The organism is Bartonella sp. MR110HLJHH (assembly GCF_042194225.1).
In the GTDB taxonomy this organism is placed as follows: domain Bacteria; phylum Pseudomonadota; class Alphaproteobacteria; order Rhizobiales; family Rhizobiaceae; genus Bartonella; species Bartonella grahamii.
In genome coordinates, this window is the sequence record NZ_JBHIMQ010000004.1 from 57,672 (window position 1) to 115,342 (window position 57,671).

The 57,671-nt window shown below is 37.3% G+C and carries 49 protein-coding genes (1 of these 49 only partly in view); 25 read left to right on the forward strand and 24 right to left on the reverse strand.

The annotated features are described in order from the left end of the window. The first annotated feature begins 494 nt into the window (after positions 1–494). Positions 495–1,265 carry a BA14K family protein gene (locus ACFIKB_RS03980; RefSeq protein WP_375652881.1) on the forward strand — a complete coding sequence of 257 codons (771 nt, stop codon included), beginning with the start codon at positions 495–497 and terminating at the stop codon, positions 1,263–1,265. Between the two features lie 65 nt (positions 1,266–1,330). Here ACFIKB_RS03980 and ACFIKB_RS03985 read toward each other — a convergent pair whose 3' ends face one another. Beyond that, on the reverse strand, positions 1,331–1,981 hold the full coding sequence (locus ACFIKB_RS03985; protein WP_375635713.1) for an MBL fold metallo-hydrolase: 651 nt from the start codon (positions 1,979–1,981) through the stop codon (positions 1,331–1,333). Between the two features lie 144 nt (positions 1,982–2,125). On the opposite strand from ACFIKB_RS03985, the gene ACFIKB_RS03990 reads away from it, so the two are divergent. Together ACFIKB_RS03990 and ACFIKB_RS03995 are read left to right on the forward strand one after the other, a co-directional pair. Further along, positions 2,126–2,830, forward strand: a complete 705-nt coding sequence (locus ACFIKB_RS03990; RefSeq protein WP_375635714.1) for a response regulator — start codon at positions 2,126–2,128, stop codon at positions 2,828–2,830. 8 nt (positions 2,831–2,838) lie between these two features. Then, positions 2,839–4,179 (forward strand): ATP-binding protein, encoded by a 1,341-nt coding sequence (locus tag ACFIKB_RS03995; RefSeq protein WP_375635715.1) that lies wholly within the window; start codon positions 2,839–2,841, stop codon positions 4,177–4,179. 45 nt (positions 4,180–4,224) lie between these two features. On the opposite strand, the gene ACFIKB_RS04000 is transcribed toward ACFIKB_RS03995, so the two are convergent. After that, positions 4,225–4,725 (reverse strand): YbjN domain-containing protein, encoded by a 501-nt coding sequence (locus ACFIKB_RS04000; protein ID WP_012754893.1) that lies wholly within the window; start codon positions 4,723–4,725, stop codon positions 4,225–4,227. 381 nt (positions 4,726–5,106) lie between these two features. Further along, the gene (locus ACFIKB_RS04005) at positions 5,107–5,376 is read right to left on the reverse strand and encodes an accessory factor UbiK family protein (protein WP_012754892.1); all 270 of its coding nucleotides are present in this window, start codon (positions 5,374–5,376) and stop codon (positions 5,107–5,109) included. A gap of 305 nt (positions 5,377–5,681) precedes the next feature. Between ACFIKB_RS04005 and lgt the strand changes: the two genes are divergently transcribed. The 4 genes from lgt (at position 5,682) to ACFIKB_RS04025 (ending at position 9,923) form a co-directional block, all read left to right on the forward strand. Next, on the forward strand, positions 5,682–6,560 hold the full coding sequence (lgt, locus tag ACFIKB_RS04010; RefSeq protein ID WP_375628150.1) for a prolipoprotein diacylglyceryl transferase: 879 nt from the start codon (positions 5,682–5,684) through the stop codon (positions 6,558–6,560). Then, positions 6,535–7,614, forward strand: a complete 1,080-nt coding sequence (locus tag ACFIKB_RS04015) for a class I SAM-dependent methyltransferase (protein ID WP_375635716.1) — start codon at positions 6,535–6,537, stop codon at positions 7,612–7,614. The genes lgt and ACFIKB_RS04015 overlap by 26 nt, the downstream gene beginning before the upstream one ends. Positions 7,615–7,716: 102 nt before the next feature. Then, positions 7,717–8,508: a peptidoglycan editing factor PgeF gene (pgeF, locus tag ACFIKB_RS04020; protein WP_375635717.1), complete on the forward strand. Its 792-nt coding sequence runs from the start codon at positions 7,717–7,719 to the stop codon at positions 8,506–8,508. Between the two features lie 482 nt (positions 8,509–8,990). Then, positions 8,991–9,923 (forward strand): ribose-phosphate pyrophosphokinase, encoded by a 933-nt coding sequence (locus tag ACFIKB_RS04025; RefSeq protein ID WP_375635718.1) that lies wholly within the window; start codon positions 8,991–8,993, stop codon positions 9,921–9,923. On the opposite strand, the gene ACFIKB_RS04030 is transcribed toward ACFIKB_RS04025, so the two are convergent. Beyond that, complete coding sequence (locus tag ACFIKB_RS04030) at positions 9,920–11,419, reverse strand: helicase HerA domain-containing protein (protein WP_375648325.1); 1,500 nt, start codon at positions 11,417–11,419, stop codon at positions 9,920–9,922. The genes ACFIKB_RS04025 and ACFIKB_RS04030 overlap by 4 nt on opposite strands. Positions 11,420–11,711: 292 nt before the next feature. Between ACFIKB_RS04030 and ACFIKB_RS04035 the strand changes: the two genes are divergently transcribed. Beyond that, positions 11,712–12,341 carry a 50S ribosomal protein L25/general stress protein Ctc gene (locus ACFIKB_RS04035; protein WP_375647048.1) on the forward strand — a complete coding sequence of 210 codons (630 nt, stop codon included), beginning with the start codon at positions 11,712–11,714 and terminating at the stop codon, positions 12,339–12,341. Between the two features lie 75 nt (positions 12,342–12,416). Continuing rightward, positions 12,417–12,998 carry an aminoacyl-tRNA hydrolase gene (gene pth / locus ACFIKB_RS04040; RefSeq protein ID WP_375635720.1) on the forward strand — a complete coding sequence of 194 codons (582 nt, stop codon included), beginning with the start codon at positions 12,417–12,419 and terminating at the stop codon, positions 12,996–12,998. A gap of 236 nt (positions 12,999–13,234) precedes the next feature. Here pth and ACFIKB_RS04045 read toward each other — a convergent pair whose 3' ends face one another. Then, entirely contained in the window at positions 13,235–13,978 is a 744-nt protein-coding gene (locus ACFIKB_RS04045; protein WP_375652882.1) for a L,D-transpeptidase, read from the reverse strand. 267 nt (positions 13,979–14,245) lie between these two features. Here ACFIKB_RS04045 and ychF point away from each other — a divergent pair, with 267 nt between their 5' ends. After that, on the forward strand, positions 14,246–15,349 hold the full coding sequence (gene ychF, locus ACFIKB_RS04050; RefSeq protein WP_012754883.1) for a redox-regulated ATPase YchF: 1,104 nt from the start codon (positions 14,246–14,248) through the stop codon (positions 15,347–15,349). A gap of 158 nt (positions 15,350–15,507) precedes the next feature. Here the strand turns inward: ychF and ACFIKB_RS04055 are convergent, their stop codons facing one another. The 4 genes from ACFIKB_RS04055 to petA all read right to left on the reverse strand — a co-directional run bounded on the left by ACFIKB_RS04055 (position 15,508) and on the right by petA (position 18,747). Continuing rightward, a complete protein-coding gene (locus tag ACFIKB_RS04055) occupies positions 15,508–15,948 on the reverse strand; it encodes a PRC-barrel domain-containing protein (RefSeq protein ID WP_012754882.1) in 441 nt (146 codons plus the stop codon). 102 nt (positions 15,949–16,050) lie between these two features. Then, entirely contained in the window at positions 16,051–16,944 is an 894-nt protein-coding gene (locus ACFIKB_RS04060) for a cytochrome c1 (protein WP_375652884.1), read from the reverse strand. Then, positions 16,938–18,194, reverse strand: a complete 1,257-nt coding sequence (locus ACFIKB_RS04065) for a cytochrome bc complex cytochrome b subunit (protein WP_375647053.1) — start codon at positions 18,192–18,194, stop codon at positions 16,938–16,940. The genes ACFIKB_RS04060 and ACFIKB_RS04065 overlap by 7 nt, the downstream gene beginning before the upstream one ends. A gap of 4 nt (positions 18,195–18,198) precedes the next feature. Continuing rightward, entirely contained in the window at positions 18,199–18,747 is a 549-nt protein-coding gene (gene petA / locus ACFIKB_RS04070; RefSeq protein ID WP_375652885.1) for a ubiquinol-cytochrome c reductase iron-sulfur subunit, read from the reverse strand. A 727-nt stretch (positions 18,748–19,474) separates the two neighbouring features. On the opposite strand from petA, the gene ACFIKB_RS04075 reads away from it, so the two are divergent. After that, positions 19,475–19,951: a tRNA (cytidine(34)-2'-O)-methyltransferase gene (locus ACFIKB_RS04075; RefSeq protein WP_375635724.1), complete on the forward strand. Its 477-nt coding sequence runs from the start codon at positions 19,475–19,477 to the stop codon at positions 19,949–19,951. 594 nt (positions 19,952–20,545) lie between these two features. Here the strand turns inward: ACFIKB_RS04075 and ACFIKB_RS04080 are convergent. Continuing rightward, positions 20,546–21,799 (reverse strand): CCA tRNA nucleotidyltransferase, encoded by a 1,254-nt coding sequence (locus tag ACFIKB_RS04080; RefSeq protein ID WP_375635725.1) that lies wholly within the window; start codon positions 21,797–21,799, stop codon positions 20,546–20,548. Positions 21,800–22,048: 249 nt separating this feature from the next. On the opposite strand from ACFIKB_RS04080, the gene ACFIKB_RS04085 reads away from it, so the two are divergent. The 5 genes from ACFIKB_RS04085 to ACFIKB_RS04105 all read left to right on the forward strand — a co-directional run bounded on the left by ACFIKB_RS04085 (position 22,049) and on the right by ACFIKB_RS04105 (position 30,667). Then, positions 22,049–23,080, forward strand: coding sequence for an AAA family ATPase (locus ACFIKB_RS04085; protein ID WP_375652886.1), 1,032 nt, complete (start codon positions 22,049–22,051; stop codon positions 23,078–23,080). Further along, positions 23,081–23,992: a DUF58 domain-containing protein gene (locus ACFIKB_RS04090; RefSeq protein WP_375652888.1), complete on the forward strand. Its 912-nt coding sequence runs from the start codon at positions 23,081–23,083 to the stop codon at positions 23,990–23,992. It begins immediately after the preceding gene. Continuing rightward, the gene (locus ACFIKB_RS04095; RefSeq protein WP_375652889.1) at positions 23,989–26,787 is read left to right on the forward strand and encodes a DUF4159 domain-containing protein; all 2,799 of its coding nucleotides are present in this window, start codon (positions 23,989–23,991) and stop codon (positions 26,785–26,787) included. The genes ACFIKB_RS04090 and ACFIKB_RS04095 overlap by 4 nt, the downstream gene beginning before the upstream one ends. Next, a complete protein-coding gene (locus ACFIKB_RS04100; protein WP_375652891.1) occupies positions 26,784–28,880 on the forward strand; it encodes a glutamine amidotransferase in 2,097 nt (698 codons plus the stop codon). Before ACFIKB_RS04095 ends, ACFIKB_RS04100 begins: the two co-directional genes overlap by 4 nt. A gap of 896 nt (positions 28,881–29,776) precedes the next feature. Beyond that, the gene (locus tag ACFIKB_RS04105; RefSeq protein ID WP_375635730.1) at positions 29,777–30,667 is read left to right on the forward strand and encodes a metallophosphoesterase family protein; all 891 of its coding nucleotides are present in this window, start codon (positions 29,777–29,779) and stop codon (positions 30,665–30,667) included. Positions 30,668–32,015: 1,348 nt separating this feature from the next. Here the strand turns inward: ACFIKB_RS04105 and ACFIKB_RS04110 are convergent. The 12 genes from ACFIKB_RS04110 to ACFIKB_RS04165 all read right to left on the reverse strand — a co-directional run bounded on the left by ACFIKB_RS04110 (position 32,016) and on the right by ACFIKB_RS04165 (position 46,957). Beyond that, positions 32,016–32,834, reverse strand: coding sequence for an outer membrane protein (locus ACFIKB_RS04110; protein ID WP_375644858.1), 819 nt, complete (start codon positions 32,832–32,834; stop codon positions 32,016–32,018). A 685-nt stretch (positions 32,835–33,519) separates the two neighbouring features. Further along, a complete protein-coding gene (locus ACFIKB_RS04115; RefSeq protein WP_375635732.1) occupies positions 33,520–36,465 on the reverse strand; it encodes a bifunctional [glutamine synthetase] adenylyltransferase/[glutamine synthetase]-adenylyl-L-tyrosine phosphorylase in 2,946 nt (981 codons plus the stop codon). Between the two features lie 77 nt (positions 36,466–36,542). Continuing rightward, a complete protein-coding gene (locus tag ACFIKB_RS04120) occupies positions 36,543–37,925 on the reverse strand; it encodes an ATP-binding protein (protein WP_375635733.1) in 1,383 nt (460 codons plus the stop codon). Beyond that, entirely contained in the window at positions 37,922–38,608 is a 687-nt protein-coding gene (locus ACFIKB_RS04125) for a response regulator transcription factor (protein WP_012754868.1), read from the reverse strand. Before ACFIKB_RS04125 ends, ACFIKB_RS04120 begins: the two co-directional genes overlap by 4 nt. Positions 38,609–38,680: 72 nt before the next feature. Then, positions 38,681–40,192 carry a Do family serine endopeptidase gene (locus tag ACFIKB_RS04130; RefSeq protein ID WP_375635734.1) on the reverse strand — a complete coding sequence of 504 codons (1,512 nt, stop codon included), beginning with the start codon at positions 40,190–40,192 and terminating at the stop codon, positions 38,681–38,683. Between the two features lie 170 nt (positions 40,193–40,362). Beyond that, complete coding sequence (locus ACFIKB_RS04135) at positions 40,363–40,830, reverse strand: cytochrome c-type biogenesis protein CcmH (protein WP_375635735.1); 468 nt, start codon at positions 40,828–40,830, stop codon at positions 40,363–40,365. Between the two features lies 1 nt (position 40,831). Beyond that, positions 40,832–42,811, reverse strand: coding sequence for a heme lyase CcmF/NrfE family subunit (locus ACFIKB_RS04140; RefSeq protein ID WP_375644857.1), 1,980 nt, complete (start codon positions 42,809–42,811; stop codon positions 40,832–40,834). Positions 42,812–42,818: 7 nt separating this feature from the next. Continuing rightward, positions 42,819–43,298, reverse strand: a complete 480-nt coding sequence (gene ccmE / locus ACFIKB_RS04145; RefSeq protein ID WP_375635737.1) for a cytochrome c maturation protein CcmE — start codon at positions 43,296–43,298, stop codon at positions 42,819–42,821. 297 nt (positions 43,299–43,595) lie between these two features. Then, a complete protein-coding gene (locus ACFIKB_RS04150) occupies positions 43,596–44,369 on the reverse strand; it encodes a tetratricopeptide repeat protein (protein ID WP_375635738.1) in 774 nt (257 codons plus the stop codon). 246 nt (positions 44,370–44,615) lie between these two features. Beyond that, entirely contained in the window at positions 44,616–46,034 is a 1,419-nt protein-coding gene (locus ACFIKB_RS04155) for an ATP-binding protein (protein ID WP_375652892.1), read from the reverse strand. Then, on the reverse strand, positions 46,034–46,699 hold the full coding sequence (locus tag ACFIKB_RS04160; RefSeq protein WP_012754861.1) for a response regulator transcription factor: 666 nt from the start codon (positions 46,697–46,699) through the stop codon (positions 46,034–46,036). The genes ACFIKB_RS04155 and ACFIKB_RS04160 overlap by 1 nt, the downstream gene beginning before the upstream one ends. Positions 46,700–46,720: 21 nt before the next feature. After that, positions 46,721–46,957 carry a hypothetical protein gene (locus ACFIKB_RS04165; protein ID WP_375628179.1) on the reverse strand — a complete coding sequence of 79 codons (237 nt, stop codon included), beginning with the start codon at positions 46,955–46,957 and terminating at the stop codon, positions 46,721–46,723. A 348-nt stretch (positions 46,958–47,305) separates the two neighbouring features. Between ACFIKB_RS04165 and ACFIKB_RS04170 the strand changes: the two genes are divergently transcribed. The 4 genes from ACFIKB_RS04170 to ACFIKB_RS04185 all read left to right on the forward strand — a co-directional run bounded on the left by ACFIKB_RS04170 (position 47,306) and on the right by ACFIKB_RS04185 (position 51,916). Next, on the forward strand, positions 47,306–49,456 hold the full coding sequence (locus tag ACFIKB_RS04170) for a transglycosylase domain-containing protein (protein ID WP_375652893.1): 2,151 nt from the start codon (positions 47,306–47,308) through the stop codon (positions 49,454–49,456). 17 nt (positions 49,457–49,473) lie between these two features. Next, complete coding sequence (locus tag ACFIKB_RS04175; RefSeq protein ID WP_375652894.1) at positions 49,474–50,070, forward strand: DUF1214 domain-containing protein; 597 nt, start codon at positions 49,474–49,476, stop codon at positions 50,068–50,070. Beyond that, on the forward strand, positions 50,063–50,602 hold the full coding sequence (locus tag ACFIKB_RS04180; RefSeq protein ID WP_375652895.1) for a hypothetical protein: 540 nt from the start codon (positions 50,063–50,065) through the stop codon (positions 50,600–50,602). The genes ACFIKB_RS04175 and ACFIKB_RS04180 overlap by 8 nt, the downstream gene beginning before the upstream one ends. A 528-nt stretch (positions 50,603–51,130) precedes the next feature. Then, positions 51,131–51,916 (forward strand): DUF1499 domain-containing protein, encoded by a 786-nt coding sequence (locus tag ACFIKB_RS04185; RefSeq protein ID WP_375652896.1) that lies wholly within the window; start codon positions 51,131–51,133, stop codon positions 51,914–51,916. Between the two features lie 1,397 nt (positions 51,917–53,313). Here ACFIKB_RS04185 and ACFIKB_RS04190 read toward each other — a convergent pair. Then, a complete protein-coding gene (locus ACFIKB_RS04190; RefSeq protein ID WP_375644853.1) occupies positions 53,314–53,625 on the reverse strand; it encodes a hypothetical protein in 312 nt (103 codons plus the stop codon). Positions 53,626–53,880: 255 nt separating this feature from the next. On the opposite strand from ACFIKB_RS04190, the gene ACFIKB_RS04195 reads away from it, so the two are divergent. The 5 genes from ACFIKB_RS04195 to ACFIKB_RS04215 are packed head-to-tail and all read left to right on the forward strand — an operon-like array spanning position 53,881 to position 57,327. Beyond that, positions 53,881–54,768: an ABC transporter transmembrane domain-containing protein gene (locus tag ACFIKB_RS04195; RefSeq protein ID WP_375652898.1), complete on the forward strand. Its 888-nt coding sequence runs from the start codon at positions 53,881–53,883 to the stop codon at positions 54,766–54,768. Between the two features lie 32 nt (positions 54,769–54,800). Continuing rightward, positions 54,801–55,076, forward strand: coding sequence for an ATP-binding cassette domain-containing protein (locus ACFIKB_RS04200; protein ID WP_375652899.1), 276 nt, complete (start codon positions 54,801–54,803; stop codon positions 55,074–55,076). Next, positions 55,069–55,548, forward strand: coding sequence for an ATP-binding cassette domain-containing protein (locus ACFIKB_RS04205; RefSeq protein ID WP_375652900.1), 480 nt, complete (start codon positions 55,069–55,071; stop codon positions 55,546–55,548). Before ACFIKB_RS04200 ends, ACFIKB_RS04205 begins: the two co-directional genes overlap by 8 nt. Continuing rightward, the gene (locus ACFIKB_RS04210) at positions 55,538–56,863 is read left to right on the forward strand and encodes an HlyD family type I secretion periplasmic adaptor subunit (protein ID WP_375652902.1); all 1,326 of its coding nucleotides are present in this window, start codon (positions 55,538–55,540) and stop codon (positions 56,861–56,863) included. The genes ACFIKB_RS04205 and ACFIKB_RS04210 overlap by 11 nt, the downstream gene beginning before the upstream one ends. Next, positions 56,863–57,327 carry a toxin-activating lysine-acyltransferase gene (locus tag ACFIKB_RS04215; protein WP_375652903.1) on the forward strand — a complete coding sequence of 155 codons (465 nt, stop codon included), beginning with the start codon at positions 56,863–56,865 and terminating at the stop codon, positions 57,325–57,327. Before ACFIKB_RS04210 ends, ACFIKB_RS04215 begins: the two co-directional genes overlap by 1 nt. A gap of 288 nt (positions 57,328–57,615) precedes the next feature. On the opposite strand, the gene ACFIKB_RS04220 is transcribed toward ACFIKB_RS04215, so the two are convergent. Continuing rightward, positions 57,616–57,671, reverse strand: the 3' end of a protein-coding gene (locus ACFIKB_RS04220) for a helix-turn-helix domain-containing protein (RefSeq protein ID WP_375652904.1). Its footprint extends 376 nt past the window's final position; only the last 56 of its 432 coding nucleotides appear in the window; the start codon falls outside the window, past its right edge; it ends in the stop codon at positions 57,616–57,618.

Sequence of the window (57,671 nt, forward strand, 5' to 3'; positions counted from 1 at the left end):
TTTTATATATATATCAAAAAAATCATAAAATGTATTATCTTTATAAAGTTATACTATGATATAGAACTCAAATATTATTTAGCCTTACAAGAGAATATTCAAACAGGATACTGTTCTATAACACAAATAAAGTAAAACAAGAATTTATCATAGCACCATAAGCTTATGATAAAAAATGATATAACTTTTATTCATACACCTATTATTCAATTTATATTGTATCAAGTGATACAAAAAGTATCCCTAAATAAAGAGTTTATATTCCATAGTAAAAAATCGTGGACTCTTAATACAAACTTATTAATTAACCTCAAGCAGAGTACATTAATTGAAATCAAAATTCTGTCATGATTTTATTTTACTGTATCTTCGATAGGTTTAACTAAATGAATTTTCATTTGTTTTGCCACAATAAAGTCCAAAATTATTCAGGCTCTATTCAGTTTGAAACGTGTAGGATGTGAAAAATACGAATTTACACAAGGAGCATCATTATGAAAAAGGTGATCAGGTTAGCGGTATTATCAGCAATGTCAACTGCAACCGTTTTCATGCCGCTAAATGCAACGCTTGCGGATATGGCATGGGACTTTACTCACCCTCTCACGAGAGAAATAGATGATATGAAGAGGAAGATGCGTAAAGAAAGAGATGATGCGACAAGGGAAATTGATAAGAAAATTGATGATATCTGGCGTTCCCGTTTTTCTAGCTCCCATTGTTCTGATAGCAAAAATGTCTGTCATTCTGATGATTTCCAAAAGTTTGTTGATGATTTCCGCAAGCTTTCTGAAGAAAACTCTAGAAGATTTAAAGCCAAACATAATAGGACGGAACAACAACAACATCAACATCAACATCATCATCAACATCATCATCATCATTATCATCATTATTATCATCATGTTGAAAACAAAACATATCATCACATTGAGCGTAAAAAGACAAAACACAGTAATATTCATATAGACAACTCAGGAGATGCTTTAGCGGTGGGTATTCTTGGTACAATTTTAAAAAAACCAGAACAGCCACAAGTGGTTTATCAAATAGTACCACAAAATCAGGTAATTTATCAAAAAGTTCCGCAAAATCAAAGAGTTTATCAGGTGCAGCAAACGGTGGAATATGAGCCACTCCAGCAATCATTAGAATCTGATTGGCTTAACTATTGCAAGAAAAAATACCGTTCCTTCAACCCTAAAACAGGGACTTTTCGAGACCGTAATGGTTTGGAACACATTTGTTATGCCCCAATAAATTAACTTCTGTTCTACTAAAAAAGTCTTAAATGGCACAAAAAAACGCTTCAAAGCGTTTTTTTGTTTGCTCATATATTAAAATCTTGAAGAAAAGAATTATTTTGGCGCTCATAGCCTATGCTACTTTTAGGACCATGCCCACAGATAAAACAAACATCATCGCCTAAGGGTAAAACTTTTTCTCGAAGAGAGTGCATCAATTTTTCATGAGAACAGAAGGGGAAATCAGTGCGTCCAATAGAACCACGAAAGAGCACATCACCCAAGAGAGCTAAGCGTTCTTTTTCATTGAAATAAATAACATGACCAGGAGAATGTCCTGGGGTGTGAAAAACCTTAAACACATGTCCAGCAAAATGAACGCACTCACCATCTTCTAACCATTGGTCAGGAATACAGATGCACGCATCAGTGATGCCGTAATTTCTTGCGCTTTCGCTCACGGCATCCATCACAGGCTTATCATCGCGATGTGAACCGATAATTTTTACATTAAGCGCCTCTTTCGCTTGCATTGCTGCTCCCACATGATCAAAATGACCATGTGTTATCCAAATAGCCTCAACGATAACGCCATTCTTTTCGATTACGTCTTGAATCCGCGGCCAATCACCACCGGGATCAACGAGAACCCCCGTTTTACATTCACTATCAAAAAGCAAAGTGCAATTTTGTTGGAATGTCGTAACTGGAATAATATGTGCACTAAGATTCCCCATGACGTCCTTTTCAAAAGTAAAATTTTACTAAGTTTATAAGGAGCATTCCTCTCCCTCTACAAAAAATAGTCTGCTCGACAGCTTTATACAACTTATGTAAACTTGCATCTTGTGTAAACTAAATTTTTATCAAGGTTTTTAAGAATGACCAATCACGTTCAAGTTTTGTGTGACGATGCCCCTCACCTTCTTGTGATTGATGATGATACTCGCATTCGCAATCTTTTATTTCAATTTCTCATTAAAAATGGATTTCGTGTTTCAGTTTCAGCCAATGCTAATGAAGCAAGACGACTGTTGGCAAGTTTAGATTTTGATCTTCTTATTGTTGATGTCATGATGCCTGGTGAAAACGGTATTGATCTTACTCATTCACTCCGCCAAACAAAAGATGTTCCCATTCTCATGCTAACAGCTTTATCAGAAATAGACAATCGTATCCATGGCTTAGAAGCGGGTGCAGATGATTATCTTGCTAAGCCGTTTGATCCTCGTGAACTTCTCCTTCGTATCAATGCCATTTTACGGCGTGGCTTTCCCCTTAGCCAACCAAAAATTGAGCAGATCGTTTTTGGACCTTATATATTTTCAATTTCACGACGCGAACTCAAAAAAGGAGGAGAAATTATTAAATTAACAGATAAAGAACAAGAAATGATGGTCATTTTTGCCGAAAATGCAGGCGATACAATTCCGCGCCATAAATTCGCGGCCGATGACAGCAATATAAGTGAACGTGCCATTGATGTACAGATCAACCGCCTTCGTCGTAAAATCGAAAAAAACCCAGCACTGCCTATATGGCTCCAAACCGTGCGAGGAATAGGGTACAAACTCTCTATTGAATAGGCACAAGAATGATCAAACCTTTAAGATTTTTTCTTCGATGGTTAACGAAAAAAATGCCTAAACGGCTTTATGCTCGCTCTTTGATCATTATTATCGCTCCAATGGTACTGCTGCAAACAGTCATTGCTTATGTCTTTATGGAACGCCATTGGCAAATGGTAACCGAGCGTCTTTCAATGGCTGTCGTGCATGACATTTCAGCCATTATTGATATTCTTGAAACATATCCACAACAAGATAACTATGGAGATATCAAGCGTATTGCACAACAACGCATGGGATTAAACATTTCTATTCTATCTCCTACCTCCTTACCCCCTCCAGGACCTAAGCCATTTTTTGCAATTCTTGACTATTTTTTAAGTGAAGAAATCACCCGCCAAATTAACCGTCCCTTCTGGATCGATACCGTAGGAGATTCTGATCTTGTTGAAATCCGTATCCACCTTGGTCACAATATCTTACGCGTCTTTGCTCCACGCAGCCAAGCCTACGCTTCCAATACTGCTATTTTTTTAAGCTGGATGGTAGGAACAGCTCTTGTTTTATTACTGATAGCAATTTACTTTTTGCGCAATCAAATTAAACCTATTCAACAATTGGCTGAAGCAGCAGAAAGCTTTGGACGCGGTCGTCCTTTACCAAAAGGATTTCAACCACAAGGAGCTGATGAAGTCCGTCGTGCTGGCATTGCTTTTTTACGTATGCGAGAACGTATTGAACGCCAAATCGAACAACGCACCATGATGCTCTCAGGAGTAAGCCATGATTTAAGAACCATTCTTACACGCTTTAAACTTCAGCTAGCATTAGTAAATACTGACTTTGATACTAAACCGCTTGAGCAAGATGTAAGTGACATGCAAAATATATTAGAAGATTATCTTGCTTTTGCTCGTGGTGAAGGAAGTGAAAGTGTCAAGACTTTTGATTTAAATGCTCTTATGCAAAAATTCTCCGCCGATGCTCATCTTCACAAACGTCAATTTTCTTACACCATTGAAGGTCCTACAGAAATACAAGTACGTCCCCGTGCTTTCACACGCTTGGTCAGCAATCTTGTATCAAATGCATTTTGTTACGGCACAACCGTTAAACTAACAGCTAACTCTCAACAAGAATCTTTTATATTGATAATCGATGATAATGGACCTGGAATTCATGAAAATATGCGTACAGAAGTTTTTAAGCCATTCTTTCGACTTGATAAAGCACGAAATCAAGATGCAAGTGGAACAGGACTTGGTCTTTCTATTGCTCAAGACATAGCACGCAGCCATGGTGGCAATATACAATTAGATGAAAGCCCACTTGGGGGATTACGCGCTATTCTTGATATCCCCCTATGAGCAATATTTCAGCAAACCATCTGTAAAAATAACAGACTGTGTATTTTAGGCATTCCCTACAGTTTCAAACAAAGTGTACTGCAGTGCCTTGTAAGCACTTTCTCCCGACAAAGCAACCATCTGAAATGCAACATAATGGCTTTCACAGACTTTAAGTGCATGTATCAACAATGTTTCAACCTGTATATGAGATGGATGCATCCCACCAGCCAAAAGAAGACCTTGCCGATAAATAACTGAATTATTCCTTTGCCAGTAATCAAAATGTCCCAACAACAACTTTTCATTAATTGCTAGCAATAAGCGCTGTATTTCAGCTGTTCGAGCATTTTTAATAGAGAGATCAAACGAACAAGCCAAATGAAGTGCTTCATGCTCTTCCATCCATGAAAAAGCAAGACGATAATTTGCGCGCTTTCCTTCCACACAAACGCTAATTTCATCTTGCGCATCCCGCTCAAACGACCAATCATATTCACAGGCAATCTGTTCGATAAAGTCAACAGGGTGCTCTTTTCTCTCTGTGGCGCAAAATGCAAGCCTCATCACAATCCTCAATCATCTTAAAAACATTGTCAACAGAATATAAACCGCCTAAACTGTAACAATATTTTGCTACAATCAGAACCTTTACACCAAACAAATACACATAAAAACATCGACAGTACACAAACACCCAGAACACAATCGCGCTGTTTAGGGCAACCTGATAGTCATAAAACGAATCATCAAGTCTTTTCAGTGTATTGATACAATTTCATAGCGCCAGCCCCCCTGATTCAAAAAAATGTATTTTACCCAAAAAAAAATCAAAAATAAACAAATGCTCCGCTCTAACAGACTCAAGATTAAGCATTTTTTAGTTTCACGCATCATATTGAAAAATTGGGGATATTTTTTTGAAGATTCTTTTTTTAAGAAACTATCTTACTTTTTTGTGTCTGCGTTTTTTAAATCATCTTTTTTTAAATCATCAAGGCGCCTTTTCAAATCAGCATTATCAGCATGGATTTTCAGCACCATCTCCTTAAAAGTCTCAAACTCTTCGCGAGAAACAAGATCAAGTTTGTTTGCTATCTTTTCAGCCTGCACACGAAAAGCTGTTCCAGCTTCACGTCGTATACCTTGCGCGACGTCAGCAGCATCTGTTGCTAATTTTGCTAATTCATCAAGAATACGATTTGATCCATTACGCATAACATTTTTCCTTAAATTTTAATTATTGACGCACGCATTATAGCGTATTCTCATAACATTTAGATACTGTAATTTGTTCCTTTTACCCTATATTTTACATACTGTGCAGATTTTTCATGACGATCTTTTTAAGATTTTTTAATATTTCTTTTATCACCATATTTTTTTACCGCGATAAACCAGTGGAAATCTATCCCCCTTTCTGACTAGCCTCCCTACTGACTTGACCATTGCGCATTCATCTGTCATTTCTGACCATTAGAGTCACTTCATATTCATCTCGTATAATATAAGATGCTTAATTCATGAATAATCTGTCTTGTCCAGCCATTGCTTTTCCGTCTTTTCTTGATCCTGTCATTATCCAGCTAGGTCCCATAGCACTTCATTGGTATGGACTTGGTTACGTGGTGGGTATTCTTTTTGCTTGGTGGTATGCGCAAAAATTATTAAAAAAAACATCTCTATGGTATAGAGACCACCCTCCTATGGATAAAGAAAAGATCGGAGATTTTGTTGTCTGGTCTGCCATAAGTGTTGTTGTCGGAGGGCGTTTAGGACAAGTTCTTGTATGGGATCCCATTTACTATTTTAACCATCCAAGTGCTATCATTGCCGTATGGGATGGGGGAATGTCCTTTCATGGCGGACTTATTGGTATTATCATTGCTATGATCTGGTTTGCCCGTAAAAATCATATTAACATACGAGCCATGTTTGATATCATTGCTGCAGGTGCTCCTATTGGTATCGGCATTGTACGAATTTGCAACTTCATTAACCAAGAGTTATGGGGCAATATTACTACACGTCCTTGGGCTGTTTGTTTTCCTCTCGATCCTCACTATCTACCGCGCCATCCAAGCCAACTTTACGAAGCTTTCATGGAAGGATTTCTTCTCTTCATCATCTTATGCCTTATCATTTTTGCCTTCAAAGCATTAAAGCGCCCTGGAGCTGTTGCAGGAACATTTATTATAGGCTACGCAGTAGCGCGCAGCATTTCTGAAGTTTACCGTGCGCCTCAAGAAGATCCAGAATGGTTTTCGACTCTTTTCCATTCTACTGGTTTTACCTATGGCATGGCTTTATCTCTTCCCATGCTTCTTTTAGGGTTTTATCTTCTTCTCCATGCCTTTAAATATAAATCGACAGAAAATGGCCAATCTAAAAGAAAAAATTAAAGAAATTATTGCCCTTAATGGACCAATCACTGTTAGCCAATATATGACGTTGGCACTTACCGATCCTCAATTTGGTTATTATCAAACACAAACACCTTTTGGACGTACCGGTGATTTCATTACAGCACCTGAAATAAGCCAATTATTTGGAGAAATGATCGGGATTTGGGCTCTCGCAAGCTGGAACGCTCATGGTTCTCCTCGCCCTTTTATCCTCGCTGAAATAGGTCCAGGACGTGGAACTCTCATGGATGATGTTTTGCGTACCATTCAAAAATTATCCACGACAGCATTTGAATCTGCTGAAGTTTTTCTCCTTGAAATAAGTAAAAAGCTTGCAAAAGAACAAAAAAAGCGCCTTTGCCCTTATCAAAAACAAATCCATAGCATTGAAAATTTTAATCAAATTCCTTCAAAACCTCTCTTCCTCATAGCTAATGAATTTCTCGATACACTCCCTATCAACCAATATATTAAAGTCAATGGAGAATGGAAAGAGCGCTGCATTACAGTCAATCAAGATGGAGATCTCATCTTTATTGCTGCCCCGCATAAACTTCCCTCTTCTTATCTACAAACCTATTGTTCTAAAGTGCCTGACGGAACAATTTTTGAATATGCCCCCTTACGGCATCAATTCATGCAACAAATCAGCCACCATTTAGTGCAAGTGACAGGTTCTGCTTTGCTCATTGATTATGGTGCTGCTGATCTTGCATTTGGCGATACCTTGCAAGCACTGTCAAAACATAGATTTCGTGATATTTTTGATGCCCCTGGTGAACATGATTTAACATCCCATGTTGGTTTTTCTTTTTTAAAAAACATAGCCCTTGAACAAGGTTGTTTTGCTGAAATCTTCGAGCAAGGAGATTTTCTTTTAAAAATGGGGCTACTGGAGCGCGCAAAACAGCTTGGAGTTGGCAAAAGTGCTCCTTTGCAAGACAAAATCCGCCAAGACATCGAACGGCTCGCTGGTCAAGATCAAATGGGAAAATTATTTAAAGTTTTACATTTCAGTGATAAAAACATCTCCATACCTCCCCAATTTTGATGATCGGCGCTTTTGTCAATAAGCACATCATTATCTGAAATATTCATTGATAAATATGAACATCTCCACCCTCACTTCAAATAATCTCCATAAGGAACTTTTATGAAATCTATCCCTCATCCCATTCTTGCAAAAAATCTTTCTACTTTACACACCCATGGGATAGAACATGGTTTTTTTACTCGTCAAGGTGGTGTTTCAAAAAGCCTTTACCAAAGCCTTAATGTTGGACAAAGCTCAAATGATCACCCTGAACATATTACACAAAACCGCACTTTGGTCGCTCATTATTTTGATGTTGAGATACAAAATTTAGTCACTGTCAATCAAATACACTCTTGTGAAGTCATTGTCGTTGATAAAGCTTTTATCGGCTCCCCTCCTAGAGCCGATGCTCTCGTTACCACCACACAAGAACTCGTAATCGGCATTCTTACAGCAGATTGTGGACCCATTCTGTTTGCTGATCCACAAGCAGGTGTCATCGCTGCAACTCATGCTGGCTGGCGCGGAAGCTTAAATGGAATTATCGAGAAAACAATTGCTGTTATGGAAAAACAAGGTGCCAAAAGACAATCAATAACAGCAGTCCTTGGACCTTGTATTGGTCCTTGTCACTACGAAGTAACAAGTGAATTTTACGACCAATTTATTGATTGCCACTGCAAATACCAAAAATATTTTATAAAAACAGACAAAATAAATCACTTTTACTTTAATCTGTGGGCATTCATTATGAATCAACTCATCAAAGCAGGCGTTAATGCTTCTTGTGTGGAGCTTTGTACCTACAAAGATGAAAAGCGTTTTTTCTCCTATCGCCGTGCAATCCACCGCAGCGAACCTGATTACGGACGGCAAATTTCTGCTATTATGCTAAAAAATAAAAAATGATCCTCTTTTATGCTTTAAAACAATACCAAAACTGCAAAACTAAACTTTTTACTCAAATGTAAAAATAAATCCCATTGTATTTTGCTTTGCTTTTTTTACAAAATTATTTACCAGCCCATAAAATATGATAGCTTTTGCTCTGAATCATTTTCAATGTTTGGTTATAATGATTGAAGGCAAGATGATACTCCTCTTTTTTACTCCTCTTCATTCATCTTAAATATGAAACATTCCCCATATTGAAAGCATTTTTTTATAAAGTAATAACCAAAAAGCTTAATCAATACGTATTTCTTTGTCACATGGAGAAAAAACTTTGCTCTAAAAGAAACAAACTTTTGGAAAAAGAGAAAACATACCGCATAGCTCTTTAACAATAATCAATAAAATTGTAAGGCTTTTGTAATTGTTCTCTTGCAATTTAATAAAAAGAAATTAAAAACCGTGTCGCATTCCCACCATGATAATTCAGAGGTTCTACTATGAAACTTTTCTGCGGAAATTCTAATCCACGCCTAGCTGAAGATGTTGCAAATTATTTGAACATCCCCTTAGGAAAAGCCACCGTAAAACGTTTCGCTGATCAAGAGATTTTCGTAGAATTGCATGAAAATGTGCGTGGACAGGACGTGTTTGTTTTGCAATCTACATCCTATCCAGCCAATGATCACTTGATGGAATTACTCATCATGATCGATGCGCTTCGTCGTTCTTCGGCACGTCGCATCACAGCTGTTATCCCTTATTTTGGCTATGCCCGCCAAGACCGTAAACCTGGTCCGCGTACTCCCATTTCCGCAAAACTTGTTGCCAACCTGATTACTGAAGCAGGGGCCCATCGTGTTTTAACATTGGACCTTCATGCAGGACAAATTCAAGGTTTTTTTGATATCCCTACGGATAATCTCTATGCTGTTCCTGTTATTTCTCGCGATGTCAAAGTACATTATTCTCTTGAAAATGTTATTGTTGTTTCACCTGATGTGGGTGGTGTTGTACGCGCACGCTCGCTCGCCAAGCGTTTGAATAGTTTGCTTGCTATTGTAGATAAACGTCGTGAACGTCCCGGTGAATCAGAGGTTATGAATATCATTGGAGATGTATCGGGAAAAGATTGCCTTTTGCTTGATGATATTGTTGATTCAGGTGGAACTTTATGCAATGCAGCAAGTGCTCTGCTTAAACATGGTGCCAATAGTGTCACGGCTTATATCACGCACGGCGTTCTTTCTGGTAATGCAATCGAACGAATTACCAATTCAGAGATGAAAGAATTGGTTATTACAGATTCAATTATGCCAACACAAACTATTGAGAAAGCCCATAATATTCGTGTTTTGCCCATTGCCGACCTTATTGGGGAAGCAATTGCAAGGACAGCAGCAGAACAATCGGTTTCCAGCTTATTTGGTTAAAGGGGTTCCTTGGGGTCTCCTGGTGCTGTTTCAACACCAAGATCAGGAAATGCAACAATACGTTGGCCACTAAAATGCGTATGAATAACAATAAGACCACGCTCTTCAAAGTAGGTTAAAAGTCGGCGTGCACGGCTTAAAGAATGAGTCCCATAAAGACGTGCTAAAAATGCATCGGATGGACATGGCTTTCCCCCTAATGCAGCCTGTGCTACATTCAAGAAGACTCCTTGGACATCTTCTTCTAAACTTTCTGATATCTGCAAAATATGTTTCCAATGTTCACTGACAGCCGTTTGTTCATCAACAAAAGCCTGAGCAATAGCCAATTTACGCCGAAATTGTGAAAGATTAAAAGGAACCTTTGACATACCATGGATACGACAACGAACTGAAAAATCTTGATAAAGCACCGCTGTTGAACGATAAAAAGCCTCAGAATCCTCAAGAATTTCCCGAATAATATGTTCTGCTTGGCCGTCACGCTCAACATCAGAAAGTTCAGGAAATAAACTCGGGGTTTCTTCCAACAACTCTTGTTTTTTATGCACTACCTCCTCTAACATCTCGTGCATTGATTTTTCCCTCATCGGCTCTCGTGTTTGTTTAAATGGCTTTAAAATTTCCTCTGGTGAAGCAGTAAAAACGAGCTCTTGCACATCATCCCGCTCTGTTGGAAGTGGCATTAATTTAGGGCTAGAAGAGCGTGCCAAAGTTTCAACAGAACCGATAATGATTGGTAAAGGACGTCGTGATAAAGCGGGGCCTAAAGCTATAAAATTCCCCCGCTCAAGATCTCTAAACATTTCCGCTTGGCGGCGCTCCATTCCTAAAAGATCAGCAGCGCGTACCATATCAATATCTAAAAAAGTCCGCCCTATTAAAAAGTTTGAAGCTTCAGCAGCAACATTTTTGGCCAACTTAGCCAATCGTTGTGTCGCAATAACACCAGCAAGACCACGTTTACGCCCTCGACACATAAGATTGGTCATAGCACTAAGAGAAATCTTACGTGCTTCATCAGAAACTTCTCCTGCCGCAGTTGGAGCAAACAATTGTGCTTCATCGACAACGACAAGCATAGGATACCAATAATCACGTTCCACATCAAACAGTGCTCCAAGGAAAGCCCCTACAGCACGCATCTGTTGTTCAGTATCCAAACCTTCAAGATTAAATACCACTGAAACCCGATGTTGTCGAATGCGATGGGCAATACGAGTCAATTCTAATTCACTACGTTGAGCCTCTACAATAACATGACCAAATTTATCTGCCAAAGTTACAAAATCGCCTTCTGGATCAATTACACAATGCTGAACCCACTTAGCACTTTGCTCCAAAAGACGGCGTAAAAGATGTGATTTCCCTGAACCGGAATTACCTTGTACAAGAAGACGTGTCGCCAATAACTCTTCCAGATCAAGAAGTGCTGGCATCGATTTATGCAAAGCACGACTCTCTGACATCTCACCCAAGGCAATCTCAACCTTCATAACATCTCCAGTGTTTGATTTTGAACATATCAGTGCCAGCGCATATTGGCTGATTCTCCATCCACGCCGTAATTTGTAACATTTCCTCCTTTTTAAGGGTAGAAATCATCGATTTTTCCCACAACTCTTGCATCTATGAATAGTTTGAATTATAGAACAAACTTCTGTGTAGACACCCTTGGAGGCAACGCAGAATGGAGCGATCGCTGTTAGTTAGCGCATATCTTCATATCCATGCAAAAACTATTACTGTTTTTGAAGGATCTCCAATCATGTAAAAAGGACTTAAATTATGAGCAAAAGCTACACTCTTAAGGCCGAAAAACGCGAACGGGTTGGTAAGGGGTCCTCCCGTGAACTTCGCCGCAACGGTCTTATTCCTGCTGTCATTTATGGTGAAAAACAACCTCCCTTGGCAATAACAGTTCCCTATAAAGAAATTTTCTACAAAATTCATGCCGGTGGCTTTCGTACCACCATTGCAACGATTATTCTTGACAAGCAAAAAATTATGGTTTTGCCAAAAGATTATCAATTAGATCCCGTGCGTGACTTTCCCCTCCATGTAGATTTCTTACGCATTTCAGCAAAATCCGTTGTAGAAGTGAATATTCCTGTCCACTTCCTCAATGAAGATACAGCACCTGGACTTAAAAAGGGTGGTGTCCTCAATATTGTTCGGCACGAAATTGAATGTACGGCTCCAGCAAGTGCTATTCCTGAAGCTATTGAAATTGATCTCTCCAGCTACTCTATTGGTGACTCTATTCACATTTCAGCAGTGCAACTGCCAAAAGATGTGACTCCCATCATCCAAGATCGAGATTTTACCATTGCAACCATTGCAGCTCCTGCTGGCATGGATGTCAGTGATGAAACTTCTGAACAAGAAGATGAAGAAGAAGACACGCAAACTTCATAAAACTCAAAAGGCGGAAATTTTTCCGCCTTAATTTATGAGACATTACCCTTACTCATACTTTGACTGAAGATACACATGTGGCTTATTGCTGGTCTTGGCAATCCTGGTTTACAATATCAAAATAACCGCCATAATATCGGTTTTATGGCTGTTGATGCCATCTATCAGTCCTTCTCTTTTTCTCCATGGTCGAAGAAGTTTCAAGCAGAAATCTCTAATGGTTTCATAAATAATGAGAAAATTTTTCTTATAAAACCGCAAACTTTCATGAATCTCTCTGGTCAAGCTATCGGTGAAGCTTTGCGATTTTATAAATTAGATCTGAAGAATTTGATCATCATTTATGATGAGTTAGACCTGTCACCGGGAAAAGTTCGTATAAAAATTGGTGGAGGAAATAATGGGCATAATGGTATTAAGTCTATTGATGCCCATTGTGGCACTGACTATTGTCGTATACGCATAGGAATTGGTCATCCTGGAAGCAAAGAACTTGTTCATCAGCATGTTCTGGGAAATTTTACCAAATCTGATCAAGAATGGTTATCCCCTCTCTTAGAGACAATTGCAAAAAATATCGCTCTCCTTATAAAAGATGACAAATCCCTCTTTATGAATGAAATTTCACAAACGATAAAAAACAATCAAAACCATTGACTTGCGTGTCACAGTCGCGTGAAGCATATGGATAAGAACTCTTGAAAAAAATGTCTCTTATACACTTTCTCAAAGGCAAAATCTGTTGGCAACCTGAGAAGCTAGAAAATAAAATAAGAATACAAGCTTATACACACTTTTGAAAAAGAAAGGCTTATATTCTCTTTTGAGAGAAAGAGAAGATTGAACAGCAAACCAAAATACTCAAACAGTTCTCTTCAATTTTCTCCCCCAAATTAAAAAAATTCATTTGGCTGAATGGTCGACTGTAGCGGATCATAGCCATTTGATTGTTGACTATAAACTGTAGGAATACTCCTATTGTTTTGTAAGACCACAACACGCGAACCAACGGGAACACGATCATAAAGATCAATAATATCTTGATTAAGCAAACGAATACACCCACTTGAAATAGCACGCCCAATTGACCACGATTCGTGTGAGCCATGAATACGGAAAAGTGTATCTTTCCCATTTTTGAACAAATAAAGTGCCCGCGCACCTAATGGATTATCGGGTCCTGGTGGCATTCCTTTCCCAAGATGACCATAACGTTCTGGTTCTCGAGCCATCATAGCTGCAGTAGGAGCCCAATTTGGCCACCGACGCTTGCGCTGTACAACCCCTTCACCTTCAAATGCTAAACCTTCCTTACCGACCCCAATCCCATAACGTAAAGCCTTTCCATTTTCACCAATAAGGTAAAGAAAACACTCTTGCGTATCTACAACCAATGTTCCAGGTGGATAAGATGTATAATAAATCACTTCTTGTCGCCAAAACTTTGGATCAATTGTCGCAAGATCAACAGCAGGTAACAAATAGGTCTCATTCGTTACAGGACCGTACAAAGCCTGTATTTCTGGTGGAATGTATCGAACTTGTTGAAAAGGAACTGATGACATATCTGACTGATGTGTAGCACATCCAGCTAAAGCCAAAAGTGCTGCAATTAAAAAGACACAACGAGATAACACTCTTCTATTTTCTCCGATTAATTATTTATGCAGATTTGCATACCATGAAAAACTTAGCACATTATTAACATTAATTCGAAGTTTTCTTATCCTTGAGACTAAGGAGAGCATTAAGATAAGAAGAACTAAGGTAAAAAAAGCAGATTATCTGTTACTTTAGACTTTTTTCTCACTTATCGCAACACAAAGACTATAACTCTTCTGAAAATATGCTATAAAAAAGAAGCTTTATCTTGACTATAAAATCAAAAGAAAAGAAAAATTCTCATGGGCTTTAAATGCGGTATTGTCGGATTACCTAATGTTGGGAAATCAACTCTTTTTAATGCATTAACAAAAACAGCCACTGCACAGGCTGCCAATTATCCTTTTTGTACCATTGAACCCAATACCGGTGAAGTTGCTGTTCCAGATTTACGAATGGAAAAAATTGCATCAATCGCTGGTTCAAAAGAAATAATTCCTACACGCATTAACTTCGTCGATATTGCGGGGCTTGTACGAGGAGCTTCAAAAGGCGAAGGTTTAGGAAACAAATTTTTAGCCAATATTCGCGAAGTCGATGCCATTGTCCACGTTTTACGCTGTTTTCAAAATGAAGATATTACCCATGTAGAAGGACGTATTGATCCTGTTTCTGATGCCACAACCGTTGAAACCGAACTCATGCTTGCCGATCTTGAGAGCCTTGAGCGACGAATCGTACAAATCCGTAAACGTGCGACCGGAAAAGACAAAGAAGCTCTCACAATTTTACCCATTATGGAAAAAGCATTAAACATACTGCAACAGGGAAACCCTGTCCGGTTATTACTCAAAGATATCTCTTCCGATGAACACCACATTCTTAAGAGTTTGAATCTTTTAACCTCCAAGCCTGTACTTTATGTTTGTAACGTAAGCGAAAATGACGCCGCTCATGGAAATAGCTTTACCCAAACAGTTGAAAAAATGGCAACAGAGCAAAATGCGCAAAGCATTATCATTTCTGCTTCTATCGAAGCGGAAATCACACAACTGAGTGATGCTGAAGCATCAGAATATCTCAATGCTCTAGGACTCTTTGAACCAAGTTTAAATCGCCTTATTCGTGCTGGTTACCATTTACTTGATCTCATTACTTACTTCACCTGTGGGCCTAAGGAAACACGAGCATGGACAATTACGCGTGGTACAAAAGCTCCCCAAGCAGCTGGCGTTATTCACTCAGATTTTGAGCGCGGTTTCATTCGTGCCCAAACCATCAGCTACAATGACTATATTGCTCTGGGTGGAGAAAGCGGTGCAAAAGAAGCAGGAAAAGCCCGCGATGAAGGAAAAGAATACATTGTGCAAGATGGCGATGTCATGTTATTTAAACATAATACTTAAATCTTCACTCTGTCTTAATAGTTTATCTTGAAAACTTTGTAATAGGTCCTTGGAATCTTGTCGCAAAAGCTCCCAAGAATTTTTTGAACAAAAAAAACGTTGCTAGCATATTATTATGATAGCAACAGTTTTATCCATTAAAGAATGGGAATATAAAATTAGCGCGTCCAACGCCCTTCGTATTTAAATGTTGGAGCGTCCTTTAAAGAATCCTTTGTCGCATTTGTAATGAGTTTCCATTTACCATAATCATTTGTCATCTGGATTGTTTCTGGAGAAACGACCACATAACTCTCGCCTATGCCAAGAAAACCACCAACAGCAACAACAAACCCTGCAATATTATTTTCACGTAAAATAATATCTTTTACTTCACCAATATTTTCATCTTCTATATTATATACATTGGCGCCTATAAGGCTGGAAGCAACAAAATCCGTTGCTAAAGGTGTCACATAACGCACAGACTTATCTACCCCCACCTGTACAATACCCGTCGAAGAGATCATTTCAGGTTTTGAAGGCACTTCAAAAGACTGAGCGTAAGTACTAGAAACCATCAAAATTGACATAAGAGTAGTACATGCAATTTTTTTCATTTTAACATCTCCGTTTTTACTTTATAAAACCTCAATGCATCATAAACAGATTTGTTCCTTATGCTCTTTATACTCTATACTCTTTCAAGCCTTGTCGCTTTATCATTTTCTCTTTATTTCGTCTTTTGTTTCTTTCTCTAACTCTTCTTCTAAACCACACCAAATACGATTTTTTAAAATATAAACAAGCCCTGCAAAAATGATTAAAAATAAAATAACACGAAAACCGGTTTTTTTACGAATTTCCATATGAGGATCGGCAGCCCACATCAAAAAAGCAGAAACATCGCGCGCGTAATGTTCAATGATTTCTGGGGTTCCATCTTCATAAGCAACCATACCATCACTCAAAGGAGGAGCCATAGTTAAAGAATTACCGGCAATAAAATAAGGATTATACCAATAACCATCCGCAATTTTTATCTCCTTCGGTGCCTTCTGATATCCTGTTAAAAGAGCTGTAATATAATCTGGACCAGCTGTATCATAATGAGCCAATGCATCAGTAATTAAAGCAGGAAACGGCAAAGATACACCACGTGCACGTGCCATCAATGACAAATCTGGAGGATAAGCACTATTTAAAATAAATCTTGCTTCTTCTTCATGTGCAAAGGGAGAAGGAAAATAATCCGTTGCAACCCCAGCACGTTTAAAAAATTTTCCTTCTCGATTAGGACCATCGCGCACTTCATATTGCCGCGCCAAAGCTTTAATCTGTTCTTGATCATACCCAAGAGCTTTTAAATTGCGAAAAGCCACATATTTTAGCCCATGGCAGGTGGAACAAACTTGTTTATAAACCTTTAATCCACGCCTCAATTGCGCCTTATCATAAAGCCCAAATGGACCTGAAAAACTCCATTCTTGTTTTTTAGGAATCCTTAAAGGAAAAGAAATAAATTCCTCCTCCTGATCAGAGGCATCCCCCGCTAAACTCTGAGCAGAAAAGCTCATAGCAACGATAACAATCAGTCCGACAAAAACATTTACCATAGTCTCTTTTTTTTCTGTTTTAAATCTTGCATAATTGAAGAAGGAAGAGAACAATTTTTTTCAAACGCTGGCAAAGTCGGCAAAATAACCAAAAAAAATATAAAATAATAAACCGTAGCTAATTGCGTCCATAAAAGGATTTTGTCATTTATTTCTCTTGACCCCAACCAACCAAGGAAAACGACATCAATAACCAACGCCCAAAAGAAAATTTTATAAACAGGTCGATATCTTGCTGAACATATTTTAGAGCGGTCTAACCATGGCACAAAAATTAAAATGCAAATCGAACTGACAAATAAAACAAAGCCCACAAAAGTTGAAGGGAAAATACCAATATCAAAAGTTATAGCACGAAGTATCGCATAAAAAGGCAAAAAATACCATTCTGGAACCACACGAAGAGGTGCCTTTAAAGGATCTGCCACACTATAATTTTCAGCCTGCCCCATATAATCAGGCATATAAAACAAAAACCAGGCAAAGAAGATCAGAAAAACAGTAATAGCAAAAATATCTTTGATAAGCGCATAAGGTGAAAATGGAACCGTTTCCTTATCTGATTGTATAGCAAGACCCGTTGGATTGCCTTGCCCAACACAATGGATTGCCCAAATATGCAGCCCCACAAAAAGAAGCAAAACAAATGATAAAACATAATGGAAAACATAAAAACGATTCAACGTTGGTTGTCCTACGCCATAACCACCCAGAAGTGTCTCATGCAACCATGTCCCCACAAAAGGTATCGTTTTTAAAAGCCCTGCAATCACTGAAGCCGCTGAAATAGACATCATCCCCCAAACAAGCACATAACCAAAAAATGCTATTGCCATCATGATGATATAAATAAAAATACCTGTAACCCACACCATTTCTCGCATATTTTTATAAGAACCATAATAAAGTCCACGTGCCAAATGGATATAAACAGCAATAAAAAAAAACGAAGAGCCTACAGAATGCCATGGACGAAAAAGCCAACCAAACTGCCCTTCACGCCGAAATCGTTCACTAGTTTCAAAAGCCAAATGAATATCTGGAACATAATGCATAGCCAAGACAATACCAGTCAAGAGCTGTGATAAAAGCATAATGGTCAAAATACCGCCAAATGTGTAAAAGTAATTAAGATTACGCGGAACAGGAAAAATCACAAATGTATTATAAAAAAAACGAGGAAGAGGAAAACGCTTATCAAACCAACGAGCAAGAGCATTTTTAGGACAATAAGGAGGAAACCTTGTCATAACCTTATCCTATTTTGAGCAAAGTATCAGAAAGAAATTGGTAAGGTGGAATAGCCAAATTATAGTTAGCTGGACCTGACCGCACTCTTCCAGCGGTATCGTAAACAGATCCATGACAGGGACACAACCATCCTCCAAATTTACCCGATTGCCCAAGTGTTACACAGCCTAGATGCGTACAAAGATTAATAACAATAAGCCAATTTTCACGTCCTTTACCTGCTGAACGCGCAAAATCTGTTGCTTCTTTTTCACCTTCAAGATTAGGATTGCGCGCTTGACGATCTTTTAGAAGACTCAATTCAGTAGCGCGCGCATCAGCAATTTCTTTTGTTGTACGGTTTCGAATAACAACAGGCTGTCCTCGCCACTTTACCGTCACCGACATCCCCTCTTCAATACCAGAAAGATCAACCTCAACAGAGGAAGATGCCAAAACAGCTTGATCTGGACGCAACTGACGGATAAAAGGCCACGCAATCGCTCCCATTCCAACTGCTCCTGCAACAGCTGTTACCAAAAACAGAAAATCCCGCCTCGTTTGCTCACCCATGGACTTAACTTAAAGAGACTATTTGCTAAAACATTCTTCTACCATACCCTCTCCCATTGTACAATGCTTGATCACTCAGTTGCATCAACCATAAAAACATCCCCGTAAAAAACTTCTGCCATTTGTATGGTCTATACAAAAAACTGTTTTATAATGATAATTCATCGTTTTACAGAGTGAATGAAATCCTGAAACACCGTAAGTTTCTTTCATTTCAAACCTATTCATATTAATCAATCAAAATTACTCCCCCGCCTGTGAAAAACGGAGATAGCGTGTAAATAAACACTCCTAAAGAAAGAAACATAGTCTTATTATGACCAGATCTCAGTAAATAAGTTGAGCTTATCGGTTATTTCTTTAACACATTTACAGCATCTCTCCCTCCCTCAATTCCAACTGGTTGAATGAGTATTTTTTCCGCTTCTGCTTTTGCATAAAAAGCATATTTTGTTGATTTTCATTAAAATGGATGATCTAACCTCATTAAATATCCCACTTTTCAACATAATGAGCCAATCCATTTCATGTATCGCTCAATAAAAGGAAGTCCCTAATAGGGAGATTCTCTCTTATCCCAAACAAACCTGTGTACATAACTTTTTCCCTGAAATTTAAAGTGAATAAAAATAAAACATAAAAAAACATGTATTTCTCAAAGCATATTTTTCGAATAAATTGTAACGCTTCTTTACAAAGTTGAAAGAAAAATCATATTACAGAGAACATGACACTTCATATAGCTCTTTTCCAACCTGATATCGCTGGTAATACCGGAACGATTTTACGTCTTAGCGCTTGTTTTGGTTTACATGTGCACATTATTGAACCCGCAGGCTTTAATCTGTCGGATCGTAATCTCAAACGCGCAGGATTGGATTATCTCGAATATGCTTCCTTAGAACGACACATTGATTGGCAACATTTTATAAGCTCCATGAAACACTTTAACCGCCGTCTGTTGCTTTTAAGTACAAAAGCAAAAACATGCTATACGCAGATATGCTATCAAAAAAATGATGTTTTACTTTTTGGTCGTGAAACAGCTGGCGTTCCCGATTATGTTCATGAAACGGCCGATTACACATTGAAAATTCCCATGCAACCACAGGCACGCTCTCTAAATCTCGCCATGTGCGTAGCCATAACAACGGGAGAAGCATTACGCCAAATTGGTTATCATGAAAGAAACTGTAATCTATAAAAACACAACAATTCCATTAAAATCTTTAATAGAACAATAAAAATACATGAAATATGGTTTTAAATAATTAAAAAAATCTTTTTTATAGAATATAGATAGTAATTAAAAGCGCATAAAGTTCAATAATACTTTTGGAATAACTTATAGAATGCCTATAAAAACTCATAAATTATCACGAAAAACAATATACAACATATCAAGAATAGTTAGAGCGTATAACGCTTATCATTTTCCAACAATCAAGTGCTGATAAAATAACATTTCTTAGTGCCCATCACATCCATTTCATATCACCACTTATGAATGATTAAATACTCCTCATAGTAAAAATCCATTGGACATCCCCCTCTTTATGCTCATACAAAGTGCAAACTGCTATCATTATTCTCTTTATCCGTTTTCACTTTCGAGAATCCTTATCTTTGAGATGGTTCATAAGAGACATTTTTTCTCTCTGTAATCATTTTTCCTCACACGGCTTCCCCCACTTGTAACGTGTAAGGCTATAATTTGGATTTATGTAATATGAACAGGTTTGAAATAACCTCACAATATTCGGAGCTCTTGTTTCACATGACGAATAATGAATTATTATTATAAATCAATTTTTTCTAATAATGCATGACGATCCATTAAAAATCCGCTTTCGACCCATATCATTTCTAACTCTTTAAGCTTTTTTCCTAAAAGCACACCTTTAGCAAAACCTTTCTTTATTAAATCGTTACCATTAATGGGAAAAGTTGGAATCTGCCATTTTTTGGCAAGCTGATGAAGCTTGACATAATCCTCTGCTCTTTGCAAAGCATCACTTTTTTCCAGATTATCGAGATGTGATGCAGCGACAGACAACGATAATTGATCTAAAACTGGCTGTCGTCCATGAAAATAAATCAGTTTTTGCACAAAATGATCAGAACAGTTTTGGTTTATTATTTCTAACTCTGCCCATTCTTTTAATCGTGTTGTTTCTTTATGGGAAAAATGCAAGCGCTGTGCCATTTCATGAAGACGTATGGGGTCAGGAGGAAGAAGGCTTTCTAGCCGTAACAATGGATCAACTTTCCAACCAAAAGCGTGTTCTGTCTTCACCAATGCGTGAATTGCATCAATACCCCATCGTTCTGTTTCAGGAAAAATAAGTGCCAAAATTCTGCTTTGTCGCATCCATAAAAGAGCACGCGTTGGATCAAACGCCGCAAGAAGCTTTTTCATTTCTGCCCAAATACGTTCAGAAGAAAGTTTTTTTAAACCGTGTTTTAAACTAACACATGCCTTCAATCCTTGTACATCAGGTCGCCCTGCTCCATACCATGCAAAAAAGCGAAAAAAACGTAAAATACGCAAATAATCTTCGCAAATACGATCTTCTGCAATCCCAATAAAACGAACTGTTCGGCTAGCAATATCACTCAAACCTCCCACATCATCATAAAGATTGCCAGCAGCATCACAATAAAGCGCATTTATCGTAAAATCACGCCGTTCAGCATCTTTTTTCCAATCACGACCAAATGCCACTTTTGCATGACGACCATCTGTTTCAATATCGCAGCGAAGCGTTGTAACCTCATAAGAACATGAATGAGCAACTACTGTTATTGTACCAAAAGCAATCCCTGTAGGAATAGCTTTAAATCCTGCTTCTTCTACACGTGTAATAACCTGTTGCGGCAAACAAGTTGTTGCAATATCAATATCACTAATAGGCTGCCCTAGCAGTTGATTGCGCACTGCTCCCCCTACAATACGCGCCTCTTCTCCCTCCAAAGACAAAACACGAAGAAGTGTTTGGATATCCTTTTGTTGTAACCACGCAACCTGTTTGAAGTCCTGTCTTATATTCACCCTTTAACCTTTCAAAAAAGTTGTCTTCATTGCTTTAAAGAACTCTCTTCATAAAACAAAATTTTTAAGACATCCCTTATAAAACACGTCTATTCCTTCCAAAAAAAACTTTTCTCTTCTTGTATACGAATATGAAAAAAATGGCATATGATACTTCATTTCTTCTCATTTTCTGTTACAAACAATAAAATATCCATTATCATGCAGAGAAAATTACCATTTTTGCGACAAACGCCTTAAGGAAGAAATATGAGTCAACATGATCTATCATCCAATTCTGTAAAAAAGGTCAATATCAATCATGAGGCTCAAGTCATTATTGATGATATTGATATGGCACACAAAGAATTGGATATTTTACAACAAGAAATTGACAAAGTTATTTTTGGGCAAAGTCAGGTAATCGAATATGCTTTAATCTCTATTTTTGCTGGTGGTCACGCCCTTCTTGTCGGTGCTCCAGGACTTGCAAAAACACGTCTTGTTGAAACATTGGGAACAGTCTTAGGGCTTGATGAAAAACGCATCCAATTTACTCCTGACTTAATGCCATCGGATATTATTGGTTCTGAAATTATGGATTCCGATAAAGACGGTAAACGTTCTTTTCGGTACATTCAAGGTCCTATTTTCACGCAACTTCTCATGGCCGATGAAATCAATCGTGCTTCCCCACGGACACAGTCAGCCCTTTTACAAGCTATGCAAGAATATCATGTTACTGTTGCAGGTATCCGTTATGATTTGCCACAACCTTTTCATGTTCTTGCAACGCAAAATCCTCTCGAACAAGAAGGGACCTATCCACTTCCTGAAGCACAACTGGATCGCTTTTTGATGCAAATCGATATTGACTATCCTGACCTCACAACAGAGCGACGGATCATTTTAGAAACAACAAAAGAAAAAAAATCAAATGCAAAACCAATTTTATCCGCCAAAAAATTGCAAAAAATTCAAAATATCGTTCGCAAAATGCCTCTTTCAGAAAATGTGATCGAAGCTATTTTAAAAATTGTCCGCTCAACTCGCCCTCATAAAGACAATAGCCTTGCTAATACTTATGTTTCTTGGGGACCTGGTCCACGGGCATCACAAGCCCTTTCACTTTGTGTTCGCGCCCGTGCTCTTTATTATGGACGCTTAGCCCCCTCACTTGATGATGTTGAAGCATTAGCCTATCCCGTATTACAACACCGCATGGCTCTTAATTTTTCTGCCCGTGCTGAAGATGTAACTGTAAAAGATATTATCAATAACCTTGTGAAAGATGTTCTTTGAATGGCTATTGGCAAAAAAGTTTTACAAAAGCCTCCATTGTCGCTGGCAAATGAACTGCATAAGGATACTGGCAAAATGCCATATTTCCTTTTACAAGCACGTCATATCGCTAATACACTGATAACCGGATGGCATGGACAACGCAAACGCGGTAATGGGGAAAACTTTTGGCAATTTCGTCCCTATGTTGAAGGAGAATCCATTACCCGCATTGATTGGCGGCGCTCAGCGCGTGATGAAAATACATATCTCCGCGAACACGAATGGCAAATGACACAAACCGTTTGGCTCTGTCCTGATCAGAGCGCATCAATGCATTACTGTTCGCGCTTTTCTAAAATCTCTAAAGGTAATCATGCCATTATTCTTACCCTTACCCTAGCATCACTTCTTGCTCGCAGTGGCGAACATATTGCTATTCCAAACTTAATGTCCCCCACAATGACATCCAATGTCGTAGAGCGAATAGCCTTTGCTTTAGAAAATCATTCAGATGAAAATTCATTTCCGGATTTTTCAACGATTACACGCTTTTCACATGTCGTTATAATGAGTGATTTTCTCGACTATCCTGAAAAAATCATCCAACATTTAACCGTTTTAACTACAAAACAGGTGACAGCTCATTTAATTGAAATTTCTGATCCCGCAGAAGAAAGCTTTCCCTACGCAGGTCACACAGAATTTTTTGATCCTGAAACGAAAGAGAAACATGTTTCCACAAAAGCAGAAGATCTTCGTAAGAGCTATTGTAAACTATATCACGCAAGGCGACAAGAGTTGGCAAATTTTTGCGCACGTCAAGGATGGTCTTATCACGTTAGTAAAACGGATCAACCTTTAACAGAGACCATTTTTCATCTTGCAAATACAATGGGCGACTCTCCATTGCAAAAAAGGAGGGCCCTTTGAGTTTTGCTGCTCCCTTTCTGTTACTAGGGCTTTTGTTCCTACCGGTCATTTGGTGGCTGTTGCGGATAACTCCTCCATCTCCGCGTAAAGAGCTTTTTCCTCCGTTACGCTTCTTACCCAAACCAACTCATCAGCAGGAAACAGCAAAACATACACCTTGGTGGTTGCTCTTGTTGCGTTTAACCATAGCGGCACTTGTTATCATAGCGTTAGCACGCCCCACGTGGGATCAAAAACCAATCAGCTTTTCCGGATCTCAACCCCTTGCACTCATTATTGATAATGGTTGGGCTTCTGTAAAAGAATGGAAAAAGCGCATCTCTATCGCTGAAATGCTCCTTGCTCAGGCAGAAAAACAGCAAAAAAATATTTATCTTATTGCAACGGCTGAAAATGATATCTCCAATATAGAGCCGCAACCCGCCAAGATTATAAAACAGCATTTAATGCATTTGCAACCGCGTCCTTGGCCTGTCAACCGTGTGCACGCACTGAAAAAACTCAGAAAAATAACCAAAGGAAAACCTCTTGATGTTGCTTATTTAAGTGATGGATTACAAACAAATGAAGATGAGCAAGCTTTTGCTTTGCTTGAAGAATTAAAACCTGAAAAATTCTTATGGTATTTGGCTGATATTTCCGATTTAATCGGCATAACATCCGTAGAAAATAACGATGGAAGCATGGTCGCGCGTATTATCCGCTCAACAACACACGGCAAAACTTCCGCTACACTCAACCTCTACGATTCAAACAATCAACTTCTCGGTCAATTTACGAAAAATTTCTCTGAAGGAGAAACAACAGCTCTTGTTCCTTTTGATGTACCACTTGAACTACGTAATGATATCGCTTGGATAAAAATGAATAATCAAAACCATGCTGCTGCAACTTTCTTGGTAGACAGCCATAACAAGATAAGCCGTGTTGCTCTTCTATCACCCGATACCAATGAAATGGCACAGCCTTTACTTTCTCCATTTTATTACATTATCAAAGCATTACAGAAATATACACAGCTTATAACCGCCGGTGGAAGAGAGCTTTCAACGGATATTGATTATTTGCTTAAACAAAATCCATCTGTTTTCATTATGAGCGACATGGTTAACATGCCTGAAAAAGCAGAAAAAAAACTTTCTGATTTTGTGAATAAAGGGGGAACACTCATCCGCTTTGCAGGAGAAAAACTCAGTAGTGCAGAACATTATGATAGTCTCCTTCCGATACCGCTACGTCAGGGGCAACGTTTCCTTGGAAGTATTATGTCTTGGACGAAACCACAAAAGCTTGCCCCTTTTGCAAAAAATAGCTTTTTCTTTGATCTTCCTTTTCCAGAAGATGTCACTGTCTCGCGCCAAATCCTCGCAGAACCAACCCCAGATCTTTTTGAAAAAACGTGGCTTAGCCTTTCGGATGGAACCCCTCTTATTACCGCAGCAAAACGTGGTAAAGGAACCCTCATTCTCATTCATGTTGCTCCTGACCCCACATGGTCTAATCTTCCTCTTTCTGGCTTTTTTGCACAAATGTTGCAAAAACTAATCACATTAGGGTCTAACGAAAACACAAACCTAACACACAGAGAAAAAAGAACAATGGTACAAAACCCGTGGCGAACCATAACCGCTGACGGACAATTACAAGTACCGCCCTCTCATGTTGTTCCACTGGTCTTTGACTCTCAAAATCCACCCCATCCTTCCTATAATACCCCCCCAGGACTTTATGGTGTCAAAAGCGATTTTTATGCACTCAATCTCTTAACTCGTTCGTCGCACTTGATGAAACAATCATCATTGCCAACTTCTCTTAATAAAAGCCCTTTATCTTACGATACAAAAGAAAAAAATCTTATCGGTCCACTTTTAGGATTAGCCATCTTATTATTCGCCTTTGACAATTTTCTCATTTTATGGATGGGAGATATTTTTTCTTTCATGAAACGGCGTAATATGTTTCTCCTCCCTTTTATAAGTCTTATTGCCTTGTTTTCATATGATCCAACTCTTTATGCACAAACGAAAGAAAATCATCATGATAGTGTACAAGCTGCTGGTGCAACACATCTTGCCTATGTTATAACCAATAATCATGAAATTGATACAACGAGTAAAAGTGGTCTAGAAGCGTTAAGTCAATTTATCGCAGAACGTACAATGCTTACCCTAGGCTCTGTTACAGCACTTGATCTCGATAAAGATGAACTCTCTTTTTATCCTCTTATTTACTGGCCAATTGATGTTAAGAGTCCTATACCTACTCCCAAAAGTCTTGAAAAAATAAATAACTTTATGAAACATGGGGGAACAATTTTATTTGACACACGCGATCAGATAAAGAGCAATCTTAATCTTGAAGGAGATGCCACTCCAGAAACGCAACGATTACGAGATATCTTAAAAGAGTTAAATATTCCATCCATTGAGCCAGCATCAACGGATCATGTTGTTGCACGTTCTTTTTATATTATGCCAGATTTTCCTGGTCTCTACCGTGGTTCACCTTTATGGATTGAATCCTCATCAACAAACAAAAAAAATAAAAATTCTCTTGCTAGCGGTGATAATGTAAGTTCTCTTCTCATCACCGCCAATAACTTTGCCGGTGCTTGGGCACTGGATGAAAAAGGGACATGGAAATATCCCCTTGTTCCCAATGATCCAATGCAACGTCTATGGGCATTTCGTGCAGGTTTAAATATTGTCCTTTATGTTCTTACAGGAAACTATAAAGCGGACCAAGTTCATGTTCCAGCACTCTTGGAACGCTTTAAAAGAGAAAGAAGGCAATGATATCATTTTTCACTTTTCAGCCTTTTTTACCACTCATTTGGATTCTGTTCTTAAGTGGAATATCGATGCTTTTTGTCGTTGTTGGTCTTGTTACGCAACGTCAAGGTTCTTTATTTCGTCTGATGGCATTAAGCGCCCTCATCCTTGCTTTGCTCAATCCAATGATCATAAAAGAACAGCGCGAACCACTGAAAAGCACAGTAGGTATTGTCATTGACCGCAGCAAAAGCCAAACATTTGGAACACGTACAAACGATAGTGATGAAGCGCGCGCGCAATTAACGCAAGCATTGGCGCATTATCCACAATTTGAACCACGCTTTATTGAAGCTGGAAAACTTGCTGATAATCAGTATGCGCCCTCAACGAATTTGTTTGATGCTTTAACACAAGCAGTATCTGATGTGCCGTCCTCTCGTTATGCAGGAACCATTTTTATCACCGATGGACAAGTACATGACATCCCTTCCATTTCAGACCTTCATCATAAAGCACCTCTCAATGCTCTGATTACAGGACACTCAGATGAATTTGATCGCCAAATCAAGTTTATTTCTCCTCCACGCTTTGCCCTTGTCAACAAACCACAAACGCTCTCCATTTTGGTAGAAGATAAAGGCCCCGCCAAAAAAACAATACCACAGAAAGCAAATATTACACTAAGCGTCAATGGACAAGACATTGGCCATTATTCTGTAACTCCTGGCGTGATTTTTCAAACTGAAATTACCCTTCCTCATGCTGAAAAAAATATTATCCAAGTGATAACCGATCCACACAAAGGTGAACTAAGCTTCGAAAACAACCGCGCCATAACAATCATTGAAGGAATCAGAGAAAATTTACGCGTTCTTCTTATTTCAGGTGCTCCTTATAATGGAGAACGGACATGGCGAGACCTTTTGAAAGGTGACTCCAATATTGATCTTGTTCACTTTACTATTTTACGTCCTCCCACCAAAGCAGATAATACGCCCTTAAGCCAATTATCCTTGGTGGTCTTTCCGACAAGAAAACTCTTTGTTGAAGAGATTAATAACTTTGATCTCATTATCCTTGATGGCTACCAGCACTCTGCTGCCCTACCCTTAATCTATTATGATTATATCGCCCAATATGTACAAAAGGGGGGTGCATTGCTGATGGTAACAGGACCTGAATTTACAAAAAACAACTCACTTGCGAAAACACCTTTAATAAGCATTCTACCGGCATTGCCCAATGGAACTATTATTGAAAAGCCTTTTCGCCCCACATTAACCAAAGAAGGTGAACGCCATCCTGTCACAAGGGGCCTTGCAACACTTAACCTTCCAGCTTCTCAATGGGGGCAATGGTTGCGACAAATTGCTATTCAAAACATAAATAACGGAATCGCCCTCATGAAAGGAGCCGATGAACAACCACTTTTACTTCTCGCGCATGTTGATAAAGGACGTGTAGGCATGTTGCTCTCCGATGAAAGTTGGCTTTGGGCACGAGGTTTCGAAGGCGGCGGTCCTTATGCAGCTCTTTATCGTCGTATTGCCCATTGGCTCATGAAAGAACCAGAGCTTGAGGAAGAAAAATTAAGTGCAACTAGCAGCCATCATCATTTAACAATTCACCGCCAAACTCTAAAAGACCATCCAGAACCCGCTGAAATAACCTTTCCTTCTGGAAAAAAAGAACATATCACTCTCACCAAAGAGCAAGAAGGTCTCTTCAGCGCAACTGGGACCACTAATGAAACAGGAATTTTTACCATTAAAAATGGCGATTTAACAATACTTTCTTCTGTAGGGATGCTCGATAATCTTGAATTGTTTGACTTAATTTCAACACAAGAAAAACTAGCCCCCATTATTAAACACACCGGTGGTTATATCGGACGGTTACATCCTGAGGGAAAAGAAAACATTCATCTTCCTCCATTCAAGCTGATTCAATCAAAAATAAACCCGTCTTCTTCCCCAGCACATTCAATTATTCTGAAAGAAGCGACAGAAACCCGTTTAATTAATACCTTTTATTTTTCGATATTTTCTGGTTTCTTGGCGCTGCTTGCTTGCCTTTTACTGTTGAGCAGCATGTGGTATCGTGAAAGCCGTTGAAAAATCTGAAATTTCGTATAATAGTCTTAAAATTTAGCTTATTTTTTTGTGTATTTTCTTGTCTTTTACAATTAGATAAAAACATTGATCTATAATGATAATTTATCATTATAGTCATATTGAGTCATTATTCCCTGTAGGATTTTTCTTTTTTGTAATACTTTCTATATTAAATTAATTAAAATCACTCGCTTGCACATCATTAAAAGAGGTCTGTATGAATAAAAACCATTGAAGAAAAGAGTAAAGTACCTCTTATGAATCCTCTTAAAGCAAGGATTTTCACAAAATTGGGAGGGGAATAGTATAATGGTTTTACTTTGCACCTTGTATAAATGTAAAATGGTGGCGCATAATAAGCCTTATAAACGGGGCTTTTCATAGTATTGAGAACTTTCGTGAAATGGAATCAAGCGCACTGGGAAATATCTCTTCAAAACAAATATATGAATGTACAGCACAATGATATTTTATTTGGGATATTCCTCTTGAATCGTTCTGTTTTGCGTGAAAAAATCTCCCATTAAAAGCAATACATGGCAGCCCAAAACCGTAAAAATTCCTGATAAATACAATACATTCTTTTGCATTTTATACTGAATAATTAGATTTTTTATGATAATGTGTAGTCGTATAAAAGCTATTTAAAAGTCTTAAAACTTTATGATCATCATTTTAAAGTCTATCCCATCATACAAAAGACATATCAATTGCCAAGAATGATATGTTGTATTATGTTGCTCTTTTCATAAAAAATACAATACAGCGTTAATTCTTCAAAGAATTTTCTCATATTTTCAACAAGCTATTTTTCATTTTACAATCCTTCTTGCCTTTAAGTATCAACTTATCTTATGCTTATGCTCTAAATCATTTTTAATACTCTACGAGCTTTTATGTTTTATCTTGCCCATATATCGGATGTACATCTTTCCCCTCTCCCGCAACCTTCCCTTTTTGAACTTTCTGGAAAGCGTCTTACCGGTTATCTGAATTGGCAAAGAAAACGTAAGAGTCAAATGGTAACAAATGTCCTAGAAACTTTAATAGATGCCTTAAACAAAAAAAAACCTGATCATCTTGTGATCTCTGGTGATCTTGTGAATCTTGCTCTAGATAAGGAATTTGAACAAGCACATCGTTGGCTACTTAACTTAGGACAACCTCAAGATATTTCCTTGACATTTGGAAATCATGACGCCTATGTCCGCGGTGCTTTCCAAAAAGCATGTACTCTTTTTAAACCTTGGATCACAGGTGACGTCCCTCAAAAAAGCGCCTTTCTTTTTCCTTATATGCGCATTCGCAAAAATGTCGCCATTATAGCAACTTCTTCAGCCATCGCGACACCACCTTTTCAAGCTTCTGGTTATTTTGGTAAAATACAAGCGCAAACTTTACCACTCTTTTTAAAGGAAGCAGCACAGCGTAACCTTTTTCGTGTCGTCATGATTCACCATCCCCCCTTTCCCAAGGCAACATCTTGGCATAAAAAACTACGAGATATAAAACGTTTTCTAGACGTTATCAAATATCACGGTTGCGAACTTATTCTTCACGGACATACTCATTTACCTACATTGAATTACATTGAAGGACCTATAAAAAAAATTCCTATTGTTGGTGTTCCTTCCGCATCACAAGCTTTTGGTGATAAAAAACCACCCGCAGGCTTTAATTTATTTTCCATTGAACGCTTACAAAATCAATGGCACTGCCAATTGCAACGTTATAGCATTATAACCCCCCAAAACGAGATTGCATGTACTGAAACAATTAATCTTTAAACACCTTCATAGTTGCCAAAACAACCAAAAACGAAAGTATTTTTATTTCATATCCCTTTGGAAATCATAATTCTTATTTCTCTTTAAACGACAAAGTTCCACTTTCTCTGTCGATAAATCAATTTCTCTCAGAGAATTCCATCTGCTACCCCTCTTATATGACTGGCTTTACAAACTCATTGGTTTACTTCCTTCCCGTCCTAAAGGACGAAAATTTCTACCACACCTGATCTATAAATAATCCAGATTCTTGTCGCACGGATTCCACCTGCTAATTGTGCATGTGATTTGCTTCACAAAGCTCTACACACAAATCCCGCCTTGAATTTCATCATACACTCCTCCAAAAGCATCTAATGCATAAAATCCTTATATCACTACAGTGATGATATTTTATAGAATAATAGAGAAGCTTATTCAGCTTCTATACCTGAAAATCAATGACTAAAAAATCCCAATAATAACTAAAGTATATAATTTCAATAACCCAACCTATTTGTAATTGATAAACAAACGATGCTGATTGATTTATCGTAAATAGATTTGAAATTATTCTCTCTTATTTCACTCGACATTTATTATCGTACATTTAAAAGATTTATAAAAAATTATAGATTCTATTTCGATAACAGGCATAGGTAACAATGTTTTTTATGTCTCGATAAATTTCTAATTTTCTATCTATTTTTCCTATAAATCACTTTATAATACTCTTTATAATTATTTTATTACTATAAATTATTATTTATAATATTAAATAAAATATTTTACGATAACGAAAAACAGAAAAGTCGATTGTATGAAAGGTATTTCAAATAAAACAAAACGCCATTAAGTTGCCAATTCATGTGTTTGTTAAAAAAGCATCTTTTAAAGCACCCAAATCCATTTCCCCATGGCACCTATGAATAATGTGATGATAAGTCCATTTAGTAGCACCATCTTTACATTTATGAAAAAGCAAACTAGTATCAATATGAAAAAGCAAACTAGTATCAAATCTCACACTTTGCCACCCCCAATCTAGCGACAGCCTTTGGCACTTGAGATGGTTCATAAGAGGCATTTTTATTCTTTCTTTAATGTTTTTTATCTCACGGCTCTCCCTCCTTTGACGTACAAAAAACATGGTTTTGATTGGTTCAACATGGTATAGGTTAAAAATGAGAAAATCTTATGATACTTGGGGCTCTCACTCAACATAAAAAGGTAAATTATATTTACAAATCAAAGTATTGTTCGAATAAAATAGTAGCTCTTTTGAGTGAAGGATATTTTCCAGCACATATCTAAAAAATAAAAGCCTCATTCGAAAATGAGACTTTTGAATTTTTAATTCTGCAAAAATTTAAAATTTATAAGCTACACCTACGCGGAAATCGTTTGTCTTGTAGCCCATTTCAAATTTATCATGCACGAACTTCTTTTTACCAAAATCTGAATAACGGTATTCTGCACGCACAATAACATTATCAGTCATTGCAAAATCAACACCACCCCCGAGGGTATAACCAATCATGGTCTTTTTTTCGTCATGCAACCAATCAGAAAAATTAACTGCTCTGTTGTTGCTATCAGCAACTAACCCAAAAATATTCTGAAGCTGCGTATAAGCAACCCCTCCAGAAACATAAGGCATCACACGCTCAATCGCAAAACCAACTTTCACCCGCGTAGCACCAGCCCATTTTTGTTTTAAAGTATGGCGTACAGCTTCAATAGGTATTGCCGAATCCTCCTCATGAGAATCTCTTGTTAGATTTGTTTCTTCTGAAGAAGCTTCTTCAGTTTGACTTTTTTTTGGTCGATTAATATCTTTTGTACTCTTTTTATCAGACCACATAATATCCGTATCAATACCTATAATAAAACCATTATCGATATCAATATTGGAACCTGCATAAACTCCCCCTATAAAACCAGAAAGTTTAGGTAAATCCTCCTTTCCAATTGGATTCCATATCCCCGTCTCATCTTTTAAATAACTTGCAGTTGTTTTACCTGAAAAGCTACCAATCTGTCCTCCAAGATAAAATCCTGTCCAAGAAAAAGCAGGAACTGCAATAACAGGAACAGGCTGTTCAGGAGTAATGACATCCGCCGCTTGTACTACAGAAATTGAAATTAAAGAAAAGATAGATGTTGAGACTAAATACTTTGTAATCATAATTGCTCCCCTAAAAGCTAATGTGATACATAAATAATAGTAAATCGTTTCACATTTTTTTTAAAAAATCTATAGCAAAAATGACACAGTTACAAAAAATAAAAGTAGTTTTAATAAATAATATTATAAAAAACTTTAAATATGCTTTGTATTTCCATTAATTATTACATATTATCTTTTATAGCTTCATATTAATCATTATTATCCATAATTATACAAATAATTATAATGTCATTTTTTTGAAAAAATGAGGTATGTAATCAATAAAGATTTTTATCATATTGATTTCAATATGTTGGTATTATTAGTGTAATGAGACATAATCTCTATAAGTTTTTATATAAATCTGTACGATCAAAATACTCTTGCATATATTCTTGTGTTGAATATCTCTTAATTCATAAATGTATCTGATATACTGCTGCTTAATAAATGACCCATATGCTTTTTCATATACAGGAGATAAGATTCATAAAGAATATCATTCACTAATCTCGTCACTAATCGCTTTTTGTATAAAGAATGACACCTAGAATGGCACATTTAACAGAGAATTTTTTTCATCACACTTGAGAAATCAGTAGAGAACTTCACTCTAACCCTCTCAAGCGTGTAATGAAATAAAAGACAAAAATTAATATATAAAAATGGAATTAATAATTTTTATTATTCTTATAGAATTATTTTAATGTTTCATGATTTTTGTAAAAACTGAACAGACCAATTGCCCAGTTTCTGCAATTAACTTTTCAACACGAAGCAAATCAGGTTCCCCAACACTATTTAACAAAAGGTCACTTAATCCAGGTGGCATATTATTGGGATCAAGAGAATCATTTAAGCAAAGCCGTATAATTTGACTCAAATTTGTATAAAGACGATAGGCATAATGTAAATCAGCAATACATGACTGATTAAGAAAACTGTTTGGTAAGTGATCTAAAATATCAGCTGTTGTTGCTCCAATTTGAAACTCAATGACATGCGTAATAAGAGAAAATTGAGCAATAAACTCCAAATCCATAATGCCACCAGACATCGTTTTTAAATCCCATTGATTTTTTGGCGGCTTTTCTTTTGCAATCAAGGAACGCATTTCACATACTTCTTTTGCAACTTCCTTCTTATCACGAGAAATAGCAATAATTGCACACACTTCATTTTCTAGCTTTTGTAAAAAATCAGGATCTCCTGCAATGCCTCGAGCCCTTGTTAAAGCAAGATATTCCCATATCCATGCTTCTTGGCGATAATACTTTTTAAAAAATGGAAAAGAAACAGCAACAGGTCCTTTATTGCCTAACGGCCGTAACCTTAAATCAACGACATAAAGAACACCTTGGCTTGTAAGAGTGGATAAAGCAGAAATGAGGCGCTGTGCTAAACGCGTATAATATTGAGAGATATAAAGAGGCTTTTCTCCATCAGATATTTCTGCATCATCATCGTGTTCATAAAGCAAAACGAGGTCAACATCGGAATCTGCCGTCAATTCGCGACTTCCAAGCTTCCCCATACCCAATATGCCAACACGCCCCCCTTTAACACTACCATGAAGACGAGAAAATTCCTCTTGAACGGCAGCAAATGTTTTTGTAATCATAAGATCAGCAAGCGCAGTAAAAGCAAAACCCGCTCTTTCTCCTGTAATTGCACCATTCAAAATTCGAATACCAATCAAAAAACGTTGTTCATCTGCAAAAATTCTTAAATGATCGAGAATTTCCTCATAAGGAAAGATATTTTCAAGAAAATATTCAAGCCGTTTTTCTAAATACGTTTTTGTTGGTAATTCTGAAAGAATATTCGGATCTAACATTCCATCAAAAACATGGGATCTGCGTGTAATAATTTCTGCAAGACGTGGAGCAGCGCCCATAATAAGGACAAGCATATCCAAAAGAGAGGGATTAGACTGCAAAAGACTAAAAAGCTGAATTCCTGAAGGTAAGCCCTGTAAAAAACTATCAAAACGCAACATCGCCTCATCAGCTCGTTTTGTCCCACCAAAAGCTTTCAAAAGAGCTGGTGTTAATTCCGTTAATCTCTCGCGTGCTTCGGCTGATTGCGTTGCTTTATAACGACCACAATGGAGAGTACGCATAATACGACAAATATCACTTGCTCTTTCAAAGCCTAAACGGCTTAACGTTATTAATGTCTCCGGATCATCTTCTTCACCTGTAAAAACTAAATTACCAATTTCTAAACCAAGTTCTTGCTCATTCTCAAACAGTGCTGCATAATGTTTTTCAACAACCTGAAGTGTTTTTAATAAATCACGGATAAAACTGCTGCTGTCTTGATAACCCATTAAATAGGCAACACTTGTGAATTGAGCAATATCATTTGGAAGAAGGTGTGTTTGTTCATCGAAAAGCATCTGAATACGATGTTCCACATTTCGAAGAAAAGCATAACTTTTTATAAGGCTATTTCTGGTTTTCTCACTGATCCAACCAAGCGTGTGAAGTTCTGCTAACATTGCAACTGTCTGGCGTCCACGTAATTGAGGAAAACGCCCACCAGCAATGAGCTGTTGTGTCTGAACAAAAAACTCAATCTCACGAATACCACCACGACCTAACTTTATATTATGCCCATAAGCTGCAATTTGACCGTAATTTTTATGCGCATGAATTTGACGTTTGATCGAATGAATATCAGCAATAGCAGCGTAATCTAAATATTTCCGCCACACATAGGGAAAAAGCTCTTTAAGAAAGTTAAAACCTGCCCTCTTATCGCCAGCAACTGGACGTGCTTTAATCATGGCTGCTCGTTCCCAATTTTGCCCACGCCCTTCGTAATACCGCAAGGCAGTCCTTACTGGTAGAGCCAAAGGAGTTGATCCTGGATCTGGACGAAGCCGAAAATCAAGACGAAAAACATATCCTTCCGCAGTGCGTTCTTGAATGATACGGATTAATCGGCGTACCATTTTAGAAAATACGTCAACACTTTCAGAAAGATTACCAATATGAGGTGATGTTTCATCAATGAAAACAATAAGATCAATATCAGAAGAATAATTAAGTTCCCCTGCTCCTAATTTTCCCATCCCTAAAATAATTAAACCACAGTCTTTTTCTGGATTTTCACGGCTTAATAAATTGATCTTACCATGATCATGCGCTTCTCTTAATAGAAAACGCAGCGCTACACTTAATGCTGCTTCGCCCAAACGTGTCAACCAAACACATGAAACTTCGTAAGTAAAAACACCACTCAAATCAGCTAAAGCAATGAGAACATGCGCTTCTCGTTTTTTGCGCCTTAAAGCAGCCATCAATGAAGTTTCATTTATAGATTCATCCTTATCAATAGCCGTAATATCATCTATAATTTCGCTCAGCCTTGTTTCTATATCAACATTTAATAAAGCACTAAGATATGATGGATTGGCAATTAAAACCTCACGCAAAAAAGGAGATAAGGTCATAACCGAACTGATAAAAACTATCTGCGTTCCACTCTCTGAAATAAGGGAAACAAGCGATTCTAAACCTTCTTTCCGTGCTTGTTCTTCCATGTCTTTTAACCATTGGGAACCACTTTTATCGAGAGGGCATAAAGGGAGAAGCTGTGTTTTTAAAAAAGCTTGTTTCGTCTGCGCTCCCTTGAAAAGCATTTTGCCTTCCTTTCTATTGCTTTATACTTTTAAAATAGTTGTTACGTATGAAAAGAGAAAAGTGAAGAAAAATGTCTTTAAGGAAATAACAAAACAGCCCTAAGCCCTGGATTTGCATTTTCAAGTAACAATTCACCCCCGTGAAGCTTCATAACTGCTTTTGCTATACTTAAACCAATCCCAAACCCAGGTTGTGTACGGCTTTCTTCAAGACGAACAAATCGTTCTGTCACTTTTTCAAGTTTATCCTCTGCTATTCCTGGTCCATTATCACTCACAACAACTAACAAATGTTCATCACGATATTCCATTGATAAGCAAACCTCCGCTTTCCTTTTACCTTTAGAAGCATATTTAATGGCATTATCTATAAGGTTAAAAATTGATTGTGCAACAAGCTCACGATTCAACTTAAGCTCTTTATCAAATATATTCCCCAACCGAAGTAAAACACCTGACTCTTCAGCAAAAGGTTCGTAAATCTCAACAGCATCTTCAAGGATCAGTTTCATATTCATCATTTCAAGATGCTCAATTGCACTGCTGGCCTCAATACGTGAAATCATTAAAATCGCATTGAACGTACAAATAAGTTGATCTGATTCTGCAATAACCCTATCAAGGACCTGACGATATTCAAGCTTTGTCTTATTTCCTGAAAGCGCTTCTTCAGCGCGATTTCTAAGACGCGTTAACGGCGTTTTCAGATCATGAGCAATATTATCTGATACTTGACGTAAACCAATATTTAACTCTTCAATGCGGTCTAACATAACATTAAGATTAGTTGACAATCGATCAAACTCATCCCCTACTCCAGAAACAGGTAAACGCCCACTGAAATCACCATCCATCAGGCGCTGTGATGCAGCCGTTACATGATCAATCCTTTGTAAAGCTCTCCTGCCAACAAAAAACCATATGAGTAAAGCGCCTCCAACCATTGCAGCAAGTGCAATGATCACAGCTTTACGAATAACCACTGCAAAACGTTCTGGCTCATCCAAATCGCGTCCTATAAGAATCTTCATAGCATTAGGTAAATCAACAATAACCGCCAAAGCGCGATGTTCACTTGTTTTGCCATGTTCTCCAAAACGAGAATACAAAAAAGAGGTAGAAATAAAACCACTCTGATTCAAAAGACCTAATTCAATACGTGCTACATTTCCTGCTAAAATACGCCCCATAGAATCCGTGACAAGATAAAGAAATGCTCCTGGTTGTCTTGAACGATAATCAATAGTGCGCATTAATAAGGATAATCCCCCATAATTATAAGCATTTTCAATATACTTTAATTCTTCATGTAAAGCCTGTTCAGTTTGCTCTGTTAACAATGAAGCAGAAAATGCCGTCATATAAATAGAAAGCCCTGTTGCCACCAAGCCAAACAATAAAATATAAAGTGCTGAAAGCCTTAGCGCCGTCGTGCGCATTATATTAATCAAACGATTCATGCTTTGTTATCTGGTGCTTTCAGCATATATCCAGCTCCACGCACGGTATGGAGAAGGGGAACATCAAAATCTTTTTCAATTTTGGCTCTCAAACGGGAGATATGGACATCAATGACATTCGTTTGTGGATCAAAATGGTAATCCCAAACATTTTCCAAAAGCATAGTGCGTGTAACAACCTGCCCCGCATAGCGCATCAAATATTCAAGTAAACGAAACTCTCGTGGTTGCAATAGGATGTTTCTATCACCCCGTTTTACCGTATGTGCTAGCCGATCAAGTTCAAGATTACCTACACAATAAACAGTTTCTGCTTCTTTAGGATTTTTCCGCCGTTGTAAAACTTCAACACGCGCAAGAAGTTCAGAAAAAGCATAAGGCTTTGTCAAATAATCATCTCCCCCTGCACGCAACCCCGTTACACGATCATTAACTTGCCCTAAAGCCGAAAGGATAAGAACCGGTGTTTCATTGCCTTTAGCGCGCAATTCAGCAATAATAGAAAGGCCATCACGATGCAAAAGCATTCGGTCAACAACCATAACGTCATAATTTTCCGTGGTCGCTAAAGCGTATCCCGTATCCCCATCATAAGCAACATCAACAGAATGCCCTACTTCCAAAAAAGCCTTTTCGAGATAATGCCCCGTCTCATGATCATCTTCAATAACGAGTATCTTCATAAAACGTATCTCCATTATTTTATTATGTTGTAGGACAAACATTTAATAAACATTTGTCCTACAACTAAAGCCTTATTTTTTCAAAATTGGAAGAGCAACAAAACGATTTTGATCATTTGTTCGCACTTGTAAGAGTATAGCCTTTCGTCCTAACTGCTGAGCATTTTTGATTGTGCTAACAATATCAGAGACTTTTTTAACCGGTTTATTATTTACTGTCACAATGATATCTCCAGGGCGTATCCCTTTATCTGCAGCATCTGAATCGGTATCGACATCCGTTACCACAACCCCTACACCATCATCAGAAGGTATAACAATCAGACCATAATCTTCCAATGTTTCATCTAAATCACCCCGTTCATTTGAATGTTTTGAAGCCTCTTTCTTACTTTCATCTTCAGACATTGAAGCGAGTTTAACCTTGATACTTTCCTCCTTACCTGATCTCCAAATCCCTATGGTTACCGTTTCTCCTGGTTTAATATTTGCAATACGTTTCGCCAGATCACGCGCATCAGCAACCTTTTCATTATTCACGGAAATAATTACATCACCCGCTTTAATACCAGCCTTTTCTGCCGGCCCTTTTAACGGATCAGTGACCAAAGCACCTTTGGCTTCTTTCAAACCTATTGAATCGGAAATCTCCTTTGTTACCGGCTGAATCTGAACACCTAACCAACCACGTTGAACTGAACCTTTTTCAATAAGTTGTTGTACAACCTGTTTTACAGTCGCTGCCGGAATAGCAAAAGCAATCCCAACATTTCCTCCAGAAGGAGAAAAAATTGCTGTATTAACCCCAACAACCTTTCCATTAAGATCAAATGTTGGGCCACCAGAGTTTCCTCTATTAACAGCAGCATCAATCTGAATAAAATCATCATACACACCAGTGCCAATATCACGTCCACGTGCAGAAACAATACCTGCTGTCACAGTTCCACCAAGACCAAATGGATTCCCAATGGCAACAACCCAATCCCCAACACGAAGCTTTGAATCATCACCAAAATCAACATAGGAAAATTTTCTTTTATCACTTACTTTTAATACGGCAAGGTCGGTTTTGGGGTCTTTCCCAATAAGCTTTGCGTTCAATTCTGTACCATCATCAAGAACAACAGTATAACTTGTTCCGTCAGAAATCACATGATCATTGGTTACAATGTAACCATCAGACGAAATAAAAAAACCCGATCCAAAAGCAATAGGACGGAGTCTCCGTGATTGGTGGGGAAATTTATTTTTAGGTTTATCAAAATCATAAAACTCTTTAAAAAATCTTTTCAAAGGATGTTGGTCTGGTAATTGATCAAATCCTGGACCACTAAAAAAGTTGCTAAAGAACCTATCTTCTTTCTTTTTATTGCTCTTTACTTGTACTGCTACAACTGCTGGTTTCACTTGAGCAACAATATCGGCAAATCCCTGTTGTTGCATTAACGAAGTAAATACAGAACTTGCATGAGCCTTTGTCATCAACAAGCTTGATGTACATCCACTAAAAAACAGTGCACTTTCCAATATCGCAGAAAAACTCACTGCGACAAACGTTTTAAAGAAAGCCTTTTTAATCATTTACTCTATGCTCCTATTCAATTATACCTTTATTCCAATTGCGATCACTTATAAAATACTAGACCTTACCGTTTTCTGTCTAAATTATTAAAGTTTTGTAAGGTTTCAGTATCCCCTAATATAATTATAATAAGATTGTATGCTCATTGCAGATGAGCCGATTTTTTCTTTTATGTAACATCTTTTTTAATGCAATGGCATTTTTGACTGTCTTTTTCATTCAGATAACTCATTATTTTCTCATGATTATTCCGTTTTAAGTGGAAAAATATGATATTTGTGCCAATGATGATGATGATCAAAGGCGAAAACCATAAAAACCAAGTTATTTTATTCAATGGTGGTTTCAAGAGAATAAATTCACCATATCGTTCAACAAGAAAGTCAGTGACTTGCTGGTTACTATAGCCCATTTTTAGCCTTTCCCGAATTAAAAGCCGTAAATCACGTGCTAGAGCAGCATCTGAATCATCAATTGATTGATTTTGACAAACCGGACAACGTAAATGTGATGAAATATGGCGTGCTCGCGCTTCAAGAACCTTATCCTTTAAAATCTCATCCGGCTCTACTGCTATTGCTAATCGAAAAGGAAACGTTGCAATTAAAAAAAATAAAATCCAAAGATTTTTTTTCATCTCAATGTCTTTTCCAAAAATTTAAAGCAAGCAGTACCCTATTGTACATGCCAATGCGAAACCAATACCCCAGAAGAGAAAGACATCCGCCTACAGCCATCATGAATGCCCCTAACCAAATACATATTACATAAGGCTTCCACCATATGTGTACAACAAGACCCCGATTATCGGTATGCCCTGGTACAATATATAGCTGCGATAAGCCATGATTTTGAAGACCAACTTCTGTTGTTGATGTATTTTGGCTTGAATAAAATCGCTTTGAGGCTGTTACATGACCCACAATGTTTTTATTTTCATATATTTTAAAATAAAACTCCATTGCCGAATAATTCGAACCAACACCTTCATACACTGCATCAAAATGAAGCGTTTTATCCGCTATCGTCACCCTATCCCCTACGTTCATGATTAAAATACGTTCTTGCCCAAAACTTGCCACACAAACAATACCAAATAATGTAACACCTAATCCCATATGTGCTATTGCTGCACCAAAAGTAGACCATGGCAATCCAAGAAATCTCTTAACGCGTATTGAAAAAGCTCTCTTGCCATATCCACTCTTTCCCCATAGATCCGCTAAACTGCCTAGAAAAACAAACGCTGAAAGCCCAATCCCTAAAACTGCAAAGATATCACGCAAAGATGTCGCATAAAATATTATAAAACAGACGATAGCAGCCAATACAAAAACAAACCATAACCGTTCAAAAACTGCAAGAAAATCACCGCGTTTCCATGCCGTCATTGTTCCAAACGGAACAAACAACAACAGCAAAATCATTAGCGGTCCACAGGTAAGGTTAAAAAAAGCAGCCCCTACAGAAATTTTTTGTCCTGTTAATATCTCAATAAAATAAGGATAAAGCGTACCAATCAATACTGTTGCTGTTATTGTTGTAAGTAACAAGTTATTTAAAACAATAAACCCTTCACGTGAAATTGGTTGAAAAAATCTTTCTGTTTTTAAAATAGGGGTGCGCAAAGCAAAAAGAAGAAAAGCCGCTCCCGTAAAAAAAAATAAAAGCGCAAGAATTGCTTGCCCCCGTGCTGGATCAACAGCAAAACTATGAACAGAAACTAAAAGCCCCGAACGCACAAGAAAAGTTCCCATCAGAGAAAGAGAAAAAGTAAGCAGCGCTAAAAACAAAGTCCAACTTTTCAATATTTCTCGTTTTTCGAGAACAAGAGCAGAATGTAAAAGAGCCGTTCCTGAAAGCCAAGGCATAAACGAAACATTTTCAACAGGATCCCAAAACCAATAGCCCCCCCATCCTAGCTCATAATAAGCCCAATAGGAGCCAACCATAATACCCAATGTTAAAAAACACCAAGAAAGTAAAAGCCACGGACGAATCCCACGCGCCCAAACTCTATCAACATGTCCCATAATCAATGCCGCAACGGCAAAAGAAAAACAGAGTGAAAAACCAACATAACCTAAATAAAGTAGCGGTGGATGAATTGCTAATGCGATATCTTGTAAAAGAGGATTGAGACCATTTCCCTGCAATGCTGGTGGATTCACACGTAAAAATGGATTGGATACAAAAAGAATAAATAAAAGAAAAGCACTTGTAATCCAACTTTGGCAAATTAAAACAAGCGTCTTAAAATCTTCTGGCAAATGTTGGCTAAAAAAGGCCATCAATGCACTAAAAAAAGCAAGACTTAAAACCCATAACAACATAGAGCCTTCGTGGTTGCTCCAAACACCGGTAATTTTATAGAGCATCGGTTTTTCTGAATGAGAATTCTCAACAACGTTCAAAACAGAAAAATCAGATACAACATAAGCATAAATTATCACTAAAAAAGATAAAAGCAGTAATGTAAAAGTGATATATGTTAGAGGAACAGCTGTTTGCATTAACAAACGCTCTCTCCACCAAAAACCTAAAGCAGGTAAGAACGCCCCTAATAAGCTTACTGAAAATGCTGCAGCTAAAAAAATATGACCCAGTTCGACAAGCACACTCGAATTATTTCTCCATAATGTAATGTTTTTTTAAACGATCAGCTGTTTCTTTAGGCATATAAGTTTCATCATGTTTTGCTAAAATACGCGTCCCTACAAAAAAACCCTGTTTATCGAAATGCCCTTCTACAATCACCCCCTGACCTTCACGAAAAAGATCCGGTAAGGCACCGTTGAAAACCACTTTTTCATGTTTTTTGTTATCCGTTACAAAAAAAATAACGCCTCTCTCTCCAACATATTGAACAGTCTCCTTTTCAACAAAGCCACCCAAACGCAAAGGGCGCCCCGTTAAAATATCTTCTCTTGTAATTTCAGAGGGCATTCTAAAAAAACTGACCGCATGACGCATTGCATACACTATAAGACTTGCTGCAACTGTCATAACCAAACAACATAATAATATGATCAGCAAGCGCTTTTTTTTTCGCTGCTCTAAAATAACCTTCAACGAAGAAGAATTCTTTAAAGATTGACTTTTCATAGACACTCTACGAAAAAATTAAATATGTTATAATGAGTATCGATATTTCATTTTTTAAGAGCTTTGCACATCTTCTACATAGGTGCAACTTTTTATCCAATACCTCACCTTTGCTAACAAGCTTATCAATATCTTTCTTCCTTTTTTAGTTTTACAACCAATTTTTATTTAACCTATAACCACTTATATCACGCTCTTTACATTCTTCATTTCTGTTCTTCAATCTTCTTCACAAACACCTACTTCTAAGAGATTACTTCTCTTGTCTTTCTAAACAGCATTTCTCTTTATATTTCATCATCTCAATTGGCGATGATTGCTTTTCTTTGTATGCTCACTCGATAAATCATGTAACTGAATCATCATTTTTTTAACACGTGATTGTCCTGAAAAATTTTCAGGCATTGTATCAAGAAAGCTTTGTAAAAATTGCACTGCCTGCGCAGTTTTTCCTGCTTGATGCAATGCATCGGCCAACAATAAACGTGGATAAAAATCTGTTGGCGCTAAATCTGCTGCTTTTTGAAAAGCATTTTGTGCTTCTTGTGTTATCACTCCCCCTTCATAACCAACCAATGCTAAACCATATCCTACAAGCCTTGGAGCTGTTTCTCCATTCAAACGAAGTGCGTCTAAATAAGTATTCACAGCCTCTTGAAAAAGGCTTTCTTCGAGATACCCTACCGCTAACGCATCTGCTAGCTTGCCATCATGAGGTGCACGGAAAAAAAGCACTTGTAAACGAATAAGCTTTTCTTGCTTACTAAGAGTTTTAGGATCCTTATCCATTAATTCGCTAAAAAAATAACTTTTCACTTCTGGACTGCCTGTCAGCCCATAAATATTCCATGTCATAAGAAGAACAAATAAAATACTTAAAGCCTTAAGAATATTTCTTTTTTTATAATGCATATAAAGCTTGTTAAACTCAATCGTATGCTTATGACTTCTATAACCATCCACGGTTTGAACTTTCCATTCTTTCTTTATCTCATCGTCAAAACGTAGTGAACGAAAAAGAATACTTGCCAGAAAAGTCAGAAAAAATGCTGCAAAAATTAATAAGAGCATATCACTTTTTTCCAATACGAACAGAGAATGTCTCGCTTACATTTTACCCTCTTCATGAGAAGAGTGATGTGAATTGATAAAAATTCATTTTTTCATGGAAAATATTATAAAATCTATTGTCCATTTTTCTTGTATATATCAACTAAACAAAGAAACTAAAAACAATGTTTCCCTACTCTTTATGTATTATCTGAAAATACTGCTTTACAAACTTTATAGACATTTCTTGCTTAAGGAGAAAATATGTTATTCTCCCATCTTAGGTAATAAAACTTTTGCATACAACCCACCCAAATCAGAACGTGATAAAAAGAGCTTGCCACCATATTCACTGACCATATCTGAAACAATTGCTAGCCCTAAGCCTGCCCCTAGTTTACTTTCATTAAACCGCCGCCCTCTTTTTAATGCTTCCTCCATTTTGTCTTCTGTTAAACCAGGGCCATCATCTTCTACAAAGATACTAAAATATTCTGTTTCTTCAACATTTTCTTCTAAACAACAAGAGATCAAAACCTTTGCTCGAGACCACTGAGTAGCATTTTCAATCAAATTCCCTATAATTTCTTCTAAATCTTCCTTCTCTCCAGAAAAAACAATATCATCAACATCCATAATAAATTGAATTTGTTTTTCAGGATTAAGCTTTTTCATAACCCGCACCAAACGTTCAAGCACACTGCGAACAGACGTATGATAGACAATACTATCGCATTGTGCTGCAATCCGCGCACGCTGAAGATAATGATTGATTTGAGCTTGCATTATTTGCGTTTGCTCTCTCAACAAACAAGCCTTTTCTCCGCGCATCTTATCTGTCTCATTCATAATCACGGATAGAGGCGTTTTCAATGAATGCGCAAGATTACCAACCTGTGTGCGAAATCGCTCAATAATACGCTGATTATTATTAATGAGAGCATTCATCTCTTGTACAAGCGGCATCACTTCGCTTACTAAATTCGTATTCACATAGTGAACTCTTCCTTCGCGAATATCATTCAATGCGCGTCGAATAAGCTTCAACGGTTGAAAACTAAAGAAAATAATAGCAATATTAATAAGAACACTCCCGATACCAAAACTCCAAAGAAAAATTTGCAAAGTTCGCTTAAATTCCTTTACTTGGGCATGAGCTTCATCGATATTCCCAACAAGCCGAAAACGTGCAATATGATTTTCATTATCAAGAACAACATCACTCTCAATCACTTGTAGCTTTTGACCATTGTTCCCCTTTATCCGATAAGAGCGAAAGAACTTATTGTCAAAAGGTATATCAACATCACTTGGTGTAAATATCTCGCCTGTTCCCAATGAGGGGGATGTCAATCTTCCTTTTAAATTATGAGATATCGCAACAACTTCCCAATACCATCCTGTTGTTGGATCAGAATAACGAATATCATCAATCCCAGCCCCTCCTCTCAAAGTACCTTCCGATGACACCGTCACTGTTGCAATAAGACTGTAGAGTTGAGCAGAAAGAATACGCTCTAGGCTTTGTTCAGTTGAACGTTTATAAAATAAAATACTTACTGCAGAAATCGATAAAAGAGAAATAACAACCCATAATGTTGATAAGACCATAACACGTAAACTGAGAGATCGAGTAATTACAAAAAAGAACCTCCTAGACCAATTATTCTTTTCGAAAGTATTCATTAATCACCTAGCGTTCTCACGCGATACCCCATTCCTCGAATAGTTTCAATCAAATCCACTCCAAGCTTTTTCCGTAACCGACCTACAAAGACTTCCACCGTATTCGAATCCTTATCAAAATCCTGATCATAAAGATGTTCAGTAAGTTCTGTTCTTGAAATGACCCTGTCACAATGATGCATGAGATACGAAAGCAGTCTGAATTCATAAGATGTTAGTTTAATCAACTGACCATCCACAAAAACACGGGACGTCTTCGTATCCAACAAAACATTTCCGCAACATAATGCACTTGTCGCATGTCCCGTAGCGCGACGAATTAATGCTCGTAAACGCGCCATCACTTCCTCCAAATGAAATGGCTTCACAACATAATCGTCAGCCCCAGCATCAATACCGTGCACCTTATCAGACCAACGGTCTCGCGCCGTTAGCATTAAAACAGGCATGGAGTGCCCTTCTTGACGCCATTTTTCAACAACACGAATACCATCAATATACGGTAAACCTATATCAAGTATCACCGCGTCGTAAGACTCTGTGCTCCCTAAAAAATAAGCCTCTTCACCATCGAAAGCACTATCGGAAACATATCCTGCACGTCTTACAGCTTCTGCTAATTGATGATGAAGATTCCGATCATCTTCAACGATTAAGATACGCATCACAACACCATCTGCCAAAGACTAATCAGCAGGAACAAAAAACTCAACACGACGTAACTTTTCCCCATTACGGGCTGGTACAACAATCACAATTGCACACATGCCCTTTCCATCCTGAACAACTGGGTTTGAACGGACGAGAACCCCGCTCTCTTGCGCAGCAACCTTCTTACCTACTTCAGCACACCCAGAAGCTAGAACAGAATCTGCTCCTAAAAAAGCTGCTATTATTACGAACAAGAATTTTTTTTTCATCATAAATATTTCACTAACCCACCTCTTCTCTTCCTTGATAAAGGATAAAAGAAATAATGGCTTTTTTGGGTCGATTTAAAAATCACAAATGGAAATAATTTATCCTCTATCTTACAGAAGAATGCATTAACATTACTTTAAATTTTTAAAAACTCAAAATAAAATATTTTTAATAATGAGAATAAAATTTATTAGATAAAATAATAAAATCTTAATACACTATCTTACGAAAAATGAATAATTCTAAAATAAACTCTTTCTCTGTTAGCACTATAGCAAAAAAATACTTCTACTCCATATAATTATCGTAGATTTGTTTGGTTGTATTTCTTTGCCATAGGCTCTCTTTAAATGTTTGATTTTTTTAAAAAAAAGAAAAGGCAACACCGTAAGCCATTTCACAGTCCTGCTCTCATTGAATTAGACGCACGATTAGATACAGCGCTTTATCACATTCGTTCTGCTAACAGTTTTTTCTGGAAAAAGGCAAAAATCATCTCACAAAATTTTCATCTTCAAGGATGGAAACGTTTTATCGTTGAAGTTCTCGATGAAATACTGACATTAGGGTTGATGGGATTTACTCTTTTCACTATTTTGGGCATTTCTGTTTTTGAACTGACCAAAACAGATTGGTCTTCTCCTAAAAACTTTTCCATTCTTTTTCTAGATCGCTATGGAAATTCCATTGGGCACCGTGGTGCACTGCCGGCAATCTCTGTCCCCGTTGAAGAAATGCCTGACACTGTCATTAAAGCGGTTCTTGCTACAGAAGACCGTCGTTTTTTCGATCATTGGGGTATTGATTTTCAAGGACTTACACGGGCAATTTCACAAAATATGCAAGCTAAAGGTGTAGTGCAAGGTGGTTCAACTCTCACACAACAATTGGCTAAAAATTTATTCTTAACAAACGAGAGAACCATAACACGTAAAATCAAAGAAGCTTATCTTGCTCTTTGGCTAGAAGCAAATTTTAGCAAAAAACAGATTTTGCAACTTTATCTTGACCGCGCCTATATGGGAGGAAACAATTTTGGTATTGCAGCAGCTGCAAAATTTTATTTTGGAAAAAACATACGTCATGTATCTTTAAGTGAATCTGCTATGTTAGCAGGACTCTTTAAAGCTCCAACAAAATATGCTCCTCATAGTCATCTCTTTGCAGCTCAAACACGTGCCAATGTAGTCCTTTCTAATCTTGTTAATAGTGGCTTTATGACGAAGAGCCAGATTATCAATGCGCATCGCCACCCTGCTAGGGCACTTCCCCAAATAGAAAATAATCAGGCTGATTATTTTCTTGATTGGGCATTCGAGGAAGTCAAAAAAATGCGTAATCAACTTCCAAGCCATAGTTTAATTATTCAAACGACCCTTGATCCGAATATTCAAAAAGCAGCAGAAGAATCAATTGCATATCATTTACATCAATATGGTCAACAATATCGCGTAACACAAGCTGCCACTGTTATACTCGATAATAACGGTGCCGTATGCGCAATTGTTGGAGGACTAGATTATAAAAAGAGCCAATTTAACAGAGCGACACAAGGCGGACGGCAAACTGGTTCTTCATTCAAACCTTATGTTTACGCAACCGCACTGGAACACGGACTTTCTCCCTCAACAATCGTTTTAGATTCTCCTATTAATTGGGGAGGTTGGACACCCAAAAATAATTCTGGTCGTTATTTGGGGAAAATTGATTTAGCAACAGCTTTAGCTTTTTCCATTAATACAGTCCCTGTGTATCTCACCTATCAATATCTTCACCGCGATACCCAACCCATTATAGATCTCATCAAGAATATGGGGATTAACGCGCATATTTTATCACACAAAACGATGGTTCTTGGCACTTCCAACATGACCCCCATGGATCAAGCAACTGGCTTTAATGTCTTTGCGAATGGCGGGATAGCTGGTAATCGGCATGGGTTCATGCAAATCAGAACAATCGATGGGCATGTGGTATGGGATTTCGAGCATAACGGAAATAAGTTACACCGAGTTCTCAGCAGACAATCAGCTGCCTATATGAACCAAATGATGGTGGGTGTCACAACACGAGGGTCTGGTAAGCGTGCTGCTCTGCCCATGACTCTTGTCGCTGGGAAAACTGGAACATCACAATCCTATCGTGATGCTTGGTTTGTTGGCTTTACAGGCAATTATACTGGAGCGGTATGGATGGGAAATGATAACTTTTCACCGATGAATCGTGCTTTTGGGGGTGGCGTTCCTGCCATGATATGGCATCGCATCATGCTTGCTGCACATCAAAATATCATGCTCAAACAGCTCTATGGTGTTAAAGATTCTCTCCTTCCTTATCAGCCCCCAGTACTTTCTTCCCATGCAGATTCTGAATTTTTTCCCCCGATACCCTCTACGCTTTCTCCTGAAACATTAAATATCGTGCGATTGATTAACAAAGATCTGAAAAAAACATCTGCAATTTCTTTGAAAATGAAAACAACTGGAGATTCAACATTTTGAATTCAAGATATTCACTAATGTTTTTTAATATCACCATTTTCTTTTTTATCTTCGCTTTTTCCATTTTATGTGGAAAACTAAGTGTCGATTATGTGCTCAATTCCTTTTCTCATTTTGAACGCTTTAGAATTGGAAAATGGAGTGCTTATCCAAAAATGGGAACCGCCAATATGGATCCCTATACCCGCGCCCGCACCGCTAAACAAGGCATTGTTTCACTCGGACGTACTGAAGGTATTCAATTCCAGATTTGGCAAGATAACCAAGGGCGTCCACTCCACTCTCGCTGTCATTATTTGCTCAAAGGAACCATCCCTGAAACCCGTCTTTTTACCCTTTATACAGCTGACAAATCCCTAAAGCCCTATACTTCATCCAAAGAAATACCTTTTGAACTCCATACGAACGCTGTTACTTATGAGCATGATGGCTCATTGCACATCAATATTTCACCTACACCGCAAGCCGGCAATTGGCTTGCAACAGTTAGTCAAAAAGAATTCGGGCTTATTCTTACCTTATACGATACCTCAATCATCTCTGCAACGGCATTACAAAAGCTTACAATGCCATCAATAGAACAAATTCCATCAGGACAAATAAATTGTGACTAGATTCATTTATATCGCACTTCTTGCAATCATTGGCGCTATTATCGTTCATATTTGCGTTCTCTTTCTCATCCCCTATTGGGCACAAAATAATATATGGACAGCACTTAAAAAATCCGGAGCCCCTTATCAATTTGTTGCTTTTACTCCCGATAATCCTATTCAACAATCTGCTGATCCACTCTTTCTTCTTAAAGTCTGCAGATTTAATCTTGAAAATGGACCTGTTCATTTAAAAGCTTTGAAAACACGACAATTTTGGTCACTCGCTGCTTACACACACAACGGAATTATTTTCTATAGCCTTAATGACCGAACAGCCCCTGATAATACACTCGATCTTATTATTGGAAAACCAATACAAATAATAGAACTCAAAAAATCAAAACCTAAAAAAAATGCTAATTCAGTTTTGGTTGCTAAAAATTTGAATGAAGGTTTTGTCATTTTACGTATTTTTGCTCCTTCTTCACTTGCAAAAAAGGAAAGTGAATCTTTCCTTTCATCTGCGACCTGCCGCATATTTTATGAATAAAAACGGACTAACCTCTCATTTGTACAACATCTTACTTTCTATACAAAATAAATGAAGCCTATCAAAATGATTGTCTTTTTCCTCTATTAATCGAATATTCGAATTCAGGTTTGTCTGATTGTAGATCCCTAAATTTTTTATTGAGATAGAATGAAATCTCTATTGCACATCATCATATCCTATTTGATACGCATTATCTGACAGAAAAAACTCCCCGCAATCAGAAGAGAAAAATCAAAATTCTAAATAAATATGCTACTAACAACCGTAAAACTTGTTATTTGAGTTTTTTCTTTTTATTTACAAACGTTTCCATAAAGTTCGCATCAATGACATGATAAACTATAGAAGAAATACTGATTACCTTCAATAAAGTGCGAAAATAATCGCTGGAAACTTATAAGACATTACGCATCCTTGACCTCAAAAATAAGTGCTTTATTTTTCTCTTATAAGCAGAAGCTTTTTGCAAGATATGCACTCTGAAAAAACTTGGCTTATAGTTTACAATTGAGGGGAAAAAACTTCATGAAGAAGAGATATGTTCGGTTCGTTGCAAGAGCAGCAGTATGGTCCCCTCGATTTGGTGGATTGGCGTTCTTTATTTTATTATTTTCAGTCATTTTACAACGTTTTTCCGTCATTAACGTAACTGATTTCATAATTTTGATAGGTATCTCTACTGGCTGTGTGATTATTTCTCTTTTTCTTGCTGTAAAAGCACTTTACAGCTTATGGGTCTATGGAGCCCTAGGAGGAATGAAAGCTTTAAAAGGAATCATTTATTCACTCATAACTGCTACACCATTGATGTTATTTTTTGGACTTTGGTTTACCTTACCGGCTCTTTACGATATTTCTACCGACACACAAAACCCGCCAGCTTTTTTTCGCACAATACGTCCCAGCGATGCTTTACCGCTCAAGAGTGTATTGACTGAACAAGCAGCAATACAGATCTCACAATGGACAGAACTATCGGGGCGCCGTTATGATGGTTCACCTGATCGTATTCGCGAATCTGTTCTCAATGTTTTAGCAGCCTATGATTGGCCTATTGTAGCGCAACGAGAATTCAAAGGCGAAGAAAATGAAATTTATATTGAAACGAGAGCTAAAACTTTTTACCTTGGTTTCATTTCAGACATTGTCATTCGTTTAACTGATGAAGGGGATACCACTTTTGTTGATATGCGTTCTGCTTCTCGTTATTTGCTAAGAGATTTGGGAACGAATGCTGCTTTTATTATCAATTTTATGGATGCACTTGATACAGAAATCGCCTCATTTCCTCTTTCTGAAGATAATGAGTAGAGGCTAGAAGTATAGTAAGTTACATTTACTAAATTAGCTTATTTCAAAAATAAATTTTGAGACGTGCGGAAACGAACAAATCAGTTATCGTCTCTCGACGGCCATAAGCATTACTGACAAGTTCTTTGAACACCCAAAAGCAACTTATAGCCTCTTTTTAGCGCGTGACATATAGATAAAATATTTGAATTCAAATTCTAAACTTAAATACTATAATTGATTTTACATATATTTTTTATGCTCAGAAATCTCATCATAAAAGTAAGAAAGAAGACTTCTCTAATAAGGAAATTAAGCATTTCTTACAGGCTTATTTTTCCAATGAAAATAGAAAAATATATCTTCATCAAGAAAGATGAAATACATTTATCATAAAATATGACGCATATGTAATATAGTTACAGAAAAATCAACAATAAAATACACATAAATTCATCTGTATTTTATAATAAATGATTATTGCAATTTCATAAAGAAATTTTATAATAATAAAATAAAAATTATATATAATTACAAATAATATAAACTTATTTAAATGAAAATCATTTTTATAAAACATAATTTAAATATAAATACTAATATCTAATATATTTAAACGCAACATAAATAAAACAAAACGCCAAAAATAACAAAAATAAACCACTAAATGTCTTAATCGCTTCCTTTATACTATTTTTCCAACTGTCACCACTGTATCTATAAATTAATGAAAATGAAAATATAAAAATAAATATTGAAAATAAAATATCAAAAACATTATTATATAAATATAATAAATAATCATTTTTCATATAAATAACGTATACAAATAAAAACTGTTATAGAAAGTAATATAACAAATATAATGAAAAAAAATGTTCTTAAAAAAATTTTTTTCACAATTTCTTTGTTACTATAACCTTTAAATTTATACTGTAAAAACATGGCATAGAAAAATATAAAGAAAGCACATGTAGAAGATAATAATTCTGCAATAATACGAATAATATCACTCATAAAAAATCCAAATTAAAAATATAGATAACAAATAAAATTTCCAAATTAACCTATAATTATAAATTAATAATCATTGTTCATAGAAATAACGTATATAAATAAAAAATGTCATAGAAAATAATATAACGAACAAAAATATTCTTAAAAAAATTTTTTTCCAAATTTCTTTTTTACTATAACCTTTAGATTTATAATATGAAAACAATGTATAGAAAAATATAAATAAAGCACCTATAGAAAATAATAATTCTATAATAATACGAATAAGATCATTCATAAAAAAATCCAAATTAAATATATAATTTTGTAAAATTATGTACCTAAACCTTCCTGTCAAGTTTGTAGACACATAATTATGCCTACAAGCTTGTTCATTTTAGAAATATCTGCTGATTTTTATATTAGCGATAACATCCATAGGCTGTATTTCCTATACCTGTGGCAAATCCTACTGTAGAGCCAACTCCTCCTCCTAATGATAGACCTTCCAAAGCGCCTATTGGTCCTCCAACTGACCACCCCATAAGTCCACCAACTACCACTCCCATATCATGTCCCCTATGTCCCATTGAAAATCCTGCAGAGAGATAATCTCCAACAGTACACCCAGGTCGTGATCCACTGCTTGAAAAATTCATTGATGAAATATTTGACCACGTATTAGAAACATGAGACCAACCATTAGAAAAACTAGAACCAAATGGACGAAACATATAAAACCTCTTTAATTATTGTTAAAAATAACTGCATCATAACGATACAGTGGGAATTTCATTATTGTGCTTTTTAAAAAATGTCAAATATAATTGTAAAAATTATAATAAAAATACTGTATAAACAATAAATACATTGTATTTATATTATATTAACACAAAATGTATATTTTTTATAAATATAATACTATTTACAATACTGTTTAAATATGCGACATCAATCGCTCTTTCTCTTAAACAAAATCATAAATTCAAATGAGTCATTCACAAGAAAAACCAGTATCATTCTCTTGGTTTACAAGAACAACAAAGAAATATATTTATTATGTCATCGAACTCAGTTGCGTTGCTGTTGTTTTGCGTTTGCTGGGCTTGGTGAATCCTTTTATTTTTCAATCGATTATTGACCGTATTCTCTCTTTTCAGCGTATTGAAAGTCTCTATGCTATCGTTGTCTTGATGGTTGCTATCATGCTGTTTAGCACTGCTCTTAGCACTTTATCAGGTTACCTAGGCGCTTATTTAGCCAATCGGCTTACGCTAGAATTTGGACGGCGTATTTACACCCATCTTTTAAGTCTTTCTTTGCCCACTTTACGCACTTGGCAAGTGGGGGAACTGTTTTCACGTATTGGAGAGGTTGATACAATTCGCGGGTTTCTAACAGGAACCATCGCCACAACTGTTCTAAATGTTCTCTTTGCCATTATTTATATTGCTGCACTCTTTTCCATTAGTCCAAAACTGACCTTTATTGTCCTTATCATTTTACCTTTACAAATGGGGTCTTTAGCGTTGGTCGGTCCCTTCTTGCGCCGCCAATTACGCCGTGCTTTCATTCTGCAAGCTGTCCATAAATCGCGCCTCATTGAAAGTTTTACCAATCTTGAAGCCATTAAAGCACACGTAAAAGAATCTGCTCATACGATACGCATGCAAGAAACTTTAGCTCGCAGTTTAGATCAAAGCCTTACAACCAGTAAATTACATCTTCTCAATGGAGCCATGAGCCATATTTTTGGTGATCTTTTCACTATTTTTATTATCTTTTTTGGTGCTCAGGCAGTTCTTCAAAACCAGATTACGCTAGGGCAACTTATTGCCTTTCATCTCCTCCTGGAAATGTTTCTGGTCCTATCTTAAGCCTTGCATCCCTATGGGAAGAATGGCAGCATTTGAAAATCTCTCGTCTTCGTTTGGGCGATATTCTTAACTCCCCTTCAGAATGGGAAAAGGGAAAACCGCCTCTTCAACTCAGCGCTCCTCCTCATCTTGAAGCCCACGATCTCTGTTTTTCTTATGGAGATAAGTCCATTATCAATCATCTTGATGTCTGTTTACAACCTGGGCAACCGATTATGTTACTTGGTCCTTCAGGGTGCGGAAAAACAACCTTGGCGAAGCTTCTTTGTGGACTCTACCCCCCAAACAAGCGGAAAGATATTGATTAACGCACAACCTTTACAGAATTTTGATGTCCGTAGCGTGCGTGAAACAATTGCGTATTTTCCTCAAAATCCTTGCCTTTTTTCCGGAACCATTCTTGAGAATATGCTTCTTGCCAAACCAGATGCCACTAAAGATGAAATCGACGCTGCACTATATGTTAGTGCTTGCTATGATTTGATTGCTCAGTTGCCTCTAGGACTTAATACTCAAGTAGGAGAGCAAGGTGGTTTTTTATCAGGTGGTCAGCGTCAACGCTTGGCTTTAGCTTGTTTCTTTCTGATAAACCCAAGCCTTCTTATTTTGGATGAACCTACTTCCGCATTGGATGACACTGTCAGTGCGCAAATTGTTGAGCATTTATATAAACTTTCGCAAGAACGTATTGTTCTTGTTATTACCCACAAAAGCGACCTCTTTCCTCAGCATGCAACCGTCTTAAACTTTACTGATTTGGAGGCAAAAAATGGCAGATAAAGCTCCCTATTTGCACCCTTTGTCACCAACGCTTCATATGGTTGTTGCTGTTTTAATTGCTTTATTTCTCTTTATTGTGATCGGCAGCTTTATCGCAAAAACAGAGATTGTTGCACGGGGGCAAGGAAGTGTTATTCCCACCGCTTACGTTCAGCTGGTCCAAGCGCAAAATACAGGACGCATTGAGAAAATTCTTGTAAAAGAAGGGCAATTTGTTCATCAAGGCGATCTCCTTATTCAATTAGATCCCCGTGAAGCCCTCAATGAGTGCGCACGTGTTCAAGCCGATATCGCGCAACAAACCCTTCAAGCACAAATTGCAACAGCTATTTTAACAGCTTTGCATGAAAGTGATCCTTTAGATAAAGATTTTGTAACCAAAGGGCTTGCCTATCTTCCAGCTCCTCCTTCTGGCAATAAAACTGCAAGAATAGAAGGGGAAAAACTCATTAGCGCTACCCTTCAATCTCTCCAAGATAAATTAAGAGCGCTAAAAGCACAGGCGGACCGCGTCGAGCGCAGCGGTGCAACACAACATGCGCAATTAGATAGGTTGGAAGATGATCGTCAATTAAGCCAAGGAAAATTAAAAGCTGCAAAAAGCCTGATGGAAACAAAAGTCATTAGCCAAGCCGTTTATTTAGAGCGTTTACATGACTTTAAAAATGTCGAGCATGAAATTTTAACCAATCAAAGACGTTTGGAAGAAAATGCCGCCGAAATAAACACCCTCCGCCAACAACGGAAAAGTCTCATTTCCGATGAAATTGCCCGCTATCGGCAACTTTCGCGTGAAACAGAACTGAATCTTCAAGGATTAAAAGCAAAGCTTGATAGCACTCAATACCATCTTGACCACTTATCACTTTATGCACCTGTTGATGGACGTATCGATGATTTAAGTATCCATACTTTGGGCGGCTTTGTAGAGACTGGAAAAACTCTTATGCGTATTGTCCCTGGTGCGGGTGGTCTCATTATTGAAGCATTTTTTGATAATCGAGATATTGGTTTTTTAGAAAAGGGCCAACGTGCTTACATCAAGTTTTCTGCCTTTCCGCCTGAACGTTTCGGTGTTATCCACGGTACAGTCGTTAATGTAGGTGCTACAGCGCGCTATAATAAAGAAATTAATGGTGTCTACGCTGTTTTAATCAAAATTGACCAAGATCACATCACTTTGAATAACAAACAACTTAAATTTATCCCTGGCATGACTGTGACAACTGATGTCATTACCTCAAAACGGCGTCTCATTTCTTATTTCTTTGAACCTATTACCAAAGTTTTAGAACAATCTCTAAAGGAAAGATAATGTCTGTAAATGAAAATCCATCACCATCACTCATAGATCCTCTTACGGCTTTGGGTGCCATGGTTGTTTTAATGCTTACATCTCCCTTATACCGCCGCTGGCGAATCTGGGATATAGACCGAAACTTAGGACCAGCTTTACAGACTGGGCAATATAAGCTCTATAAAAATGAACGTGGAGAATTTTGCGCCTTTATCACTTGGGCTTTTTTAGATGAAAAAAATCATCAATCTATGCTTGAAAAGGGAGAATTTTTACCCGATGCCAATTGGCAGAATGGAAAATACGTATGGTTTATTGATTGTGTAGCACCTTATGGACATACTGCTCATATTGTACACGATATGCAACGAAATATATTTCCTGATCAGCATTATTGCTACGCTGTTCGACGTAATGAAGATGGTGGAATACGAAAAATTGCGCGCTGGTGTTGCTACAGAGCACAAAATCCAGTCAAATAGTTTTTCTAAAGCAAGTGCGCATAAATCATTTATCCCTCGTCTTATAGAAAAGAATCTTTTAAAAGAGCTCCTTGAGCGATAGCTATAGCAAGAGAACCTTACCATATTTAGAGCTAACCCGCTACAAATGGGTATTTTTCAGCTTACCAGACTTGCTATGAATAGAAACAGATGGTTAAGGGGTTTGATCCACTCTCAAGCTGAAATTTGATTAACTAATTTCACTAGAATTGGCTGGGGTACCTGAATTCGAATCTAAATTTAATTGCAATAAACTATTGATTTTATTTATATTTTTTTAAGGTTAGGGACCGTATAATTAGGTTCTGGAATAGGATTTTCAC

What these genes read in the sequence shown, in the direction of transcription:
- ACFIKB_RS03980 (WP_375652881.1), top strand. Translation starts at nt 495, where the DNA reads ATGAAAAAGGTGATCAGGTTAGCGGTATTATCAGCAATGTCAACTGCA.
- ACFIKB_RS03985 (WP_375635713.1), bottom strand. Translation starts at nt 1,981, where the DNA reads ATGGGGAATCTTAGTGCACATATTATTCCAGTTACGACATTCCAACAA.
- ACFIKB_RS03990 (WP_375635714.1), top strand. Translation starts at nt 2,126, where the DNA reads ATGACCAATCACGTTCAAGTTTTGTGTGACGATGCCCCTCACCTTCTT.
- ACFIKB_RS03995 (WP_375635715.1), top strand. Translation starts at nt 2,839, where the DNA reads ATGATCAAACCTTTAAGATTTTTTCTTCGATGGTTAACGAAAAAAATG.
- ACFIKB_RS04000 (WP_012754893.1), bottom strand. Translation starts at nt 4,725, where the DNA reads ATGAGGCTTGCATTTTGCGCCACAGAGAGAAAAGAGCACCCTGTTGAC.
- ACFIKB_RS04005 (WP_012754892.1), bottom strand. Translation starts at nt 5,376, where the DNA reads ATGCGTAATGGATCAAATCGTATTCTTGATGAATTAGCAAAATTAGCA.
- lgt (WP_375628150.1), top strand. Translation starts at nt 5,682, where the DNA reads ATGAATAATCTGTCTTGTCCAGCCATTGCTTTTCCGTCTTTTCTTGAT.
- ACFIKB_RS04015 (WP_375635716.1), top strand. Translation starts at nt 6,535, where the DNA reads ATGGCCAATCTAAAAGAAAAAATTAAAGAAATTATTGCCCTTAATGGA.
- pgeF (WP_375635717.1), top strand. Translation starts at nt 7,717, where the DNA reads ATGAAATCTATCCCTCATCCCATTCTTGCAAAAAATCTTTCTACTTTA.
- ACFIKB_RS04025 (WP_375635718.1), top strand. Translation starts at nt 8,991, where the DNA reads ATGAAACTTTTCTGCGGAAATTCTAATCCACGCCTAGCTGAAGATGTT.
- ACFIKB_RS04030 (WP_375648325.1), bottom strand. Translation starts at nt 11,419, where the DNA reads ATGAAGGTTGAGATTGCCTTGGGTGAGATGTCAGAGAGTCGTGCTTTG.
- ACFIKB_RS04035 (WP_375647048.1), top strand. Translation starts at nt 11,712, where the DNA reads ATGAGCAAAAGCTACACTCTTAAGGCCGAAAAACGCGAACGGGTTGGT.
- pth (WP_375635720.1), top strand. Translation starts at nt 12,417, where the DNA reads ATGTGGCTTATTGCTGGTCTTGGCAATCCTGGTTTACAATATCAAAAT.
- ychF (WP_012754883.1), top strand. Translation starts at nt 14,246, where the DNA reads ATGGGCTTTAAATGCGGTATTGTCGGATTACCTAATGTTGGGAAATCA.
- ACFIKB_RS04055 (WP_012754882.1), bottom strand. Translation starts at nt 15,948, where the DNA reads ATGAAAAAAATTGCATGTACTACTCTTATGTCAATTTTGATGGTTTCT.
- ACFIKB_RS04060 (WP_375652884.1), bottom strand. Translation starts at nt 16,944, where the DNA reads ATGGTAAATGTTTTTGTCGGACTGATTGTTATCGTTGCTATGAGCTTT.
- ACFIKB_RS04065 (WP_375647053.1), bottom strand. Translation starts at nt 18,194, where the DNA reads ATGACAAGGTTTCCTCCTTATTGTCCTAAAAATGCTCTTGCTCGTTGG.
- petA (WP_375652885.1), bottom strand. Translation starts at nt 18,747, where the DNA reads ATGGGTGAGCAAACGAGGCGGGATTTTCTGTTTTTGGTAACAGCTGTT.
- ACFIKB_RS04075 (WP_375635724.1), top strand. Translation starts at nt 19,475, where the DNA reads ATGACACTTCATATAGCTCTTTTCCAACCTGATATCGCTGGTAATACC.
- ACFIKB_RS04085 (WP_375652886.1), top strand. Translation starts at nt 22,049, where the DNA reads ATGAGTCAACATGATCTATCATCCAATTCTGTAAAAAAGGTCAATATC.
- ACFIKB_RS04090 (WP_375652888.1), top strand. Translation starts at nt 23,081, where the DNA reads ATGGCTATTGGCAAAAAAGTTTTACAAAAGCCTCCATTGTCGCTGGCA.
- ACFIKB_RS04100 (WP_375652891.1), top strand. Translation starts at nt 26,784, where the DNA reads ATGATATCATTTTTCACTTTTCAGCCTTTTTTACCACTCATTTGGATT.
- ACFIKB_RS04105 (WP_375635730.1), top strand. Translation starts at nt 29,777, where the DNA reads ATGTTTTATCTTGCCCATATATCGGATGTACATCTTTCCCCTCTCCCG.
- ACFIKB_RS04110 (WP_375644858.1), bottom strand. Translation starts at nt 32,834, where the DNA reads ATGATTACAAAGTATTTAGTCTCAACATCTATCTTTTCTTTAATTTCA.
- ACFIKB_RS04115 (WP_375635732.1), bottom strand. Translation starts at nt 36,465, where the DNA reads ATGCTTTTCAAGGGAGCGCAGACGAAACAAGCTTTTTTAAAAACACAG.
- ACFIKB_RS04120 (WP_375635733.1), bottom strand. Translation starts at nt 37,925, where the DNA reads ATGAATCGTTTGATTAATATAATGCGCACGACGGCGCTAAGGCTTTCA.
- ACFIKB_RS04125 (WP_012754868.1), bottom strand. Translation starts at nt 38,608, where the DNA reads ATGAAGATACTCGTTATTGAAGATGATCATGAGACGGGGCATTATCTC.
- ACFIKB_RS04130 (WP_375635734.1), bottom strand. Translation starts at nt 40,192, where the DNA reads ATGATTAAAAAGGCTTTCTTTAAAACGTTTGTCGCAGTGAGTTTTTCT.
- ACFIKB_RS04135 (WP_375635735.1), bottom strand. Translation starts at nt 40,830, where the DNA reads ATGAAAAAAAATCTTTGGATTTTATTTTTTTTAATTGCAACGTTTCCT.
- ccmE (WP_375635737.1), bottom strand. Translation starts at nt 43,298, where the DNA reads ATGAAAAGTCAATCTTTAAAGAATTCTTCTTCGTTGAAGGTTATTTTA.
- ACFIKB_RS04150 (WP_375635738.1), bottom strand. Translation starts at nt 44,369, where the DNA reads ATGCTCTTATTAATTTTTGCAGCATTTTTTCTGACTTTTCTGGCAAGT.
- ACFIKB_RS04155 (WP_375652892.1), bottom strand. Translation starts at nt 46,034, where the DNA reads ATGAATACTTTCGAAAAGAATAATTGGTCTAGGAGGTTCTTTTTTGTA.
- ACFIKB_RS04160 (WP_012754861.1), bottom strand. Translation starts at nt 46,699, where the DNA reads ATGCGTATCTTAATCGTTGAAGATGATCGGAATCTTCATCATCAATTA.
- ACFIKB_RS04165 (WP_375628179.1), bottom strand. Translation starts at nt 46,957, where the DNA reads ATGATGAAAAAAAAATTCTTGTTCGTAATAATAGCAGCTTTTTTAGGA.
- ACFIKB_RS04170 (WP_375652893.1), top strand. Translation starts at nt 47,306, where the DNA reads ATGTTTGATTTTTTTAAAAAAAAGAAAAGGCAACACCGTAAGCCATTT.
- ACFIKB_RS04175 (WP_375652894.1), top strand. Translation starts at nt 49,474, where the DNA reads ATGTTTTTTAATATCACCATTTTCTTTTTTATCTTCGCTTTTTCCATT.
- ACFIKB_RS04185 (WP_375652896.1), top strand. Translation starts at nt 51,131, where the DNA reads ATGAAGAAGAGATATGTTCGGTTCGTTGCAAGAGCAGCAGTATGGTCC.
- ACFIKB_RS04190 (WP_375644853.1), bottom strand. Translation starts at nt 53,625, where the DNA reads ATGTTTCGTCCATTTGGTTCTAGTTTTTCTAATGGTTGGTCTCATGTT.
- ACFIKB_RS04195 (WP_375652898.1), top strand. Translation starts at nt 53,881, where the DNA reads ATGAGTCATTCACAAGAAAAACCAGTATCATTCTCTTGGTTTACAAGA.
- ACFIKB_RS04210 (WP_375652902.1), top strand. Translation starts at nt 55,538, where the DNA reads ATGGCAGATAAAGCTCCCTATTTGCACCCTTTGTCACCAACGCTTCAT.
- ACFIKB_RS04215 (WP_375652903.1), top strand. Translation starts at nt 56,863, where the DNA reads ATGTCTGTAAATGAAAATCCATCACCATCACTCATAGATCCTCTTACG.